Annotated in this window: 52 protein-coding genes, 1 tRNA gene, 3 pseudogenes and 1 other annotated feature (2 of these 57 cut by a window edge); of the genes and pseudogenes, 39 read left to right on the top strand and 17 right to left on the bottom strand. The window is 68.4% G+C overall.

Features of this window, described 5'->3' with window-relative positions; all coding sequences use genetic code 11:
• On the bottom strand, window positions 1-134 hold the 5' portion of the coding sequence (locus AC0KTM_RS08765) for a protein kinase domain-containing protein (RefSeq protein ID WP_225329782.1). Its footprint begins 1168 nt before the window's first position; 134 of the gene's 1302 nt are visible here — the first part of the coding sequence; the start codon lies at window positions 132-134; its stop codon lies beyond the left edge, outside the window.
• Between the two features lie 80 nt (window positions 135-214).
• Here AC0KTM_RS08765 and AC0KTM_RS08770 point away from each other — a divergent pair, with 80 nt between their 5' ends.
• A complete protein-coding gene (locus tag AC0KTM_RS08770) occupies window positions 215-619 on the top strand; it encodes an Rv2175c family DNA-binding protein (RefSeq protein ID WP_238957884.1) in 405 nt (134 codons plus the stop codon).
• A gap of 8 nt (window positions 620-627) precedes the next feature.
• On the opposite strand, the gene AC0KTM_RS08775 is transcribed toward AC0KTM_RS08770, so the two are convergent.
• Window positions 628-2169, bottom strand: coding sequence for an alpha-(1->6)-mannopyranosyltransferase A (locus AC0KTM_RS08775; protein WP_238957885.1), 1542 nt, complete (start codon window positions 2167-2169; stop codon window positions 628-630).
• Between the two features lie 4 nt (window positions 2170-2173).
• A complete protein-coding gene (gene idsA2, locus AC0KTM_RS08780; protein ID WP_238958042.1) occupies window positions 2174-3223 on the bottom strand; it encodes a bifunctional (2E,6E)-farnesyl/geranyl diphosphate synthase in 1050 nt (349 codons plus the stop codon).
• Between the two features lie 261 nt (window positions 3224-3484).
• Here idsA2 and AC0KTM_RS08785 point away from each other — a divergent pair, with 261 nt between their 5' ends.
• Entirely contained in the window at window positions 3485-4381 is an 897-nt protein-coding gene (locus AC0KTM_RS08785) for a mycobacterial-type methylenetetrahydrofolate reductase (RefSeq protein ID WP_238957886.1), read from the top strand.
• Window positions 4382-4390: 9 nt separating this feature from the next.
• Here the strand turns inward: AC0KTM_RS08785 and lppM are convergent, their stop codons facing one another.
• Window positions 4391-5041: a lipoprotein LppM gene (lppM, locus tag AC0KTM_RS08790; RefSeq protein ID WP_225329802.1), complete on the bottom strand. Its 651-nt coding sequence runs from the start codon at window positions 5039-5041 to the stop codon at window positions 4391-4393.
• Window positions 5042-5192: 151 nt separating this feature from the next.
• The gene (locus AC0KTM_RS08795) at window positions 5193-5801 is read right to left on the bottom strand and encodes a GNAT family N-acetyltransferase (protein WP_238957887.1); all 609 of its coding nucleotides are present in this window, start codon (window positions 5799-5801) and stop codon (window positions 5193-5195) included.
• A 337-nt stretch (window positions 5802-6138) separates the two neighbouring features.
• Between AC0KTM_RS08795 and AC0KTM_RS08800 the strand changes: the two genes are divergently transcribed.
• The 6 genes from AC0KTM_RS08800 to AC0KTM_RS08825 all read left to right on the top strand — a co-directional run bounded on the left by AC0KTM_RS08800 (window position 6139) and on the right by AC0KTM_RS08825 (window position 11975).
• Entirely contained in the window at window positions 6139-6543 is a 405-nt protein-coding gene (locus AC0KTM_RS08800) for a DUF3040 domain-containing protein (protein WP_225329787.1), read from the top strand.
• A gap of 75 nt (window positions 6544-6618) precedes the next feature.
• Window positions 6619-6816 (top strand): hypothetical protein, encoded by a 198-nt coding sequence (locus AC0KTM_RS08805; protein ID WP_472415450.1) that lies wholly within the window; start codon window positions 6619-6621, stop codon window positions 6814-6816.
• 123 nt (window positions 6817-6939) lie between these two features.
• A complete protein-coding gene (mraZ, locus tag AC0KTM_RS08810) occupies window positions 6940-7371 on the top strand; it encodes a division/cell wall cluster transcriptional repressor MraZ (RefSeq protein ID WP_067100969.1) in 432 nt (143 codons plus the stop codon).
• Window positions 7372-7531: 160 nt separating this feature from the next.
• Window positions 7532-8665 carry a 16S rRNA (cytosine(1402)-N(4))-methyltransferase RsmH gene (rsmH, locus tag AC0KTM_RS08815; protein ID WP_425326388.1) on the top strand — a complete coding sequence of 378 codons (1134 nt, stop codon included), beginning with the start codon at window positions 7532-7534 and terminating at the stop codon, window positions 8663-8665.
• A complete protein-coding gene (gene ftsL / locus AC0KTM_RS08820; protein WP_238957890.1) occupies window positions 8665-9903 on the top strand; it encodes a cell division protein FtsL in 1239 nt (412 codons plus the stop codon). Before rsmH ends, ftsL begins: the two co-directional genes overlap by 1 nt.
• Before the next feature lie 68 nt (window positions 9904-9971).
• Complete coding sequence (locus tag AC0KTM_RS08825) at window positions 9972-11975, top strand: peptidoglycan D,D-transpeptidase FtsI family protein (protein ID WP_255641727.1); 2004 nt, start codon at window positions 9972-9974, stop codon at window positions 11973-11975.
• Here the strand turns inward: AC0KTM_RS08825 and AC0KTM_RS08830 are convergent.
• Both AC0KTM_RS08830 and AC0KTM_RS08835 read right to left on the bottom strand, forming a co-directional pair.
• Entirely contained in the window at window positions 11972-12547 is a 576-nt protein-coding gene (locus tag AC0KTM_RS08830; protein ID WP_472415451.1) for an FAD-dependent monooxygenase, read from the bottom strand. The genes AC0KTM_RS08825 and AC0KTM_RS08830 overlap by 4 nt on opposite strands.
• Window positions 12548-12669: 122 nt before the next feature.
• A pseudogene (locus tag AC0KTM_RS08835) lies at window positions 12670-13092 on the bottom strand (FAD-dependent oxidoreductase); the annotation flags it as partial.
• Window positions 13093-13164: 72 nt separating this feature from the next.
• Here AC0KTM_RS08835 and AC0KTM_RS08840 point away from each other — a divergent pair.
• The 16 genes from AC0KTM_RS08840 (at window position 13165) to AC0KTM_RS08915 (ending at window position 30604) form a co-directional block, all read left to right on the top strand.
• The gene (locus AC0KTM_RS08840) at window positions 13165-13770 is read left to right on the top strand and encodes a TetR/AcrR family transcriptional regulator (RefSeq protein WP_472415452.1); all 606 of its coding nucleotides are present in this window, start codon (window positions 13165-13167) and stop codon (window positions 13768-13770) included.
• Window positions 13771-13836: 66 nt separating this feature from the next.
• Entirely contained in the window at window positions 13837-15405 is a 1569-nt protein-coding gene (locus tag AC0KTM_RS08845) for a UDP-N-acetylmuramoyl-L-alanyl-D-glutamate--2,6-diaminopimelate ligase (protein WP_238957891.1), read from the top strand.
• Entirely contained in the window at window positions 15402-16952 is a 1551-nt protein-coding gene (locus AC0KTM_RS08850; RefSeq protein ID WP_225329794.1) for a UDP-N-acetylmuramoyl-tripeptide--D-alanyl-D-alanine ligase, read from the top strand. The genes AC0KTM_RS08845 and AC0KTM_RS08850 overlap by 4 nt, the downstream gene beginning before the upstream one ends.
• A complete protein-coding gene (mraY, locus tag AC0KTM_RS08855; RefSeq protein WP_238957893.1) occupies window positions 16949-18028 on the top strand; it encodes a phospho-N-acetylmuramoyl-pentapeptide-transferase in 1080 nt (359 codons plus the stop codon). The genes AC0KTM_RS08850 and mraY overlap by 4 nt, the downstream gene beginning before the upstream one ends.
• On the top strand, window positions 18028-19485 hold the full coding sequence (murD, locus tag AC0KTM_RS08860) for a UDP-N-acetylmuramoyl-L-alanine--D-glutamate ligase (protein ID WP_238957894.1): 1458 nt from the start codon (window positions 18028-18030) through the stop codon (window positions 19483-19485). The genes mraY and murD overlap by 1 nt, the downstream gene beginning before the upstream one ends.
• A gap of 7 nt (window positions 19486-19492) precedes the next feature.
• The gene (gene ftsW / locus AC0KTM_RS08865; RefSeq protein ID WP_472415453.1) at window positions 19493-21232 is read left to right on the top strand and encodes a putative lipid II flippase FtsW; all 1740 of its coding nucleotides are present in this window, start codon (window positions 19493-19495) and stop codon (window positions 21230-21232) included.
• Window positions 21229-22455, top strand: coding sequence for an undecaprenyldiphospho-muramoylpentapeptide beta-N-acetylglucosaminyltransferase (gene murG / locus AC0KTM_RS08870; protein WP_472415454.1), 1227 nt, complete (start codon window positions 21229-21231; stop codon window positions 22453-22455). The genes ftsW and murG overlap by 4 nt, the downstream gene beginning before the upstream one ends.
• A complete protein-coding gene (murC, locus tag AC0KTM_RS08875; RefSeq protein ID WP_472415455.1) occupies window positions 22452-23939 on the top strand; it encodes a UDP-N-acetylmuramate--L-alanine ligase in 1488 nt (495 codons plus the stop codon). Before murG ends, murC begins: the two co-directional genes overlap by 4 nt.
• A complete protein-coding gene (locus AC0KTM_RS08880; protein ID WP_238957897.1) occupies window positions 23936-24901 on the top strand; it encodes a cell division protein FtsQ/DivIB in 966 nt (321 codons plus the stop codon). Before murC ends, AC0KTM_RS08880 begins: the two co-directional genes overlap by 4 nt.
• A gap of 268 nt (window positions 24902-25169) precedes the next feature.
• Window positions 25170-26327 (top strand): cell division protein FtsZ, encoded by a 1158-nt coding sequence (gene ftsZ, locus AC0KTM_RS08885; protein WP_225330251.1) that lies wholly within the window; start codon window positions 25170-25172, stop codon window positions 26325-26327.
• Between the two features lie 100 nt (window positions 26328-26427).
• Window positions 26428-27135 carry a peptidoglycan editing factor PgeF gene (gene pgeF / locus AC0KTM_RS08890; protein ID WP_238957898.1) on the top strand — a complete coding sequence of 236 codons (708 nt, stop codon included), beginning with the start codon at window positions 26428-26430 and terminating at the stop codon, window positions 27133-27135.
• Between the two features lie 5 nt (window positions 27136-27140).
• The gene (locus AC0KTM_RS08895; protein ID WP_238957899.1) at window positions 27141-27917 is read left to right on the top strand and encodes a YggS family pyridoxal phosphate-dependent enzyme; all 777 of its coding nucleotides are present in this window, start codon (window positions 27141-27143) and stop codon (window positions 27915-27917) included.
• A 66-nt stretch (window positions 27918-27983) separates the two neighbouring features.
• Window positions 27984-28637, top strand: a complete 654-nt coding sequence (locus tag AC0KTM_RS08900; protein WP_238957900.1) for a cell division protein SepF — start codon at window positions 27984-27986, stop codon at window positions 28635-28637.
• 176 nt (window positions 28638-28813) lie between these two features.
• Window positions 28814-29104, top strand: a complete 291-nt coding sequence (locus AC0KTM_RS08905) for a YggT family protein (protein ID WP_003878110.1) — start codon at window positions 28814-28816, stop codon at window positions 29102-29104.
• 262 nt (window positions 29105-29366) lie between these two features.
• Window positions 29367-30173, top strand: coding sequence for a DivIVA-like cell division protein Wag31 (wag31, locus tag AC0KTM_RS08910; RefSeq protein ID WP_225330241.1), 807 nt, complete (start codon window positions 29367-29369; stop codon window positions 30171-30173).
• 92 nt (window positions 30174-30265) lie between these two features.
• Window positions 30266-30604 carry a phage holin family protein gene (locus tag AC0KTM_RS08915; RefSeq protein WP_472415456.1) on the top strand — a complete coding sequence of 113 codons (339 nt, stop codon included), beginning with the start codon at window positions 30266-30268 and terminating at the stop codon, window positions 30602-30604.
• A gap of 3 nt (window positions 30605-30607) precedes the next feature.
• Here AC0KTM_RS08915 and AC0KTM_RS08920 read toward each other — a convergent pair.
• Window positions 30608-31291 (bottom strand): annotated as a pseudogene (locus AC0KTM_RS08920) (phosphoribosyltransferase); the annotation flags it as partial.
• 331 nt (window positions 31292-31622) lie between these two features.
• The gene (locus AC0KTM_RS08925; RefSeq protein WP_238957902.1) at window positions 31623-32636 is read right to left on the bottom strand and encodes a hypothetical protein; all 1014 of its coding nucleotides are present in this window, start codon (window positions 32634-32636) and stop codon (window positions 31623-31625) included.
• 883 nt (window positions 32637-33519) lie between these two features.
• On the opposite strand from AC0KTM_RS08925, the gene AC0KTM_RS08930 reads away from it, so the two are divergent.
• The 4 genes from AC0KTM_RS08930 to AC0KTM_RS08945 are packed head-to-tail and all read left to right on the top strand — an operon-like array spanning window position 33520 to window position 36493.
• The gene (locus AC0KTM_RS08930; protein ID WP_225330250.1) at window positions 33520-34602 is read left to right on the top strand and encodes a hypothetical protein; all 1083 of its coding nucleotides are present in this window, start codon (window positions 33520-33522) and stop codon (window positions 34600-34602) included.
• Complete coding sequence (locus tag AC0KTM_RS08935) at window positions 34586-35047, top strand: hypothetical protein (protein ID WP_238957903.1); 462 nt, start codon at window positions 34586-34588, stop codon at window positions 35045-35047. The genes AC0KTM_RS08930 and AC0KTM_RS08935 overlap by 17 nt, the downstream gene beginning before the upstream one ends.
• A 34-nt stretch (window positions 35048-35081) precedes the next feature.
• Window positions 35082-36173, top strand: coding sequence for an IS630 family transposase (locus AC0KTM_RS08940; protein WP_238957904.1), 1092 nt, complete (start codon window positions 35082-35084; stop codon window positions 36171-36173).
• Window positions 36174-36202: 29 nt separating this feature from the next.
• Complete coding sequence (locus AC0KTM_RS08945) at window positions 36203-36493, top strand: transposase (protein WP_238957905.1); 291 nt, start codon at window positions 36203-36205, stop codon at window positions 36491-36493.
• Here AC0KTM_RS08945 and AC0KTM_RS08950 read toward each other — a convergent pair.
• Genes AC0KTM_RS08950 through AC0KTM_RS08960 form a run of 3 tightly spaced genes read right to left on the bottom strand, consistent with a single transcriptional unit; the run spans window position 36459 to window position 40247 of the window.
• Window positions 36459-36920 (bottom strand): DUF6262 family protein, encoded by a 462-nt coding sequence (locus tag AC0KTM_RS08950; protein ID WP_007172469.1) that lies wholly within the window; start codon window positions 36918-36920, stop codon window positions 36459-36461. The genes AC0KTM_RS08945 and AC0KTM_RS08950 overlap by 35 nt on opposite strands.
• The gene (locus AC0KTM_RS08955; protein ID WP_225325992.1) at window positions 36910-39195 is read right to left on the bottom strand and encodes a tyrosine-type recombinase/integrase; all 2286 of its coding nucleotides are present in this window, start codon (window positions 39193-39195) and stop codon (window positions 36910-36912) included. The genes AC0KTM_RS08950 and AC0KTM_RS08955 overlap by 11 nt, the downstream gene beginning before the upstream one ends.
• Complete coding sequence (locus tag AC0KTM_RS08960) at window positions 39165-40247, bottom strand: tyrosine-type recombinase/integrase (protein ID WP_033717226.1); 1083 nt, start codon at window positions 40245-40247, stop codon at window positions 39165-39167. The genes AC0KTM_RS08955 and AC0KTM_RS08960 overlap by 31 nt, the downstream gene beginning before the upstream one ends.
• Before the next feature lie 155 nt (window positions 40248-40402).
• Window positions 40403-40520, top strand: a sequence feature (AL1L pseudoknot).
• Between AC0KTM_RS08960 and AC0KTM_RS08965 the strand changes: the two are divergent.
• Both AC0KTM_RS08965 and AC0KTM_RS08970 read left to right on the top strand, forming a co-directional pair.
• Window positions 40436-41368, top strand: a pseudogene (locus tag AC0KTM_RS08965) (IS3 family transposase); the annotation flags it as partial. (Overlaps the previous feature by 85 nt.)
• 91 nt (window positions 41369-41459) lie before the next feature.
• Window positions 41460-41804 (top strand): hypothetical protein, encoded by a 345-nt coding sequence (locus tag AC0KTM_RS08970; RefSeq protein WP_238957907.1) that lies wholly within the window; start codon window positions 41460-41462, stop codon window positions 41802-41804.
• 312 nt (window positions 41805-42116) lie between these two features.
• On the opposite strand, the gene AC0KTM_RS08975 is transcribed toward AC0KTM_RS08970, so the two are convergent.
• Window positions 42117-42202: transfer RNA gene (locus AC0KTM_RS08975), tRNA-Leu, on the bottom strand.
• A gap of 111 nt (window positions 42203-42313) precedes the next feature.
• Between AC0KTM_RS08975 and AC0KTM_RS08980 the strand changes: the two genes are divergently transcribed.
• The gene (locus AC0KTM_RS08980) at window positions 42314-43687 is read left to right on the top strand and encodes a M20/M25/M40 family metallo-hydrolase (protein ID WP_225330249.1); all 1374 of its coding nucleotides are present in this window, start codon (window positions 42314-42316) and stop codon (window positions 43685-43687) included.
• 36 nt (window positions 43688-43723) lie between these two features.
• Complete coding sequence (locus AC0KTM_RS08985; RefSeq protein WP_225330237.1) at window positions 43724-44254, top strand: YbhB/YbcL family Raf kinase inhibitor-like protein; 531 nt, start codon at window positions 43724-43726, stop codon at window positions 44252-44254.
• 66 nt (window positions 44255-44320) lie between these two features.
• Here the strand turns inward: AC0KTM_RS08985 and AC0KTM_RS08990 are convergent, their stop codons facing one another.
• The 3 genes from AC0KTM_RS08990 to AC0KTM_RS09000 are packed head-to-tail and all read right to left on the bottom strand — an operon-like array spanning window position 44321 to window position 46751.
• Window positions 44321-45385 (bottom strand): quinone-dependent dihydroorotate dehydrogenase, encoded by a 1065-nt coding sequence (locus AC0KTM_RS08990; protein ID WP_225330248.1) that lies wholly within the window; start codon window positions 45383-45385, stop codon window positions 44321-44323.
• Between the two features lie 32 nt (window positions 45386-45417).
• Complete coding sequence (locus AC0KTM_RS08995) at window positions 45418-45687, bottom strand: DUF5703 family protein (protein WP_225330236.1); 270 nt, start codon at window positions 45685-45687, stop codon at window positions 45418-45420.
• Window positions 45684-46751, bottom strand: coding sequence for a YncE family protein (locus tag AC0KTM_RS09000; RefSeq protein WP_472415457.1), 1068 nt, complete (start codon window positions 46749-46751; stop codon window positions 45684-45686). The genes AC0KTM_RS08995 and AC0KTM_RS09000 overlap by 4 nt, the downstream gene beginning before the upstream one ends.
• A 109-nt stretch (window positions 46752-46860) precedes the next feature.
• On the opposite strand from AC0KTM_RS09000, the gene AC0KTM_RS09005 reads away from it, so the two are divergent.
• The 5 genes from AC0KTM_RS09005 to AC0KTM_RS09025 all read left to right on the top strand — a co-directional run bounded on the left by AC0KTM_RS09005 (window position 46861) and on the right by AC0KTM_RS09025 (window position 50327).
• Entirely contained in the window at window positions 46861-47163 is a 303-nt protein-coding gene (locus AC0KTM_RS09005; protein WP_225330354.1) for a hypothetical protein, read from the top strand.
• Window positions 47164-47216: 53 nt separating this feature from the next.
• Complete coding sequence (locus AC0KTM_RS09010) at window positions 47217-47969, top strand: histidine phosphatase family protein (RefSeq protein ID WP_238957909.1); 753 nt, start codon at window positions 47217-47219, stop codon at window positions 47967-47969.
• Window positions 47970-48030: 61 nt separating this feature from the next.
• Window positions 48031-48618, top strand: coding sequence for a DUF3090 domain-containing protein (locus tag AC0KTM_RS09015; protein ID WP_225330356.1), 588 nt, complete (start codon window positions 48031-48033; stop codon window positions 48616-48618).
• On the top strand, window positions 48602-49417 hold the full coding sequence (locus AC0KTM_RS09020) for an SCO1664 family protein (protein WP_255641715.1): 816 nt from the start codon (window positions 48602-48604) through the stop codon (window positions 49415-49417). Before AC0KTM_RS09015 ends, AC0KTM_RS09020 begins: the two co-directional genes overlap by 17 nt.
• Before the next feature lie 142 nt (window positions 49418-49559).
• Entirely contained in the window at window positions 49560-50327 is a 768-nt protein-coding gene (locus tag AC0KTM_RS09025; protein WP_472417430.1) for a 3'(2'),5'-bisphosphate nucleotidase CysQ, read from the top strand.
• On the opposite strand, the gene AC0KTM_RS09030 is transcribed toward AC0KTM_RS09025, so the two are convergent.
• Window positions 50324-51889 carry an aldehyde dehydrogenase family protein gene (locus AC0KTM_RS09030; protein ID WP_472415458.1) on the bottom strand — a complete coding sequence of 522 codons (1566 nt, stop codon included), beginning with the start codon at window positions 51887-51889 and terminating at the stop codon, window positions 50324-50326. The two genes, AC0KTM_RS09025 and AC0KTM_RS09030, sit on opposite strands and share 4 nt — an antisense overlap.
• A 147-nt stretch (window positions 51890-52036) precedes the next feature.
• Between AC0KTM_RS09030 and mshC the strand changes: the two genes are divergently transcribed.
• Entirely contained in the window at window positions 52037-53272 is a 1236-nt protein-coding gene (mshC, locus tag AC0KTM_RS09035; protein WP_472415459.1) for a cysteine--1-D-myo-inosityl 2-amino-2-deoxy-alpha-D-glucopyranoside ligase, read from the top strand.
• Window positions 53273-53756: 484 nt separating this feature from the next.
• Window positions 53757-56446: the 5' portion of a helix-turn-helix transcriptional regulator gene (locus AC0KTM_RS09040; RefSeq protein WP_472415460.1), read on the top strand. 19 nt of this gene lie beyond the right edge of the window; the window shows 2690 of its 2709 coding nt (coding positions 1-2690); the start codon lies at window positions 53757-53759; its stop codon lies beyond the right edge, outside the window.

Raw genomic sequence — 56446 nt, forward strand, 5'->3', positions numbered from 1 at the left:
GTCCCGCCGCTGGCGATCTTCGCCTGGATCAGGTAGCGGCCGTCCAGCAACGCGTTGTCCAACGGGTCCGCCGTCCCGGCTTCGGCCCGCGGACGAGGCGGACCGGCCCGGCCGGGCGGATGAGCTTGGGCCACGGGGCCATCGTAGGTGCGCCACGATGATTGGGCGGTAGAACACGGGCTCAACGCGCGTATCAAGGCTTACACTTGCGCGGATGAGCAGTATTCCTGCCGGCGACGATGTGCTAGATCCCGACGAACCGATCTACGACCTGCCGCGGGTCGCCGAATTGCTTAAAATCCCGGTATCCAAGGTGCACCAACAACTCCGGGACGGCCATCTGGTCGCGGTCCGGCGCGGCGAGGACGTGGTGGTGCCGCGGGTGTTCTTCACCCAATCCGGTGAGGTGGTCAAAAGCCTGCCGGGATTGTTGACGATCCTGCACGACGGCGGCTACCACGAGACCGAGATCGTGCGCTGGTTGTTCACCCGCGACCCGTCGCTGACGGTGACCCGCGACGGCACCAAGGATGCCATCAGCAATGCCCGCCCCGTCGATGCGCTGCACGCCCACCAGGCCCGCGAAGTGGTGCGCCGGGCGCAGGCGATGGCCTACTGAGCCGGCGTCTACCCGGCGGTGACTTCGGCCTGCTCGGCCGGCAGCTGAGGCGTTCGGTGCAGGCTGTACCACGCGATCAGCGCGACGGCGGTGGCCAGCGAGAAGTGCAGCCACGAGTACATGCCATGCGAGCCATCGGGTTTGAAGATCACCATCACCCAGGTCGACACGCCGCCGATGACCGCCACCTCCCGTCGTGACTGGGCCAGGGGAGCCACGACCGCCAGCGGCCACGAGTAGTACCACGGCAACGCGGCGGGGACGAACAGCACGACGATCAGCATCGAGTACGCGATGCCGGTGAGCGCGCCCCGGTCGTCGCGGCGGAACCGCCACCACAACAGCGGCAGCGAGACCGCGATGATCGCGATGCCCACCAGCCGGGTGACCCGCAGGAGCGGATAGAAGCTCACCGGGAACAGCCCGCTGCCGATCGCGTGGATCAGGTTGGCCGCCGCGGTCGGCACCGTCAGCCAGTTGATGATCTTCACCGAACCGGCCAGCGCGGTCAGCCATCCCAGGCCCACCCCGGCCACCGCGGACAGGATCGTGAAGACCACCGCGAAGACCAGCAGCGTCGCCGCCGCGGCCGCGAGAACCGCTCGCAGCGGCCGGTATCCGCGCCGGTCGCGCAGATCCCGCGCCCACACCCACACCAGGAAGGGCAGCGCGATGCCGGCGGTGGCTTTGACCGCGATGGCGACCGTGATCAGCGCGGTGCCCGCCACGTGGCGGCCGCCGAACGTCAGCGCGATGCCGGCGGCCATCAGGCCCACCATCAGCATCTCGTTGTGCACCCCGCCCATCAGATGGATGAGCACCAGCGGGTTGAGCACGCAGATCCACAGGGCGGTCGAGGGGTCGGAGCCCAGGTGCCGCGCCAACCGGGGGGTCGCCCAGATCAACAGCGCCAGACCGGGCAGCATGCACAGCCGCAGCAGCATGGTGCCGGCCACCACGTTGTTGCCGACGAGGACGGTGATGAGCTTCGCCACCAGAATGAACGCCGGACCGTAGGGGGCGGTCGTGATCGACCAGATGGGACTGACGTTGTCCAACAAGATGTTTGGATTGGCGACCGGGCCCACGGCGTAGGGGTCCAGGCCGTCGCGCAGCAGTGCGCCCTGCGCCAGATACGAATACGTGTCCCGGCTGAAGACGGGCACCGACACCAGCAGCGGCGCCAGCCAGAAGCCGGTGGTGGCCTTCATGACGAACTCGGTCACGTCGCCGGCCAGCACCCGACGGCCCAGGCCCAGCCAGGCGATCAGCATGAGGCCGACGCCGGTCCACAACACGATCGACGACAGCACCAGGCCGTGGCCAAAGCGCAGCCAGGACATGTGAATCGACTCGAGCAGCGGGTCGTGCTGCCGCGTGCTGCCCGCGCCCAGCCCGCCCAGGGTGATCAGCACCGACCCCAGCAAGCCGAGTTTGGCCGGTCGTGATTCATCGGCCGCCACAAACGCCCTTAGCTGCGAAAACCGTTCGCCGCGAGGGGGTTTGGCTGCCGGCGCGTCGTCGGCCGGGGTATCGGTCGGAGTCGTCATCGGTTCAGGCGGACCGGTTCGTGGCGATCTTGGCCAATTCGGACAGCCCGGCTTTGGCCGCGGTGTTGATGGGCGCGGCGGCCAGCGTGGCGAGCGCCCGCTGGGTCAGCGTGGCGATCCGTTGTTCGGCCGCGGCCAGGGCGCCCACCGACTCGATGACGTCGCGCAGCTGATCCACTTGCGCGTCGGTCAGCCGGGCGCCGATCGAGGTCCGTAACAGGTTGGCCGCCACCGGGTCTGACTGCTCCGCCAACTCCACCGCCTCGGCCAGCAGCACGGTGCGCTTGCCGGATCGCAGGTCGTCCCCGGACGGCTTGCCGGTCACCGCGGGGTCACCGAAGACGCCCAGGACGTCGTCGCGCAGCTGAAACGCCACCCCGAGGTCCGTGCCGAACTGGCTGAAGATGTCGTGGACGTCGGGCCTGTCGGCGGCGGCGGCCACGCCGAGCTGCAGCGGTCGCGACACCGTGTAGCAGGCGGTTTTGAAGGTGTCGACGTTCATCGCCGACGCGATCGAGGCGGCGGCGCTGGCCTCGGCGACGATGTCAAGGTACTGCCCGCCGAGCACCTCGGTGCGGATGTTGGCCCACACCCGGCGGATGCGGCGCTGGGCCTGCGGCGTGAGGTCGACGCCGAAGACGATGTCGTCGGCCCAGGCCAGGGCGAGGTCACCGAGCAGGATGGCGGCCGACGCGCCGAACCGCTCGGGTGAGCCCTGCCAGCCCCGATCGCGATGCAGGGTCGCGAACTGGACGTGGGTGGTCGGCCGTCCCCGCCGGGTGGAGGAGTCGTCGATCACGTCGTCGTGCACCAGCGCGCAGGCGTGCAGGAGTTCGAGCGCGGAAAACAGCAGCAGCACTTGCTCATCGGGTTCGTCGGTGGTTACGGCGTGCCAGCCCCAGTAGGCGAACGCGGGGCGTAGCCGCTTCCCGCCGCCCAGCACGAAATCTTCGAGCGCGGCGATCAGGCCGTTGTAGTCGTCGCCGATGTAGGCGGTCTCGGCGCGCCGCTCGTCCAGATACCGCCGCAACTGTTCGGTGATGGCGCCGGTCAACTCGACGGTTGCCGCCGCTGCCGTGGCTTTGACGCTCAGCGCGGCGCCCCTTTCTGCTCGGCTGGCTGGGTGTTCCAGGCCCGACCAGTGTATTCGTCGCGCGGCCCGGGGTGGGTCCCGCGTGAGGTCGCCCGGTGCACCCAGTTGCTTCGACTGCCTCACTAACCCGCCCCTATGCTGGCGGGTGCGCTGGGGCTCGCGCGGATACTGCGCCGCCGAGAGACGCCCCGGGCCCATAGTCGTCGGACGGAGAGAAGCCGCGTGACCCTCAACACCATTGCGCTCGAACTGGTGCCACCCAACGCCGAGGAAGGTCGGGAGCGGGCACTCGAGGAGGCGCACAAAGTGGTGCGGCATTCGGCCGAGGCCGGCCTGGACGGCCGGATCCGGCACGTGATGATCCCCGGGATCATCGCCGAGGACGACGACCGTCCCATTCAGATGAAGCCCAAGCTCGATGTGCTCGACTTCTGGTCGGTCGTCAAGCCGGAACTGACCGGGATCAAGGGCTTGTGCACGCAGGTCACCGCGTTCATGGACGAGCCGTCGCTGCGGGGCCGGCTGACCGAGTTGTCCTCGGCCGGAATGGAAGGCGTGGTGTTCGTCGGCGTGCCGCGCACCATGAACGACGGCGAGGGCTCCGGCGTCGCCCCGACCGACGCCCTGTCGATCTATCGCGAGTTGGTGGCCAACCGCGGGGTGATCCTGATCCCCACCCGCGACGGCGAACAGGGCCGGTTCAACTTCAAGTGCGACCAGGGCGCCACCTACGGCATGACCCAGTTGCTGTATTCCGACGCGATCGTGGGATTCCTGAGCGAGTTCGCCAGGCAAACCGATCACCGGCCCGAGATCCTGCTGTCCTTCGGGTTCGTGCCGAAGATGGAAAGCCGCGTCGGACTGATCAACTGGCTCATCCAGGACCCGGGCAACGCCGCGGTCGCCGCCGAGCAGGACTTCGTCCGCAAGCTCGCCGCCTGCGAGCCCCCGCAGAAGCGTCAGCTGATGGTCGACCTCTACAAGCGCGTCATCGACGGGGTGGCCGACCTGGGTTTCCCGCTGAGCATCCATCTGGAGGCGACCTACGGGATTTCCGGTCCGGCGTTCCAGACCTTCGCGGAGATGCTGGCGTACTGGTCACCCGCCCAGCAGGGGTAGCCCGCGCGGCTAGCTGGGTGGCGGCTGGTCGCGCGGCGCGGTGAGTCGCGGTGACCGGTCCCGGCTGACCCACGCCAGCAGCCCCGCCACGCCGGCGGCCGCGAAGGACGCGATGCCCAGCCACACCACCGCGCCGGTGAACGAACGGGTGTTGGGGTCGGTGTAGCGGGCCTGGGCGGTCATGGTGCTCACCACGCCCGGCTTGAGCTTCCAGGAGACCACGTCGGGTTCGACCCGGTCACCGTTGGTGGAGGTCACCACCCCCGGGAAGGCGACCGTCAGCTCGACGTCCGCCTCCGAATCGGTCAGCGAGGTCAGATCCGCCCGGCCCTCCAGAATCACCAGGTTGCCGTTGCGGCGCAGCGTCAGGTTGACGCCGGAGGCGTCGGAGTTCATGTTGGCCAGCTGCGGCAGCTCGGCGAACGTCAGATCGGAGAACACCGCCTGGGAGCCGACGTAGCCGTCGCTGTCGTAGTTCGACACCGCCACCTTCTGGCTGAACGGCAGGTTGTTGCTGTCCAGCTGCGGTCCGGTGTCCTTGGGGGTCTTGGGTTTCGCGGCGGCGACGATCTCGCCGGAGACCAGGTCGTCGGGGGAGATGGTGAGCGAGGCCCGGACCCGCAGGCATCCGGTGGCCAGCGGCACCAGCAGCAGCAACATCGCGACGGCCAGCAGCCGGCGCCGTCGGGCCCGGGGGGCTTTCAAGCGGGGGGAGCTGGCGCGCACCAGGTCATCGTGCCAGACACGGTGTGCCACTTAAATAAGCGCCACACCGAAGCGGTGCTTGCGATGTGCGCCCGGTTCCGCGGTGTCACAGCGGTAGTTCGCGGCCCAGGATCGCAAACGCCCGCGGGTCGCCGGCGAAGTAGTAGCGGCGGATGACGTCGGTGAAGCCCAGCCGTCGGTACAACCGCCAGGCGCGGTTGGGCTCGCCGTTGGTTTCCGGCGTCGACAGCAGCACGTTCTTTTCGGGGCGCCCGGCGAGCAGCCGCCGGGCCAACGCCTCGCCGAGGCCGCGGCCCTGGGCGCGGGGATGAATGTGCAGCTCGGTCAGCTCGAAATAGCTGTTCATCAGGCGGGCGATCTCCTGGGGCGGCGACCCGCCGCGCTGCATGCCCAGCACGACCTGCTGCTGCCACCACTGCCCCGGCGCCCCGGGATAGCCGTAGGCCACGCCGAGCAACGGGGCTTTGGCCAGATCTTCCGGCGAGGGCATCGGCGCGCCCTCGCCGTCGGCTACCTCGGCTTCGACGACGCCGGCCCCTTGCCAGCCACGGCGGCGAATGTGCTCCAGCCACATCGCGGCGCGCTGCTGCTCGGTGCCGCGCGGGTAGCGCATCGCGTCGACGTACACCGCCAGGGCGTCCCCGAGGCGACGCTCCATATCGTGAGGGAGCAGATCGATGAGGAATATCGCCAACGCGCGGTGCCCTCCTCATGCGTGATCAGACTCATTCGCTGCTTCGGCGTTGCGTGGTCGTCGGGGACCAGGCTGCTATCGATCATTATCGGACCCCGACGCGACGGCGTGACGAGCGGTCGTGACACCGAAGCGGCGGGCGGCCCGGTTCGGGAAGCCGGTTGTAGCGCACGGGCGTTCCGGTCTCGCGGAATGCCGCGATCTGGCCGGGATAGAATCGGCGCGGAACCAGTGGTATGGGGCAGGTTGACCTCGTATCATTCAATTAGTTGCCCGCGCAACGGGCATCCGCGTGCTATCGATAGTGACGTGCCAAACTGTCGGCAAGGAGGGACGAATGCCACTCTCCGATCATGAGCAGCGAATGCTCGATCAGATCGAGAGCGCTCTCTACGCCGAAGATCCCAAGTTCGCGTCAAGCGTCCGGGGCGCGGGTTTTCGCGCGCCCACGGCCCGTCGTCGCCTGCAGGGCGTGGCGTTGTTCGTCGTCGGTCTGGCGATGCTGGTTTCGGGTGTGGCGTTCAAGGCCACCTGGATCGGCGGCAGCGTCCCCATTCTCAGCATTTTCGGGTTCATCGTCATGTTCGGCGGAGTGGTGTTCGGCATCACCGGCCCCCGGTTGTCAGGCAGGCCGGACCATTCCGGCTCGGCGCCCAGCTCGCTGCGCCAGCGCCGCAACAAGGGCGGAGGGTCCTTCACCAGCCGCATGGAGGATCGGTTCCGCCGCCGCTTCGACGACTAACGCCGACCTTTCACACACGGGGTAGCCACCGGCTGCCCCGTTTTCCTTTCCCCGGTTTTCACCAAGCCCTCGGCGGTGCGCGCAACCGTCGATGCCGATTTGCGGCTCGATCGAGGCCCGATCGAGGCGCGCGACGGCGGTGAACCCCCACCGGGCCCCACCCACGTTCCCCACCACGCCCCACTCGCGGCGTTTTCCCTGATAGATGCGCTGTCCCCGGCGCCGGAAATCGTGGCGCGAGAGGTGCCCGACACGCCCCTTGTGGGCCGCTGAGGACCCCGTGACGACGGATAACCCGGAAAACGCCACGGCGACACTCCATCAATGGGGCGAAGTGGGGGATTGTGGGGTATGGTGGCTGCAGTGTTTGGGTGACCTCGAACGGGAGGTGAGCTGGTGTTTCTTGGCACCTACACGCCCAAACTCGACGACAAGGGGCGGCTGACGTTGCCCGCGAAGTTCCGTGACGCGCTGGCAGGGGGGTTGATGGTCACCAAGAGCCAGGACCACAGCCTCGCCGTCTACCCGCGGGCGGAATTCGAGCAACTGGCCCGCCGGGCGAGCAAGGCCTCGCGAAGCAACCCTGACGCCAGGGCCTTCCTGCGTAACCTCGCCGCCGGCACCGACGAGCAGCACCCCGACGCCCAGGGGCGCATCACCTTGTCGGCCGACCACCGTCGTTACGCGAGCCTGTCGAAGGACTGCGTGGTGATCGGCGCGGTCGACTACCTCGAGATCTGGGATGCGCAGGCCTGGCAGGACTACCAGCAAACCCACGAAGAGAACTTCTCCGCGGCCAGCGATGAAGCACTCGGCGACATCATCTGAGGCGCATGCCCGTGCAACGTGGCCTCTGCCCGAACCGACCCTGGCGTACTTCCCCAACGCCAGGTTCGCGCTTTCGGTCAGGGACCTCGATGCAGGGGCGCCACACCTTTTCCGGCACGCTCGGGCCCTGCCGGCCCGTGCGGGCGACGGGTGGCGGCAGATCCGGGGAGGCGTTGCGGTGGCTGACAATTCAGGGCGCGGTGATCGCAAGCGCGGCCGTGGCGACCGCAAGCGCGGCGCAGCCGGGCGCAGCGGGTCGCCACTAAAGGATGCAGCCGGGCGCAGCGGGTCGCCGCCATCGGGATCAGGCGGGCACGTCCCCGTCCTGCTGGAGCGTTGCGTCGAACTGCTCACGCCCGCATTGACCCGCCACCACCCGGACGGGACGGGGGCCACCCTGGTCGATGCGACCGTCGGCGCGGGAGGGCACGCGGAGCGGTTCCTGACCGACCTGCCGGGGCTGCGGCTGATCGGACTCGACCGCGACCCCAGCGCCCTGGACATCACCCGATCACGGTTGGCGCGGTTCTCCGACCGGGTCACGCTGGTGCGCACCCGCTACGACGGCGTCGCCACGGCACTGATCGAATCCGGATATGCCGCAACCGAATCGGTCGACGGCATGCTCTTCGACCTCGGTGTGTCGTCCATGCAGCTCGACCGCGCCGACCGGGGCTTCGCCTACGCCCAGGACGCGCCGCTGGACATGCGGATGGACCCCGACGCGCCGCTGACCGCCGCCGACATCCTCAACACCTACGACGAGGCGGAGCTGGCGAACATCTTGCACCGTTACGGCGAGGAGCGGTTCGCGCGGCGCATCGCCGCGTACGTCGTGCGCCGGCGGGCCCGGGAGCCGTTCACGTCGACCGCGGACTTGGTGGCCCTGCTCTACGAAGCGATTCCGGCCGCGGCCCGGCGCACCGGCGGGCACCCGGCCAAGCGCACCTTCCAGGCGCTGCGGGTCGCGGTCAACGACGAATTGGATTCGCTGCGCGGCGCACTTCCGGCCGCGCTGGACGCGCTCGCCGTCGGCGGGCGCATCGTGGTGATGGCCTACCAGTCGCTGGAAGACCGGATCGTCAAGCGGTTGTTCGCCCAGGCGGTCGCTTCCCGCACCCCGGTAGACCTGCCGGTCGAACTTCCGGGTCACCAGCCGCGATTCCGGGCCCTGACGCAGGGTGCCGGGCGTGCCGACGGCACCGAGATCGAACGCAATCCGCGCAGCGCCGCGGTGCGGCTACGGGCTCTGCAGCGCATGGAATCACAGCAGGCGACCGGGAAAGGCGATTGATGAAAGCGGACCGCGAGACGTCGAAACGACGCGGTGGCAGCGACCGCCGGGGCGCCCGCGACGGTGCTGCCCGACGGGGTAGGCGCCCGGCGCCGGAACCCGGCGCGGCGCGGCGCACCCGCGGCGCCAGGACCTCGGCGCCCACCCGCGAAACCCGCGCACCCAAGGCCGGGCCGCAGAGCAGCCCCGTCGCCCGGCCCGTTGAGCGCTCGGCCCGGCCCAAGAACGCCAGCCAGGCCAAGGCGCGGGCCAAGGCCCGGAAAGCCAAGGCGCCCAAAGTTGTTCGTCCGAAGCTCACCGAACGTCTGGCCGTCCGGCTGGCATCGATCGACCTGCGGCCGCGGACACTCGCGAGCAAGGTTCCGTTCGTCGTGTTGGTCATCGGTGCGCTCGGCGTCGGGCTCGGGCTCACGCTGTGGTTGTCCACCGACTCCGCCGAACGCTCCTACAAGTTGAGCCACGCCCGCGAGCGGACCCGACTGCTGCAGCAGCAGAAGGAAGCGCTGGAGCGCGACGTGCGCGAGGCCGAAGCCGCGCCGGCGCTGGCGGAGGCCGCCCGCAAGCAGGGCATGATCCCCACCAGAGACACCGCGCACCTGGTCCAGGACCCGTCCGGGAACTGGGTGGTGGTGGGCACCCCCAAGCCGGCCGACGGTGTTCCGCCGCCGCCGCTGAACACCAAGCTCCCCGACGAGGCGCCGCAACCCCCGAAGCCGGCCGCGCCCGCCGCGGAGGTCCCGATGCGGCTCGAACCGGTCCCCGGTGGCCCCGCCCCGGCTCGGTCGGGCCCCGAAGCGCTGCTGCGCGCACCCGACGGCGCCTCGACGGTGGGCGGCCAGCACTTCCCGCCGGCAGTTCCCCCGGTGCCCGGCGCGCCTGGCGCCCCCGGGGGGCCCGCTGCCGGTACGCTGCCCGGCATGCCAGGTGGGCCCGTTACCGGTGCGCTGCCCGGCATGCCCGGCGGGCCGGTAACCGGTGCGCTGCCGACGCCGGGCCTTCCGATGCCGGCCAGGCCCGCGGCCCCGCCGGTACCGGCCGAGGTCCCGATTCCGTTGGGCGGCCTGCCCATTCCGGCTTCTGGCCAGCTGCCCGCGCCCCTGCCGCCGGAGGTTCCGGTCCCGGTGCAGCTGGGTCGCCCGGTTAACCCCCAGCCGTTCGCCCCCGCCGCTCCGATGCCGCAACCGGGTACCGGCACCCTGCCCGGGCCCGCCGGTGCGCCGCCAGGTGCTCCCAGGTGAGCCGCGGCGACTCCCCACGGGCACGCCGGTCGCAGGCCGCACGCCCGACGCGCGGTCCCCGTAAGGACTTGGCGGGCAACGGCGTCCGGCAGTCCAAGCGCCGGGCGAAACCGCAGCAAGCGGACCAGGGTCGCGACGTCCGGGAACCGAAGCGATTTCGGAAAGCCAAGCAGCCCAAGGATGGCCGCGGAGCGCAGCGGCCCGAGCCGGTGGGGGCCGGTCACTCGGCGCGGGAGCGGCGCACCCGTCAGATCGCGCAAATGGCCAGCCGCGGCGGCTCGTTCGTTTTCCGTCATCGCGCCGGCAATGTGGTCATCCTGGTGCTGATGCTGGTGGCCGCCGCCCAGTTGTTCGTCCTGCAGGTGACCAGCGCCCCGTCGCTGCGGGCCCAGGCCGCCGGACAGCTCAAGGTCACCGACGTGGAAAAGGCGGTGCGCGGCAGCATCATCGACCGCCGCAAGGATCAACTGGCCTTCACCATCGAATCGCGTGCGCTGACGTTCCAGCCGAAACGCATTCACAAGCAGCTGGACGAGGCCAAGGCCAAGAATTCGGCCGCCCCCGACCCGCAGCAGCGGTTGCGCGATATCGCCAAGGACGTCTCGGGTCGCCTGGGCAACAAGCCCGACTCGGCGACCCTGCTGAAAAAGCTGCAAAGCGACGAGAATTTCGTCTACCTGGCGCGAGCCGTGGATCCCGCTGTCGCCAGCGCGATCTCGGACAAATTTCCCGAGGTCGGTTCCGAACGCCAGGATCTGCGCCAGTACCCGGGCGGATCGCTGGCGGCCAACATCGTGGGCGGCATCGACTGGGACGGCCACGGTCTGCTGGGGCTGGAAGAGGCCATGGACTCCGTGCTGTCCGGAACCGACGGTTCGGTCACCTATGACCGCGGGTCCGACGGTGTGGTCATCCCCGGCAGCTACCGCAACCGGCATCGGGCCGTCAACGGCTCGATGGTCCAGCTGACCCTCGACGACGACATCCAGTTCTATGTGCAGCAGCAGGTGCAGCAGGCCAAGAATGTGTCTGGCGCACACAATGTTTCGGCCGTGGTCCTCGACGCGAAGACCGGCGAAGTCCTGGCCATGGCCAACGACAACACGTTCGACCCCTCCCAGGACATCGGGCGGCAGGGCGACAAACAGCTGGGCAACCCGGCGGTGTCGTCGCCATTCGAGCCCGGCTCGGTGAACAAGGTGATCACCGCGTCCTCGGTCATCGAGTACGGCCTGTCCAATCCGGACGAGGTGCTGCAGGTCCCCGGTTCGATCCAGATGGGCGGGGTCTCCATCCACGACGCCTGGGACCACGGGGTGATGCCCTACACCACCACGGGCGTGTTCGGAAAGTCCTCCAACGTCGGCACCTTGATGCTCGCCCAGCGGGTCGGCCCGGAGCGCTTCTATGACATGGTCCGCAAGTTCGGGCTCGGGCAGCGCACCAACGTGGGCCTGCCCGGCGAAAGCGCCGGGTTGGTGCCGCCAATCGACCAATGGTCGGGCAGCACCTTCTCCAACCTGCCCATCGGCCAAGGTCTTTCGATGACGCTGCTGCAGATGACCGGCATGTACCAGGCGATCGCCAACGACGGGGTGCGCATCCCGCCCCGGATCATCAAGGCCACCATCGCGCCCGACGGCACCCGCACCGAGGAACCGCGTCCGGATGGCGTGCGGGTGGTGTCGGCGCAGACGGCCCAGACCGTGCGCAACATGCTGCGTGCCGTCGTGCAACACGACCCGATGGGATACCAGCAGGGCACCGGTCCCGCCGCCGCGGTGACGGGTTACCAGATGGCCGGCAAGACCGGTACCGCGCAGCAGATCAACCCGGCCTGCGGCTGCTACTTCGACAACGTCTACTGGATCACGTTCGCCGGCATGGCCACCGTCGACAACCCCCGGTATGTCATCGGCATCATGATGGACAACCCGGAGCGCAACGCCGACGGCACACCGGGCCACTCGGCGGCCCCGCTGTTCCACAACATCGCCGGCTGGCTCATGCAGCGCGAGAACGTGCCGCTGTCGCCGGACCCGGGCCCGCCGCTGACCTTGCAGGCCACCTAGACTTCCCGCCCGCGCCCCGATGCGACGGCGAAATCGCGGTTGCGCGCGTCGATTTGATCTTGGGTGGCCGGAATCAGGAGCTCGCCGCCGGGCGCCGCCGTGGCCTGGCAGCGAAGAGCGTGTGGTCGCTGGTCGCGTTCGTATTGCTGCCACGCTTGGCCGAGGTCGCCGGGATGGTCGCGCAGCGCTCGAGCGAGAAACCAGGCGCCGGTCAGGGCCAGGCTGGTGCCGCGGCCCGACAGGCTCGAGGCGCAGTGCGCCGCGTCCCCGACGAGGACGACGCGGCCGCGGTGCCAGGTGGGCAGGTGAATCTGGCTGACGGAATCGAAATACAGTTCCGGATCGGCGACCGCGGCGTCGACCAGTTCGGGTACCGTCCACTCGCTGTGGCCGGCGAATGCGTCGACGAGGATCTGCTTCTGGGCCGCAAGGTCGTGGTAGTCGTAGTCGATCCAGGGCGATCGAAACATGAAGACCGCCAAGGCTTTGTCGTTATAGGCGGCGATGCCGGCCAGGTGCCCGGGGAAGTTGTACATCTTGTTGTCGAGCCCGGACGGCGTGTAGCCGGGCAATTCGGCCAGTGCGACATAAAAGCCGAGGTGGCGCAGAACTGTTGCTCGGGTCCGAATGTCAGCCGTCGCACCGCCGAATGCATTCCGTCGGCACCAACAATCAGGTCATAGCGCTCGCGGTTGCCCGAATTGAACCGCACATCGACGCGGCGATCATCGTCATCGAGTTCGCTGATGGATTCGTTGAACCGCAGCTCTACCGACGGCCCCAGCCGGTTGTACAGGATGGTTGTGAGGTCTTCGCGCGGGATTTCGATGTCGCCGGCGGAGTCGTTGAACTCGTCGAGTGGCGGTTCGGCCACCACGGTGCCGCTTTCGTCGATGAACTGGACGCGTTCGGTCATGTCGACCCGGTGAGCGCGGATCTGTGCGAGCACGCCCATCTTGTCGGCGACGTCGATGGAATCCCCGCGAACGTCGATAGGGGAGCCGTTCACCCGCAAGTGGTTGGCGCGTTCGACCAGGGTGACGTCGTGGCCGTCGGCGCTGAGGTTTATCGCCGCGCTCAAACCGGCGATTCCGGCACCGGAGATGAGAATGCGCATCGATTCCACCCCTGATTCCTATAAGATACGGACTGTATCCAAAGAACATAAGCCCGAACGCTAGGTAACGCAATGTCTCTTAACTCGACCGGCGTGGTTCGGCGGCGCCGGGGCCCCGCATTGGAGGAGGCCTTGCTGGATGCGGCGTGGACGGAGCTGGCCGAACGCGGCTACGACGAGCTCACGATCGACGCCGTCGCGGTACGGGCGGGCACCAGCCGCGCAGTGCTCTACCGGCGCTGGCCGAACAAGCAGGAACTCGCGCTCGCCGCGGTGGCGCATGAGGTGGCCAAAGACGTCGTGGTCGCCCCCGACACCGGCAGCCTGCGCGGTGACGTGATCGCATTGCTGCGGCAAGCGAACAAGGTCAGGGTGGCGTTGGTGGTGCCGTTGTTGACCCGGCTCGGCGGCTTCTACCAGCAGACCGGCAGCAGCCTGGCCGATCTCGAAACGCTGGTGCGCGGGCGGCGCGACGGCGCGTTGGAGCAGGCGATCCAACGCGCCATCGATCGCGGTGAAATCCAACCCGACCAGATGACCGAGCGCATCGCGCGCCTGCCCGTGGACCTGTTCCGCTACGAGGTCCTCATGACGCTGCGGCCTCTGCCCGACGAAGCCATCGAAGAGATCGTCGACACCGTCTGGCTTCCCCTGCTCGACCGGCGCAAAAGACCGTAACCCCGCCGCCCGGGCGCGGGAGCGTCTCGTCGGCCCGTGCTCCTAGGTAGGGTGTCATGGCCGATCATGGCTGACGGAGGTGGTGACGGGGTGTCGGTGCCCGGTGCGCTGCGGCCCAGCGCCGCAGCGGGCGTGCGATTGCCGGCGTTGGCGGCTGACATCGGAGCCGCGTCGGCCGGCGATCGGGCCGTCCCGAACCTACTGGTCACCGGCGTGACGCTGCGTGCTCAGGATGTGGTGTCCGGCGATCTGTTCGCCGCGCTGCCCGGTTCGACCACCCACGGTGCCCGCTACGCCGCCCAAGCGATCGACAGCGGCGCCGTCGCGGTGCTCACCGACGCCGCCGGGGTCGCCGAGATGGGCGCTTTAGGGCAATCTGTGCCGACGCTGGTTCACCCCGACCCCCGCGGCGTGCTCGGCGGGTTGGCCGCCACGGTGTACGGCAACCCGTCCGAGCGGGTGACGGTCGTGGGAATCACCGGCACGTCGGGCAAGACCACCACGACCTATCTGGTCGAGTCCGCCCTGCGCGCCGCCGGCCGCAGGGCCGGGTTGATCGGCACCATCGGCATCCGCATCGACGGCGCCGACATTCCCAGCGCGCTGACCACGCCGGAGGCCCCCGCGCTGCAGGCGATGCTGGCGGCGATGGCCGAACAGGGGGTGGACACCGTCGTCATGGAGGTCTCCAGCCACGCGCTCGCACTGGGCCGCGTGGACGGGACCGGATTCGCGGTCGGCGCGTTCACCAACCTGTCGCGCGACCACCTCGACTTCCACCAGACCATGGCCGACTACTTCGAGGCCAAGGCGTTGCTCTTCGACCCGAACTCCCCGCTGCGGGCCCGGCGCGCCGTGGTGTGCGTCGACGACGAGGCCGGGCGCGCGATGGCGGCCCGGGCAGGCGACGCGATCACCGTCAGCGCCGAGGGCCAACCCGCGCACTGGCGTGCCGTCGACGTGGCCCCGATGGGCGCCGGGGGACAACGGTTCACCGTCCTCGATGCGGCCGGGGCGCCGCATGAACTCGGCGTTCGGCTGCCCGGCCACTACAACGTCGCCAATTGCCTTGTCGCACTGGCTATTCTGGACGCGGTGGGGGTATCCCCGGAGGAGGCGTCGGCGGGGCTGCTGCAGGCCCGCGTGCCGGGACGCATGGAGGAGATCGACGCCGGCCAGGACTTCCTGGCGCTGGTCGACTACGCCCACAAACCCGGCGCGTTGCGCGCGGTGCTGACCACCCTGGCGCGTCCGGACCGCCGGGTGGCGGTGGTGTTCGGCGCCGGCGGCGAGCGCGATCCGGGCAAACGTGCACCGATGGGCGCCACCGCGGCCGAGCTGGCCGACCTGGTCGTCGTCACCGACGACAATCCGCGCGGCGAGGATCCGGCCGCGATCCGCCGTGAGATCCTGGCCGGTGCGGCCGAAAGTGGTTGTGCGGCAGACATTGTCGAGATCGCCGACCGGCGCGACGCGATCAGGCACGCGGTCGCCTGGGCGCGCCCGGGCGACGTGGTGCTGATCGCCGGCAAGGGCCATGAAACCGGCCAGCGCACCGGCGGGCACACCCGGCCCTTCGACGACCGGGTCGAGCTGGCGCAGGCGCTGCGGGACCTCGACGGGGCGCAACGATGATCGAATTGACGGTCGCCCAGATCGCCGACATCGTCGGCGGCACCCTGTCCGACGTCTCGCCGCAGGACGCCGCGCAACGCCACGTCACCGGGACGGTGGAATTCGATTCGCGCGCCGTCGTACCCGGCGGGCTGTTTCTGGCGCTCCCGGGCGCCCGGTCGGACGGCCACGACCACGCGGGCGCGGCCGTCGCGGCCGGTGCGGTGGCGGTGCTGGCCGCTCGGCCGGTCGGGGTTCCCGCCATCGTCGTCGCCCCCGAGGGGGCGTCCGGATCGCGGGCCGGGGTGCTCGAGCACGACCCGGACGGCTCCGGCGCGGCGGTGCTGGCGGCGCTGGCCAAGCTGGCCCGGGCGGTGGCCGCCGAACTGGTGGCGGGCGGGCTGACCATCGTCGGGATCACCGGATCGTCGGGAAAGACCTCGACCAAGGACCTGGTGGCCGCCGTGCTGGCGCCGCTGGGTGAGGTGGTGGCCCCGCCGGGGTCGTTCAACAACGAGCTGGGACATCCGTGGACGGTGCTGCGGGCGACGCCCGACACCGACTTCTTGGTCCTCGAGATGTCGGCGCGCCACCCCGGCAATATCGCCGCGCTGGCCGACATCGCCCCGCCGTCGATCGGGGTGGTCCTCAACGTCGGCACCGCACACCTGGGCGAGTTCGGGTCGCGTGAGGCCATCGCACAGACGAAATCCGAACTGCCCCAATCTGTTCCGACATCCGGGGTGGTGATCCTCAACGCCGACGACCCCGCGGTGGCGGCCATGGCCGAGGTGACCGCGGCCCGGGTGGTGCGGGTCAGCCGCGCCGAGAACACCAGCGCGGGCCCCAGCCGGCTGTGGGCCGGGCCGGTCTCGCTCGACGAGTTGGCCAGGCCGTGCTTCACGCTGCATCACCGCGACGACTCCGGGACCCGGCAGGCGCAGGTGCGGCTCGGCGTCTACGGCGATCACCAGGTCACCAACGCGCTGTGCGCCGCCGCGGTCGCGCTGGAATGCGGCGCCGACGTCGACCAGGTGGCGGCCGCGCTCGCCGGGGCCGGCCCGGTGTCGCGGCACCGGATGCACGTCACCACCCGCGGCGACGGCGTCACCGTGATCGACGACGCCTACAACGCCAACCCTGATTCGATGCGCGCCGGGTTGCAGGCACTGGCCTGGATCGCCCACGGCGGCGGCGAAGGTGCGCAGTCAAAGCGCAGGAGCTGGGCGGTGCTCGGCGAGATGGCCGAACTCGGTGAGGACGCGATAGCCGAGCACGATCGCATCGGCCGGCTGGCCGTGCGCTTAGATGTGTCTCGACTCGTTGTCGTGGGAAGTGGGAGGTCGATGAGCGCCATGCACCACGGAGCGGTCATGGAGGGTTCGTGGGGCTCAGCCGATAAGGGGGCCGTCAACGTGGCCGACAGCGACGCCGCCCTGGCGCTGCTGCGGGCCGAGCTGCAACCCGGCGACGTCGTCCTGGTCAAGGCCTCCAACGCGGCCGGTCTGGGCGCGCTCGCCGACGCCCTGACTTCACAAGGCTCAGAAGACGGCGGAGCCCGCCCATGAGACAAATCCTCATCGCCGTCGCCATCGCGCTGGCCGTCTCGATCCTGTTGACACCGGCGCTGATCCGGCTGTTCACCAGGCAGGGGTTCGGCCACCACACCCGCGACGACGGCCCGCCGACCCACCACGCCAAGCGAGGCACGCCGTCGATGGGCGGCGTCGCGATCCTGGCCGGCATCTGGGCCGGTTATCTGGGAACGCACCTGGCCGGGCTGGCGTTTGACGGCGAGGGCATCTCCGCGTCGGGTCTGCTGGTGCTGAGCCTGGCCACCGTGCTCGGCGGCGTCGGGTTTCTCGACGACGTGATCAAGATCCGCAGGTCGCGCAATCTCGGGCTGAACAAGACTGCCAAGACGATCGGGCAGGTCGCGGCCGCGGTGATCTTCGGCGTGCTGGTGCTGCAGTTCCGCAACGCCAACGGCCTGACGCCGGCCAGCGCGGACCTGTCCTACGTGCGCGAGATCGCCACCGTCGCCCTGGCTCCGGCGCTGTTCGTGTTGTTCTGCGTGGTCGTCGTCAGCGCCTGGTCCAACGCGGTCAATTTCACCGACGGCCTGGACGGGCTCGCCGCGGGCACCATGGCGATGGTCACCGCGGCCTACGTGCTGATCACGTTCTGGCAGTACCGCAACGCGTGCGTCACCGCGCCCGGGCTGGGCTGCTACAACGTGCGCGATCCGCTGGACCTGGCGATCGTCGCCGCCGCCACCGCGGGCGCCTGCATCGGCTTTCTGTGGTGGAACGCCGCGCCCGCCAAGATCTTCATGGGCGACACCGGATCGCTGGCGTTGGGCGGCATCATCGCGGGCATCTCGGTCACCAGCCGCACCGAGATCCTCGCCGTCGTGCTGGGTTCGCTGTTCGTCGCCGAAGTCCTCTCAGTTGTGTTGCAAATCTTGACGTTTCGCACCACCGGGCGCCGGGTGTTCCGGATGGCGCCCTTTCACCACCACTTCGAATTGGCCGGCTGGGCCGAGACCACGGTCATCATCCGTTTTTGGTTGCTCACCGCGATCGCCTGCGGGCTGGGTGTGGCCCTTTTCTACGGTGAGTGGCTGGCCGCGATCGGTGCCTGATGAGCGGTCTTGACCCCTTGGCGCCGGGCGCCTCGGTGCTGGTGGCCGGCGGCGGGGTGACGGGCAAGGCGGTGCTGGCGGCCCTGACCCGATTCGGCGCGGTGCCGACCCTGTGCGACGACGACGCGGCCACCCTGCGCGGGTACGCCGACGCGGGGGTGGCGACCGCTACGACGTCGGCGGCAGCCGAGCGGATTTCCCGCTACGCCCTGGTGGTGACCAGCCCCGGTTTCTCGCCGGCCACGCCGCTGCTGGTCGCCGCGTCGGCCGCGGGCGTGCCCGTCTGGGGCGATGTGGAGCTGGCCTGGCGGCTGGACGCCGCGGGTCACTACGGGCCGCCGCGCCGCTGGCTGGTGGTCACCGGGACCAACGGCAAGACGACGACGACGTCGATGCTGCACGCCATGCTGACCGCCGCGCGGCGCGCAAACCTGTTGTGCGGCAACATCGGCAGCCCGGTGCTCGACGTCCTGGACCAGCCCGCCGAGCTGCTGGCCGTCGAGTTGTCCAGCTTCCAGTTGCACTGGGCGCCCTCGCTGCGTCCCGAGGGCGGCGCGGTGCTCAACATCGCCGAAGACCACCTGGACTGGCACGGCACGATGGCCGACTACGCGGCGGCCAAGGCCCGGGTGCTCGACGGGCGGGTGGCGGTAGTCGGGCTGGACGACGCCCGGGCCGCGGCGCTGCTGCGGACCGCGCGGGCGCCGGTGCGCGTCGGGTTTCGGTCGGGCGAGCCGGGCCCGGGGGAACTCGGCGTGCGCGACGGCCACCTGATCGACCGCGCCTTCGCCGACGACCTGACCCTGCTGCCCGTCGACTCGATACCGGTGCCCGGCCCCGTCGGCGTGCTCGACGCCCTGGCCGCGGCCGCGCTGGCCCGCAGTGTCGGGGTGCCGGCCGAGGCGATCGCGTCCGCGCTCGCGACCTTCCGGGTGGGCCGGCACCGGGCGGAGGTCGTGGCCGTCGCCGACGGCATCACCTTCGTCGACGACTCCAAGGCCACCAATCCCCACGCCGCCGAGGCGTCGGTGCTGGCCTACCCCCGAGTCGTCTGGATCGCCGGCGGCTTGCTGAAGGGCGCATCGGTGGACGCCGAGGTCGCCAGGATCGCGTCGCGGCTGGTCGGGGCCGTGCTCATCGGCCGGGATCGGCGCGAGGTTGCAGAGGCGTTATCGCGACACGCGCCGGATGTCCCCGTCCTCCACGTTGTGACAGGCGAGGATGCTGGTATGGATGCGACTGCAGTGGTTTCTGGTGCAGATGTGACTGAAGTGAAACAGGTGGGCGGGGATCTCGGCACTGCAGTCATGACCGCGGCGGTCGCCGCGGCACGTGACCTGGCACAGCCGGGTGACACGGTCCTGCTGGCACCGGCGGGCGCATCGTTCGACCAGTTCGCGGGTTACGCCGACCGGGGCGACGCGTTCGCGGCCGCCGTGCGCGCGGCGATCCGGTAGGGCGGGCGTGGGTAACGCACTGACCCGGTTCCTGGGCCGGGGTAAAGCGACCAGCGGGACCGAGACGGGGCCCGCGGGGGACGGCGACTCGGCGGCGGAAGTCACCGACGCGGCCGAGGTCACCGAGGCGCCCCCGGACGACGCTGACAAGGCCGACAAGGCCGACAAGGCCGGCAAGCCGCCCAAAGCCCCGAAGGCGCCCAAGGCGAAAAAGGACAAGGCGGCCGGCGCCGACGGCGGTTCGCACAACCGGTTCGGCGCCTGGCTCGGCCGTCCCATGACCTCGTTTCACCTGATCATCGCCATCGCCGGCTTGCTGACGACGCTCGGCCTGATCATGGTGCTCTCGGCATCGGGCGTGCGGTCCTACGACGCCGACGGGTCGGCCTGGATCATCTTCGGCAAGCAGGTCCTGTGGACGGTGATCGGGCTCGTCGCCTGCTACACCTCGTTGCGGATGTCGGTGCGGTTCATCCGTCGCGTCGCCTTCACCGGCTACGTCGTCACGGTCATCCTGCTGGTCTTGGTGCTGGTTCCCGGCATCGGCAACCTGGCCAACGGATCCCGCAAGTGGTTCGTGGTCGCCGGCTTTTCCATGCAGCCCTCCGAGCTGGCCAAAATCGCCTTCGCCATCTGGGGAGCGCACATGCTCGCGGCCCGCCGCCTGGAGCGGGCCAGCCTGCGCGAACTGCTGATCCCGCTGGTGCCGGCGGCGGTGATCGCGCTGGCGCTGATCGTCGCCCAGCCCGACCTCGGGCAGACGGTGTCGCTGGGCATCATCCTGCTCGCCCTGCTCTGGTACGCCGGCCTGCCGCTGCGCGTCTTCGCCACCTCACTGCTCGCGGTCTTCATGGCCGGGGCGGTCCTGGCGATGTCGGCCGGCTACCGCTCCGACCGGGTGCGGTCCTGGATCAACCCCGAGAACGACCCGCAGGACACCGGCTATCAGGCCCGGCAGGCGAAATTCGCGCTGGCCCACGGCGGTATCTTCGGCGACGGCCTGGGCCAGGGCACCGCCAAATGGAACTACCTGCCCAACGCCCACAACGACTTCATCTTCGCGATCATCGGCGAGGAGCTCGGTTTCATCGGCGCGTTCGGGCTGCTGGTCCTGTTCGGGCTGTTCGCCTACACCGGGATGCGGATCGCCCGCCGCTCGGCCGACCCGTTCCTGCGGCTGCTGACCGCCACCACGACGATGTGGGTGCTGGGTCAGGCGTTCATCAACATCGGTTACGTGATCGGGATCCTCCCGGTGACGGGCATTCAGCTGCCGCTCATCTCCGCGGGTGGAACCTCCACCGCGGCAACGCTTTTCATGATCGGGATCATGGCCAACGCGGCCCGTCACGAACCCGAGGCGGTGGCCGCGCTGCGGGCCGGCCGCGACGACAAGGTGAACCGGCTGCTGCGGCTCCCGCCGCCCGAGCCCTATTCGCCGACGCGGCTGGAGGCGTTCCGCGACCGCAAGCGGTCTCGCCCGCAATCGGCCCCGCAAGCGGGCGGCGCGCCGCGCAAGGGCGCCGGGTCACCCGGGCGCAAGACGCCCCGCAACGCCGAGGCGCCGCTGCGGTCGGCGTCCCCGCGAACGGCCGGCCGCCCGGCCCGCCAGTCTGCGGGCAGCGCCCGCTCCCGGGCGAGGCATCATGGATCTGGCCAGCGCTATGCGAACCTGGGAGCCAATCAGGCCGCCGGCCGGCGCCAGCAACGGCGCACACGCGCATTGGAAGGTCAGCGTTACGGGTGAACGACACGGTCAACGAGCCGACCGGCGGGCGGGGGGCAGACCCTCTGCCCGCCGGTGCCGCGTTGTCGGCTTTTAAGCCGCTGTCGGTCGTGCTGGCCGGCGGCGGAACGGCCGGCCACGTTGAGCCGGCGATGGCCGTCGCCGACGCGCTGAGCGCGCTCGATCCGCAGGTCCGGATCACCGCGCTGGGCACGGCGCGGGGGCTGGAGACCAGGCTGGTGCCCGCGCGCGGCTATGACCTCGAGCTGATCACGCCGGTGCCGCTGCCGCGCAAGCCCAGCGGCGACCTGGCCCGCCTGCCCTCGCGGGTGTGGCGGGCCGTCCGGGAAACCCGCGCCGTGCTGCGGTCGGTCGACGCCGACGTGGTGATCGGCTTCGGCGGATACGTGGCGCTGCCGGCCTATCTCGCCGCGCGGGACCTGCCCTTTGCGGCCGCGCGCCGCCGTCGGGTCCCGGTGGTGATCCACGAAGCCAACGCCAGCGCCGGGCTGGCCAACCGGGTCGGCGCCCGCAGCGCCGAGCGGGTGCTCTCCGCGGTGCCCGACTGCGGCCTGCCGGGCGCCGAAGTGGTCGGGGTGCCGGTGCGCGAGGCCATCACCTCGCTGGACCGCGCGGCGCTGCGCGCCGAGGCGCGCCGGCACTTCGGTTTCGCCGACGACGCGCGGGTGCTGCTGGTGTTCGGCGGCTCGCAGGGGGCGGCCTCGCTGAACCGGGCCGTCTCCGGCGCGGCCGCCGGACTGGCCGCCGCGGGCGTGGCCGTGCTGCACGCGCACGGCCCCAAGAACACGCTCGACCTGCGCGAACCACTGCCGGGCGATCCGCCGTACGTGGCGGTGCCCTACCTCGACCGGATGGACCTGGCCTACGCCGCCGCCGACCTGGTGATCTGCCGGTCCGGGGCGATGACGGTCGCCGAGGTCTCGGCGGTGGGCCTGCCGGCGATCTACGTGCCGCTGCCGATCGGCAACGGCGAGCAACGGCTCAACGCGCTGCCGGTGGTCAACGCCGGCGGCGGCATGGTGGTCGCCGACGCCGACCTGACGCCCGAGCTGGTCGCCCGGGAGGTGGCGGGCCTGGTGGGCGACCCGCCGCGGCTGGCGGCGATGACGGCGGCGGCCGCGCGGGTGGGACATCCCGACGCGGCGCGCCAGGTGGCCCAGGCGGCGCTGGACATCGCCAGGAAGGCACGGCTCGGCCGCTTGGCGGCCGGAGGGAAGCCATGACCACCGAGCAGCTGCCGCCCGAGCTGCAGCGGGTGCACATGGTCGGCATCGGGGGAGCCGGCATGTCCGGCATCGCCCGCATCCTGCTCGACCGCGGCGGGCTGGTCTCCGGCTCGGATGCCAAGGAGTCGCGCGGCATCCACGCGCTGCGGGCCCGGGGCGCGCAGATCAACATCGGGCACGACGCGTCGTCGCTGGATCTGTTGCCCGGCGGCGCCACCGCGGTCATCACCACCCACGCCGCCATCCCGAAAACCAACCCCGAGCTCGTCGAGGCCCGCCGGCGCGGCATTCCGGTGATCCTGCGGCCGGCCGTGCTGGCCAAGCTGATGGACGGCCGCACCACGCTGATGGTCACCGGCACCCACGGCAAGACGACCACGACGTCGATGCTGATCGTGGCGCTGCAGCACTGCGGGCGCGACCCGTCGTTCGCGGTCGGCGGCGAGATGGGGGAGGCCGGGACCAACGCGCACCACGGCAGCGGCGACTGTTTCGTCGCCGAGGCCGACGAAAGCGACGGGTCGCTGCTGGAGTACACGCCCAATGTCGCGGTGGTCACCAACATCGAGACCGATCACCTGGACTTCTACGGCAGTGCCAGCGCCTACGTCGACGTGTTCGACGCCTTCGTGGACCGGCTCGCCCCCGGCGGGGCGCTGGTGGTCTGCGTCGACGATCCCGGGGCGGCGGAGCTGGCACGGCGCACGGCCGAACTGGGCATTCGGGTCCTGCGCTACGGATCCGGCTCGGGGACTTCGCAATCCGGTGAACCCCGGGCCGCCGAGTTGTTGTCGTGGCAGCAGCAGGGCACCGAGGCGGTCGCGCAGATCCAGCTGGCCCCCGAGCTGGACCCCGAGCAGCACCCGCGGGTGATGCGGCTGTCGGTGCCCGGACGCCACATGGCGCTCAACGCGATGGGCGCGCTGCTGGCGGCGCTCGAGATCGGCGCCCCGGTCGACGCGGTGCTGGACGGGCTGGCCGGCTTCGAGGGGGTGCGCCGCCGGTTCGAGCTGGTCGGCACCGCGGGCAATGGGCAGCCGGTGCGGGTGTTCGACGACTATGCCCATCACCCCACGGAAATCGTCGCCACGCTGGCGGCGGTCCGAACCCTGCTCGAGCAGAGCGGCGACGGCCGCAGCATCGCGGTGTTCCAGCCCCATTTGTATTCGCGGACAAAGGCTTTCGCGCAGGAGTTCGGTCACGCGCTGGACGCCGCCGACGAGGTCTTCGTTCTCGACGTCTACGGCGCGCGCGAACAACCGCTGGCCGGCGTCAGCGGCGCCAGCGTCGCCGAGCACGTCAGCGTCCCGGTGCGCTACCTTCCGAACTTCTCCGCCGCCGCCGAGCAGGTGGCCGCGGTCGCCGGGCCCGGCGATGTCATCGTCACCATGGGGGCGGGCGACGTGACCCTGTTGGGGCCCGAGATCGTCACGGCGTTGCGGGGGCGGGCCAACCGCGGCGCGCCGGGGGCGCGGCGATGACCCAGCCGACCCCCGAACCGCCCGGGGCCATGCAGGCCGACAACCCGGTCCCGGACGACGCGGTCACCGCGCCGCTCTTCACCGGCACGGGCACCGACCCGGCGGAACCCGATCCACAGGCCGATCAAACCCCCGATCCGGCGGAGGTCGAGGGGCCGCGCCGGCGGGCCCGCCGGGAACGCGCCGAGCGCCGCGCCGCCCAGGCCCGCGCCATGGCCATCGAAGAGGCGCGCCGTGAAGCCAAGCGCAGGGCCACCGGACGGCCGGTCCACGAACCCAAACCCGTTGCGCGGGGCGTTGTTCGGGGGCTCAAGATGCTGTTGGTCACCATCCTGCTGGTGATTGTCGGCATCGGGTTGGCGTTGGTGCTCTATTTCACGCCGGCGATGTCGGCCCGCAACATCGTCGTCGTCGGGACCGGCGTGGTGACCCGGGACGAGGTCCTGGATGCGGCGCAGGTGCGGCTCGGAACGCCGCTGCTGCAGATCAACACCAACCAGGTCGCCGATCGGGTGGCGGCGATCCGGCGAGTGGCCAGCGCGCGCGTGCAGCGCCAGTACCCGTCCGCGCTGCGGATCACGATCGTCGAGCGAGTCCCGGTGGCGGTCAAAGACTTTCCCGACGGGCCACACCTGTTCGACCGCGACGGCGTGGATTTCGCGACCGGGCCGCCGCCACCGGCGCTGCCCTACCTCGATGTCGCCGATCCGGGGCCGAACGACCCCGCCACCAAGGCCGCCCTGCAGGTGCTCACCGCGCTGCGTCCCGAGGTTCAGGACCAGGTCGGCCGGATCGCGGCGCCCTCGGTGGCCTCGATCACCCTGACGCTCGGCGACGGCCGGGTGGTGATCTGGGGGACCACCGACCGCACCGACGAGAAGGCCGAGAAGCTGTCCGCGCTGTTGACCCAGCCCGGCAAGACCTACGACGTGTCCAGCCCGGACCTGCCGACGGTCAAGTAGCGACCTTCGTCACGTCGCGCGCGCCGCGGCGCCGTCGAGCAGCGCTCACGCCCGCTCAGCGGCGGAAAAATGGGCAAAATTTGCGGGACGCGCGTCGGCGCGCCTGCGGGGTTAGCGCGCGCCATGCCCATACCGTTCTGGTTGCGCGGAACTACTTGACATAACTCTAACTCTATGGTTGAGGTTGAGGGTTTGCCAGGGAGGACCGCGAACGTCCGGAGGAGCCCACCACCGGGAGAGCCGAGCCCATCAGGGAGGAAGACGAATGATGACCCCCCCGCACAACTACCTGGCCGTGATCAAGGTCGTGGGTATCGGTGGCGGCGGCGTCAACGCCGTCAACCGAATGATCGAACAGGGCCTCAAAGGCGTCGAGTTCATCGCGATCAACACCGACGCGCAGGCGCTGTTGATGAGTGACGCCGACGTCAAACTCGACGTCGGGCGCGACTCCACCCGCGGGCTGGGCGCCGGCGCCGACCCGGAGGTCGGGCGCAGGGCCGCCGAGGACGCCAAGGACGAGATCGAAGAGCTGCTGCGCGGGGCGGACATGGTGTTCGTCACCGCCGGTGAGGGCGGCGGGACCGGCACCGGCGGGGCCCCCGTCGTCGCCAGCATCGCCCGCAAGCTGGGCGCGCTGACCGTCGGAGTGGTCACCCGGCCGTTCTCGTTCGAGGGCAAGCGGCGCGGCAACCAGGCCGAAAGCGGCATCGCGTCGCTGCGGGAGAGCTGCGACACCCTGATCGTGATCCCCAACGACCGGCTGCTGCAGATGGGTGACGCCGCGGTGTCGCTCATGGACGCCTTCCGCAGCGCCGACGAGGTGCTGCTCAACGGTGTCCAGGGCATCACGGACCTGATCACCACCCCGGGCCTGATCAACGTCGACTTCGCCGACGTCAAGGGCATCATGTCCGGCGCCGGCACCGCGCTGATGGGCATCGGCTCGGCGCGCGGCGAGGGCCGCTCGCTCAAAGCCGCCGAGATCGCCATCAACTCCCCGCTGCTGGAGGCGTCGATGGAAGGCGCGCAGGGCGTGCTGATGTCGATCGCCGGTGGCAGCGACCTGGGGCTGTTCGAGATCAACGAGGCGGCCTCGCTGGTGCAGGACGCCGCGCACCAGGACGCCAACATCATCTTCGGTACCGTCATCGACGACTCGCTGGGCGACGAGGTGCGCGTCACCGTCATCGCGGCGGGATTCGACGCCACCGGCCCCGGCCGCAAACCCGTCATCGGTGGCAACGCCGACAAGGAAGAGAAGGTCGGCGCGCACCGCATCGAGTCGGCGAAGGCCGGCAAGCTCACCTCGACGTTGTTCGAACCGGTCGACGCGGTCAGCGTGCCGGTGCACACGAACGGTTCGACCTTGAATATCGGCGGCGATGACGACGACGTCGATGTGCCGCCGTTCATGCGCCGCTGAGGTCTCGATTTGCTTGCCACTGCGCGACAAACCGGCGTCGAAGCATAGGGGCCCTACGTCGATGCAGCCTGGCGGGCAAGGGCTTCCGGATACTGGTCACGTGAGCGTTCGCATCCGGCGGGTGACCACCACCCGCGCCGGTGGTGTCTCGAAGCCCCCCTTCGACACCTTCAATCTGGGTGACCACGTTGGTGACGACCCGGCGGCGGTCGCCGAAAACCGGGCGCGGCTGGCGGGCGCCGTCGGCCTGCGCCCCGGGCGCGTGGTGTGGATGAACCAGGTCCACGGTGATCGGGTCGAGGTGGTCGAGGCGCCACCGGAGGCCACGCTCGAAGACACCGATGCGCTGGTGACCCGAACCGCGCGACTGGCGCTGGCGGTGGTGACCGCCGACTGCGTTCCGGTATTGATGGCCGACGCGCGCGCCGGTGTGGCCGCGGCGGTGCACGCGGGGCGCGTCGGCGCCCAGCGCGGCGTGGTGGCGCGCACCGTGGCGGCGATGCTCGAACTGGGAGCGCAGCCCGAGGACATCTCGGCCCTGCTCGGTCCGGCCGTCAGCGGCCAGAACTACGAGGTGCCGGCGGCGATGGCCGACGAGGTCGAAGCGGCGCTGCCCGGCAGCCGCACCACCACCGCGGCCGGCACGCCCGGACTCGATCTGCGGGCCGGAATCGCTTGCCAGCTCAAGGGTTTGGGCGTCACCGCAATCGACATCGATCCGCGGTGCACGGTGGCCGACCCGACATTGTTCAGCCACCGCCGGGATGCACCGACGGGCCGGCTGGCCTCGCTGGTCTGGATGGAGTGACCGCGATGGCGGTGGACATGTCCAATGGGGGAGACCGCGAATCGGAATTGACCCACGCATTGGCGGCGGTGCGCTCACGCCTTGCCGCGGCGGCCGAAGCGGCGGGCCGCAATGTCGGGGAGATCGAAGTTTTACCGGTGACCAAGTTTTTTCCAGCAACCGACGTCGTGACTTTGTCCCGATTGGGTTGCCGGGCCGTCGGCGAATCGCGGGACCAGGAAGCGACGGCAAAAGTGGCCGAGGTCACTCGGCTGCTGGCGGCTTCTGAACGGTCGAACGTGGGAAATCCGCGCTGGCACATGGTGGGTCATATCCAGCGGAACAAGGCGCGGTCGGTGGCCCGTTGGGCCCACACCGCCCACTCGGTCGACAGTGCGCACCTGGTGACCGCGCTCGACCGGGGCGTCGCGGCGGCGCTGGCCGAAGGCCGCCGCACCGAACCGATGCGGATCTATGTTCAGGTCAGCCTCGACGGCGACGAGTCCCGCGGCGGCGTCGACATTTCTCGGCCGGGGGCCGTCGATCAGATGTGCGCGCGGGTCGAGGAGGCGACCAATCTGGATCTGGCCGGCCTGATGGCCATCCCGCCGCTGAACTCCGATCCCGACGAGGCCTTTGACCGGCTCCAATCCGAACATCGGCGGGTGCTCGAGACGCACCGGAACGCGGTCGGCCTGTCCGCCGGCATGTCCGACGACTTCGAAATCGCCGTCAAACACGGATCGACATGTGTGCGTGTCGGTACCGCCCTATTGGGCCGTCGGAGGTTACCGTCACCGTAAGTAGTCACTGCAGTAACAGCTTTATCACTAACACCAGGAATCCCAGGGGCTAGAAGGGTCAACGCAATGAGCACACTGCACAAAGTCAAGGCCTATTTCGGTATGGCCCCAATGGACGACTACGAAGACGAGTATTACGACGACCGCGCGCCGTCCCGCGGTTTCCCGCGCCCGCGATTTGACGAGACTTTCCAGGGATACGGCCGCTACGACGGCGACGACTACGACGACCCGCGCCGCGAGCCCGCCGACTACGTGGCGCCCGCGGGCTACCGCGGTGGCTACGGCGAGGAGCCGCGCTACGGCGCCGTGCACCCGCGCGAGTTCGACCGGGCCGAGAGGGGCGGACCCCGCTTCGGCTCGTGGTTGCGCAACTCCACCCGCGGCGCGCTGGCGATGGACCCGCGCCGGATGGCGATGATGTTCGAAGAGGGCCACCCGCTGTCGAAGATCACCACGTTGCGTCCGAAGGACTACAGCGAGGCCCGCACCATCGGCGAGCGTTTCCGCGACGGCACCCCGGTGATCATGGACCTGGTGTCGATGGACAACGCCGACGCGAAGCGGCTGGTCGACTTCGCGGCCGGCCTGGCCTTCGCGCTGCGCGGATCCTTCGACAAGGTGGCGACCAAGGTGTTCCTGCTGTCGCCCGCCGACGTGGACGTGTCCCCGGAGGAGCGCCGCCGGATCGCCGAAACCGGTTTCTACGCTTACCAATAGACGCACCCGCCGCGCTCGGCGATGGCCCGTCTCGGGCGGCCGATCGCGCACTCGAATGGTTGAACGACTCCCGAGGCCACGTGAGGTGGGGCCGGTAACCCGGAGTCGGTAGGCTGGCAGGCGCCGCGCACGTCCGCGGCGCTTGGCATCTCATCGATAAGGTCGGGGCACTTCAGTTGGTGTTGTTCTTTCAGATCCTTGGGTTTGCGCTGTTCATTTTCTGGCTGCTGCTCATCGCTCGGGTCGTCGTTGAGTTCATTCGCTCGTTCAGCCGGGACTGGCATCCCACCGGGATCACCGTGGTGGTGCTGGAGATCATCATGTCGATCACCGATCCGCCCGTGAAGCTGCTGCGCCGGTTGATCCCCCAGCTCACCATCGGAGCGGTCCGCTTCGACCTGTCGATCATGGTGCTGTTGCTGGTCGCGTTCATCGGGATGCAGCTGGCGTTCGGCGCCGCGGCGTGACCCGATTCCGGCCCGCGGCCTGAGCCCCCGTTCCGTCCCGGAGACGGTCCGGACACGTTTTAGCGTCGGTTTGGTTCCCGCGATTTAAAATTTCTAAGGTTTCGGATTTTATTGGCCTCACTGTTTGAAATTGGCTCTTATTTATTGGGCTAATCAGCAACCGTCGCGCCTGGTGTGACAGGATGGACGGCAGTTGCACTACGGCTACCACTGCGTTCTACACTTTCCAGAACGTTCGACAGGAACTTGAGGGGACGAAACAATGCCGCTTACACCAGCCGACGTCCACAATGTGGCGTTCAGTAAGCCACCGATCGGCAAGCGGGGCTACAACGAAGACGAGGTGGATGCCTTCCTCGATCTGGTGGAAGCCGAGCTGACGCGACTCATCGAAGAGAACAGCGATCTGCGCCAACGGATCGAAGAGCTCGACCAGGAGCTGGCCTCCGGCGGCGGGGCCGCCGCCCCGGCCGCGGCCGCCGCGCCCACGCAGGCCATCCCTGTCCGCGAGCCCGAGCCGGAGCCCGTCAAGGCCGCCGCCGCGCCCGCCGCACCGGCCGCGGCGGTCAACAACGAGGAACAGGCCATGAAGGCCGCTCGGGTGCTGAGCCTGGCCCAAGACACCGCCGACCGGCTCACCAGCACCGCGCAGGCCGAGTCGGAGAAGATGCTGTCCGACGCCCGCGCCAACGCCGACCAGATTCTCAGCGAGGCCCGCAGCACCGCCGAGACCACGGTGGCCGAGGCACGGCAGCGCGCCGACGCGATGTTGGCGGACGCGCAGTCCCGCTCGGAGACCCAGTTGCGCCAGGCCCAGGAGAAGGCCGACGCCCTGCAGGCCGACGCCGAACGCAAGCATTCCGAGATCATGGGCACCATCAACCAGCAGCGCACGGTGCTGGAAGGTCGCCTCGAGCAGCTCCGCACCTTCGAGCGTGAATACCGCACCCGGCTCAAGACCTACCTGGAGTCTCAGCTCGAGGAGCTCGGCCAGCGAGGGTCGGCGGCGCCCGTGGACTCCAGCGCGGATGCCGGCGGGTTCGAGCAATTCAACCGGGGCAACAACTAGTCTTTCAGCCGTGCCGGACGCTCGCCGAGCTTCGGGGTTGGCACACTAGGTCTTGAACACCGCAGTCCCGCTCGTCGCCTGGAGGATGCCCGATGCTCGTCATTGCGCTGGTATTGGCCCTGATCGGGCTCGTCGCGTTGGTGTTCGCCGTCGTCACGAGCAACGAGCTGGTCGCCTGGGTTTGCATCGCCGCCAGCGTGGTGGGTGTGGTCCTGTTGATCCTCGACGCCCTGCGGGAGCGCCAGCAGCGCCCGCCCGGCGGTGACGAAGACCAGGATGCGGGCGAGGCCCATCCCGACGAGGACGACTACGTCGACTACCCCGAGGAAGTGCCCGCGCAGGGCGAACCGGAGGCCGCCGCCGAGGCGACCGAGCCGACCGAGGAGTCCAGCGTCGCGGCCGACGGCCGCAGCGACGAGGCCGCCAAGTAACGCTCAGGCGGTCGGCGTGGCGAGCAGCTCGCGCACCTCGCCGTCACTGACCTGATGAAAGTCGTCGTAGACCTGCCCGACCGCCTCGAATCCGGGCGGCATCGTCACGCACACCACGTCGTCGGCCTCCCGCGCGAGGTCGCGGCAGGTCGACTCGGGCCCCACCGGGACCGCGACGGTGATTGATTTCGGGCCCGCGGCGCGCACCGCCCGCACGGCGGCCAGCATGCTGGCGCCGGTGGCGATCCCGTCGTCGGCCAGGATGACGACCCGGTCGCGCAGGTCGGCGATCGGCCGGCCGCCCCGGTAGGCGTGTTCGCGCCGGAGCAGTTCGGACGTCTCGCTGTCGATCACCTCGCGCACCTGCGCGTCGGTGATGCGCAAGCTGGCCACGACCTCGTCGTTCATCACCAGGCCGCCACCGCTGGCCAGGGCGCCCATCGCCAGCTCCGACCAGTTCGGCACCCCCAGCTTGCGCACCAGGAACACATCCAGCGGGGCACCCAGGGCGGCGGCGATCTCCCAGGCCACCGGCACGCCGCCGCGCGCCAGCCCGAACACCAGCACGTCGTCGCGGCCGCGGTAGGCCGTCAGCTCTTCGGCCACCGCGCGGCCGGCCTCGCGGCGGTCACAAAAACTGCGTGTCGCCGTTCGCCGGAGAAAGCCGTTCGGTCGGTTCATTGGTCGTCTACCAGCCTACGTGGGAAAGCCCCCGTGTGAGGTGCATGCTCGGTGGATGGCCTGCGGTAGCGCAATACGGTTGCGCGGGAAGGTGTTTGGAGCCTGCGGATTAACTTGGGGTTAAGATCGCCGCGGTTGCATACGCTGGCCGCAGCAAGGGTGGGGGCTTGTGCCCGCCTATGACGCGACTTGCGGGCTTGCGATTAGGGCGGTGAACGCCGGCGGGAGCTATTGGTGTGGTTACCTCGTTGCACCGCGCATCAGCCGAATATTGCGAATGCATGCGCTCGAAGGCGGGCCATCGTGACTGCCCAGACCGATCGGGTTAGCAGGCTGATTATGGCTGGTCACCTATCAATCTCAGGCTCAAGCCGAGCACCAACCCCTGGAAGAAGTACAGAGCAAGCAATAGCAAGACCAACATCATGATTCCGGCGAAGAATGCCAGCACGACCTGTCCGGACATCACGCCTGTGGCAACCAACGGCTGTTTCTGGGCAAATAGCCGAAATTTCGTACGGTCATGGTCGACCATGCGGCCTCGGTTGTATGACTTCACAACCCCTGTCGCGAAGAGGACCAGCCCAATCCCTCCGCCGATAGTGGGCCAGGATAGGTGCCGCAGGGTGTCGTTCCGGAGCGCCGCCGAATACAGGAAAAGGAGGGTACCGGCACCGGTTCCCCCGCCGGAGTAGGCGAACATTTTCTTCCAGAAGATGAGCTGTGGTGTTGCTCTTGCTTTGAGAATCTTTCGGTGTCCCCCGGTAAGCGCATGGAACCATTTGCGCCGCACCACCGCCCGGTAAGTCTGGTACACGGTGAAAAGCTCCTCGACGCTCTGGGCGTCGTCGATGTCGTTTTTCGTCTGTGCGACAAGGAATTCCGCCTGCCGCTGTCCACTAAACGCCTTCCCCTTCAGGCTGTCAGGTGGCGGTTGCGTGATGGGTAGGTTCGCGCAGTAGAGCGCGACTGCAACTAGCCGCCTTTCGGTGTCTTCGGTTATGCGCCACGCTGGGCCGTGTTGGAGCGCGTCGAAGACTTCCCACCGTCGTTCGTTGGTCAGTCGCACCGGTCTGCCTATCAGAATCCGCACCCCGTCGCCAATGCCTCTGATCGGCCCGTCATCAGAGGAAATTCGGGAGAAGAACTTGCGGAAGCGTGGAATCGCTTTGACGTAATCCTCGACCGTCCCGCCGGTGATCTCGGCGAACCTCTCACGAAAAGCGTCGACAGCCAACGTTTGGTACTGAAATATCCCCGCTGAGAAACCCACCGAGACGATGGAGTATGTCAACCCGATGAAAATGGATCCACCCATGAGAAATAAGCCCCACGCTGCAAGTACGTTCACGATGTCAGCCTTTCCGGTTCGAACCGACGAGAGGGCGTGGCGGCGAGCTACGCCTTGGACGCAGTGTTACGCGCACCTCCGACACCCGGGACCGCGCGGCGACTGAGGCTTCAGTGCTAAGGACAAGTGTTGGGCCCGTCCAGGATGGCGATGAGCTGAGAAGACGGGGGACTCCGTCCCCGTGCCGCTACGCCGGTGATCACCAATGAAATTGGTCGCCGCACCGTCAATCCGACCGCAAGAACGATGTGTCCGAGGGGGACTTGTCCACCTGCGACACGGTGGGGTCTTCGAGTTGGTCGTTGACCAGTCAGCTTTCTGGCGGCCGGCGATTGGCTGCGGCTGCGCCGGCAAGGTCGGGCGTCTCGCCCGCGCCGGCCCGCGTCTGTCCCAGGGAAGACGAACCCGCTGAAATTTGGGGTGGGCGGTCTCGCGTACCGGAACTCGATCGCCAGTTCGCGATTCAACGCCTGTCGTGCGAACACCTTCACGATGTACACCAGCGCCCAGAACTCGCTCCCGTTGTGCAGCACGACCGCGTCGCCTGGTGCCGCGTCGATGATCCGGCTACTTGTATCGAACCGAGACATGTCCGTCAGCAATTCGTTCGCGCACTGTTGATGACCGCGACGTTGGCTATGTCGGACGGATCCGTGAGCACGTAGACCGTGCCCAATCCGTATTGCCGACAGCCAGCGTCACCTCGTTGGTTCCGCTCCCGATCTGGTAGTGGCCGCTGTTTTGGGAGTAGGCGAACTCAATATCTCCGCGAAATGCGGGACTGTGCCATCTGCCAGGCGCTCATCTTGCTGCTGTTGGACCCAGGCTCGGTGACCGTTGCCTCTGTGCTTTCCCTGTTTCGCAAAGTACCATGTTTCTCGTGATGCGAAATGCGATGATTGGAGAAACGGCTGTACGTAACGCAGCGGTCGAGACGCTGCGCTCGCGACTGCCGCCGTCCTGGAGGATCGGCATCGAACCGGACCGCGCCGTCGACTTCCGGATGACATTGACCACCGAGGACGGCGCCGCCGTCAGCTTCCTGGCCGAAGTAAAGCTGTCGACGAATCGCCGCTCGGTGCAGGACATCACAAGGCAGTTGCGCACCATGGCCGCCGCCTTCGGCGACGCTCCTCTGCTGTACGTCAGCGAGTACGTCAGCCCGCCGCTCCGGCGCGAACTGGACGAGGCCAACATCAGCTACCTGGATACGACCGGCTGGGTTAGTCTGACGGCCTCCAATCCGCCGGTGCTGATCCGCCTAGAGGGTGCGCCCAAACCGCCGCGGCCCCGAGAGTCGACGGCCACCGTCCGACTCACCGGCCCCGCTACGGCGCGCACCATCCGCACCCTCCTCGACCGACAACCACCGTTGGGGATCCGCGAACTTGCGGATCTATCGTCGAGCAGCGCTGCAGCGGTCTCCAAACTGATGCCAACGCTGGTCGATGCCGGCGCCATCGAGCGATCCGAGGACGGCACCATCACCCGCGTACGGAAACGCACCCTCCTCGATCGCTGGGTGACCGACTATAGCTTCACCAACGGCAATGGTGTCGTCCTGGACTACATCGCGCCACGCGGTGTCGCACGCACCCTCGACCGAATTCGGGGGCGCGACGACATAACCGCCACCGGGTCGGCTGCCGCCCGCGAGTATCTTCCCGCGGACATCACCTCGGTTGTTCCTCTGACCGTGCTCACGCTCTACGCCGATGACATCACCAGTGCCGCCAGCAGTTTCGGGCTGGTCCGCAGTGACCGTGCCACCAGCAACGTCATGATCACGACCCCGCGAGATCGCACATTGCTAACCAGTGTGGACATCACCGCGACGGGATTGCGCGTCGTACCCATCTCCCAGGTGCTCGCGGACCTGCTGACCCTTCCCAAAGGCCGCCTCGCCCAAGAGGCTGAGCAGCTCATCGACATATTGGCAAGGAGCGACGATGCCTGGAGAGAATGAATTCGTTCACGCACCGGAGTATGTCGCGGCGCGAGCTGTACTGCTCGACGCTCTTGACGCGCTCGATGGGCACCTGCCGACGATCATCGTCGTCGGCGCTCAAGCCGTGTATCTACATACTGGTGCTGGCGACTTTGTTGAACCGCCGATGACCACCGACGGCGACCTGGCCCTCAATGCGGAGTCGCTGAAGACTAGCCCTGAGATCACTGCCGCAATGGCAGCTGTGGGCTTCAACCAGGGTGCAAACCCTGGTCGATGGGTGGGCCGCGGCGAAGTGGCAGTCGACATCATGGTTGCGCCGTTTCAGTCCGGCCGCACTGCCAAAGGTGCACGCTCAGCGCGGCTGGTCGGGCACGAGAAGTGGGCTGCCAGACCCACAGCCGGTTTGGAACCCGCCCTCGTCGACCACGGCCCGCGTACCCTGCATGCGCTAGTGTCCTGAGTCGTTAATTACGGCTCAGTTGTTAAACTGGGTGATGCCCACTCCGCGTGCTGCTGAGATTGTGTTGACTGATGCTGAACGTGCCGAGTTAGAGGGGTGGGCTCGGCGACGAACGAGTGCGGCGGGGTTGGCGTTGCGGTCGCGAATTGTGTTGGCGGCCGCTGATGGTGAGTCCAATTCCGACATGGCCGACCGGATGGGAATCTCACGCTCGACGGTCAAGCGGTGGCGTAACCGTTTTGTTGAGCAGCGCTGCGATGGCCTGCTTGACGAGCCGCGGCCGGGTAGGCCTCGGGTGGTCGGCGATGGGCAGATCGAAGCGTTGATCACCGCGACGTTGGAGACCACCCCGCCCGATGCCACGCACTGGTCGACGCGCTCGATGGCCACCCACCTCGGGTTGAGTCAGTCGATGGTCTCGCGGGTGTGGCGGGCGTTTGGATTGGCGCCGCACAAGCAGGATTCGTGGAAACTGTCCAAGGATCCGCTGTTCGTGGCCAAGGTCCGCGACATCGTGGGGCTCTACCTGGACCCACCCGAGCGCGCCCTGGTGCTCTGCGTCGATGAAAAGACCCAGATCCAAGCGCTCAACCGCACCGCACCGGTGTTCCCGATGCTGCCCGGCACGCCAGCACGGGCCAGCCACGACTACGTCCGCTATGGCACGTCGAGCCTGTATGCCGCCCTGGACCTGGCCACCGGAAAAGTCATCGGCTCTTTGCATGCCCGACACCGCTCCCAGGAGTTCTTGGCCTTCCTGAAAAAGATCGACGAACAAGTGCCCGCCGACCTGGATTGCCACGTCGTTCTCGACAATGCCTCCACGCACAAGACTCCTGCGGTAAAGCGTTGGCTGACAACACATCCCCGGTTCGTACTGCACTTCACTCCGACCGGCTCAAGCTGGCTCAACCTCGTCGAACGCTGGTTCGCCGAGCTGACCACCAAGAAACTGCGCCGCGGCACCCACACCTCGGTCCGCCAACTCAACGCCGACATCCGCGCCTGGATCGACACCTGGAACGACAACCCGCGACCCTACGTCTGGACCAAAACCGCCGACCAGATCCTGGCAAGCATCGCAAACTACTGCACCAAAATTAATGATGAACTACCCCAGGTTTAGTTCCGATCCTTATAGGAGGATTGGAAGCTATGCCCCGTCAGTATTCGCCGGAGTTTCGGCAGCGTGCGTTGCGGTTGTTGGACACTGTGATGGAAGCCTCGGAAGTGTCGGAGTTCGAGGCCATAAAGTCTGTCGCCAGCAAACTCGATATTTCGGAGGAGTCGGTGCGTCGGTGGCGACGCAAGGCCCAAGTCGATGCTGGTGAACGGCCGGGCATGACCAGTTCTGAGCATGCCGAGATCCGTAAGCTCAAGCGCGAGAACGCTGAACTGCGCAGGGCCAACGTTATCTTGGGCGGGCTCGACTGTTTGGGGGCGTGATCTGGGTGTTTGTGTCGTGGACGGTGTCCGTGATGTGGGTGTCGGCGATGCGGTTGGCGCGGAGCTGTCCGTGCAGGAGTGCGATCTGGTTTCGTAGTTGACGGTTTTCGTTGTCGAGTTCGCGGATGCGTTCGTGTGCGAGGGTGAGGCGTTGGCGCAGGGAGGCGTCGGAGCCGCGCTCGACTGGGGCAGGTGGTGCCGGCTCGGGCGTCTCCGATATGGCGGTCAGTCGGCGGAGTTGGTCGCGCAGTGCGGGCTGGGCATACAGCCATGAGCGGGAGACGCCGGCGAGGGCGGCGATCTGTGTGATAGTGCGCCGCTGGCCGGTTTCGCCGAGTTCCTGCAGGGCTTGCCGGGCGCGTTGGAGGGTGTCGGCGCGGCGGCGTTGGGCAGCGGCGAGGAGGTAGTGGCTGTTGTCATGGCGCATCGGATGGTTCCTTTCCGCAGCATGTTTCGCTGCCCGCTGCAGCGCACCGGCAGTCGCGTTGGTCGGTTTCGAGGGTGGCGATGATGGTAAGCAGGTTGGTTTCGACGGTGTGGTTCATCTCGGCCAGGCGGGTGTGGCCGTCGGTTTGAGCACGCGAGATCAACGTGCGGGTGTCATCGAGCTGCTTGCGGTGTTGGGGTAGGAATTCGGCGGTCGTGATGAACAGCGGACAAGTCAAACATGCGTTGGCGTGCGGGCACGATTTCTGTAGTGGCAGACCACAATAGCCGTTGGGCAGCGCTATTTTCGCGCGTGCAAGGTTCTGCTTCATCCACTCGCCATCGGCGAGGGGCCCGTCGACGGTGATGTCGACCGGCTCACCGTGGATGTTGATCTTCTGGGCGCGTTCCCACTGCTCTCGTATGGTGGTGTCGGCCAATCGGGCATACACGGCGGTCATGGTGTGGCTGGTGTGGTCGAGCAGGCGTCGGACCACTTCCTGCGGCACCTCATGGTTGATCCATCGTGTGGCCGCCGTGTGCCGGAACTGATGAGCGGTGATATGCGCTGGCTGACCGAGTTCATCTGTGACACCACATGTTTCGAGCCACTGCCCGAGCTGGAGGTGGAACGTCACGGTGGGAATGGGCAGCCGTCCGTCGGGGTTGGCGCTGCTGCGCGGCAGCAACACGGCGGTGGTTGGAAACCGCTGCCGGGTGCGCTCCTGCTGCGTCTGGATCATGGCGGTGAGTTCGTCGTCGATGGGCACCACCGCGTCGCGGCGCATCTTATGGTTGCGGTAGCGCAAATAGACCGCGCCCTGCGGGTCGCGAACCAGACAGTCCAGCGCCAGCCGGGTGGCGTCGCCAATGCGCAGGCCGGTGCGGATGAGGACCTCCACCAGCAGCCGGATCCGCGGGTCGCTGATCCGGTCGAGGTTGGCCGGGCTTTCCAACTGGCCCATGACGAACTCGGGAATCGCCCGCGGTGCCGGTGTCTCGTCACGGCGGGGCTGGTCGCTGGGATACAGCTGCGCCTCGGCCGGCAGCGATGCCCACCGGTGCTGGCGAACGGCATTCAGAAACCCGGTCACACAGCCGATCTCGGCGCTGCGGGTCTTCGGTTGTGGGATCTCAACGGCCAGTCGAGCCAGGTAGGCCTCCAGCGCTGCCCGCTCGAGCGCACCCGGGCCCGACGAGCTCGCTAGTCCGGGCATGAACTGCGACAAACGAACGAGCGCGAGGCGATCACTGCGTAGCTGCCCCAGCCCGACTCCGCACGACATGCGCCACCGGCACCATCGTTTGGCCAGCTCTCGAAGCCAGACTGGGTGCACCGCAGTGAAATCCAGTTTGGCCCCGTCATGGCCGGAAACACCGAGCCGCCGTAGCCGCCACACGTCACGCTGGTATTCGCTGTCCCAGCCGGTCCCGTCGCGCAAATCGAGCACGCACTCGATCGCGTAACCGAGGAACGCGCGCGGGGTGTTGACCGACGCCGCGGCCGGCAGCCCGGCCAGCCAGTCGGCCAGCGGACGATCCAGCAGCGACTCGGCCCCGGTTGCCGACAAGTGGTCCAGCAGCGGCTTGATCGATCGCGGTGTGGTGCGGGTTCGGTTCAGGTCGACGCGGCATTGCAGCGCGTAGCCGATCTCCAGCCGCAACTGCGGCCGCAGCGGCCGCAAGTCGAAGCGATCCTCGCCGTAGCTGGCGCAGTAGGCGATGAACTCCGCCGCCGACGGGCGACCACGCAGCCGCCACCGCCGGTGGTGGGAATGACACCACCCGGCGTCCAGTTCGGCCCACAACATGCACCCCGGGATGGCGCACACCGCTGCCGGCGTGCCGGCCACGTCCGGCTTCCACCGATCCACCACTGGGCGTCCGGCCTTGTCCCAGGCGTGGGAATGCGTGTAGCACAACCGATACCGATGCTGCCCGAAGCCGCAACCGGGCACCAGGCACGATTGCAGCGGCCGGTACCCCATCACCTCTGGATCAGCGGTCGCCGCCCACGCCCGTCGGTCATCCGGGCGACCCGCCTTTCTCCACCGGCCCAGATGGGCCGGGCAGAGCCCGGCGTAGCGACTCGAACGCACACACCCGGGCACCGCGCATGCCGGCGACCCGAGAATCGGATCCGCGACGGCGGGCACCAGCACCTCGACCCGGAACTCCGCACGCACCGCTGCGCCCAAACGCGCAACCCAGCCGGGCTCAATCGGCGGCGCCAGCACCTCGACGCTCACCACGACCCATCCCGGTCCGCCAGCCACCCCGCGGCCACCAACGCGCGGCGGGTGTCCTCGACCTTCAGATGCGCGTACGCGTCACTGGTCGTCGCGATCGACGCGTGCCCCAACAGATGGGCCACCACCTCGACCGGCACCTGGCGGCGCAACAACTCTGTCGCATACGAGTGGCGAAAAGTATGCGGCCCGAACATGATTCCGGTCCGCTCCCGCAATCGGCAGACCAAATCGTAGACGCTGGCATACGTCAACGGATACCCAATAGGACCGGACCACAAGTTGACGAATACGTAATCGCTGTCCAGCTCGCCGTACTCGCCATGCAGATAATCCGCATACAGCCGGATCACCGCGCCCGGCACCGGCACCTGGCGACCCCCGCCCTTGGCTCGGGCACGATTCGTATTCACCCTCGGCACCACCGTCACCAGCCGAGCAGCCGCATCGATGTCGCTGTGCCGCAACCCCAACGCCTCACCAACCCGCAGCCCGGATGCAGCCAGCAGAGAAAACAGGAACCGATCCCGCAGCCGATCACAGGCCGCCACGATCGCCGCGACCAGTTCCGTGTCCAGCGTGTCCGGGATGCGCCGCTGGGCCCGTAACCGGATCCGCCTGCTGCGCTCCGGTCGAGATCCCAGGTGCGCCAGCAGTGGTCGCCACGATCCACCATGTCCCTTATGCCGCTGCCAGGTCGTCAACAGATCACCCAGGTCCACTCCGTGGCGCTGATGGAATTCATAAAACGCCGAGATTGCCGATAGCTTGCGGTTCACCGTGGCCTCCGAGCACATGCTCTCCGCCGTCGGCAGCGCTGACACATTGCCCACTCGCCCCGCCGCGGGTAGTCGCAGCCACGCCACGAACCGGCCCACCTCCTCCAGTCGCACCCGCGACCACACCAGGCCGCCCCGATCGAGGAACTCGAACCAATCCCGCAGATCATGGGCATAGGCCTTGACCGTGTTCGGTGAGCGCTCGATCGCGTGCAGATGCGACAAGAACGCCTCGACCGGCTCCACCACCACCGCATCCTGATCCACCAGCGTCCACGATTCGCGGTCGCCGAACGGCATCACCACCGACTGCACCCGCAGCCCAGGACTCGTCACAGACACCGAAGATAACTGGTCCACAACGCATTTCCCGGCATCTCCGAACGCGTGTCGTCTACATGGTGAACAGCTTCCTCACGGCCTCAGATAACTAACGAGATTTTGAAGTCAGCGTCTGCGTTTTTTGCCGCGGAGTTCGACCGCCCCGCGACGAAATGATCGCCTACATCGATGCTCATCGCGATCAGTTCGGGGTCGAGCTCATCTGCCGTGTGCTGCGGGCAGCTATCCCCGGATTCCTCACCTCGCGGGGTTATCGGGCCGCGCGGACCCGACCACCGTCGGACCGGGAGATCCGCGATGAGCAGCTGATCGCTGACCTTGAGGCGGTGCACCGGCAGAACTACTCGGTGTATGGGGTCAAGAAGATGCACGCGGCGATGACACGGCGTGGTTGGCAGCTGGGCCGTGAACAAACCCGCCGGTTGATGCGCAAGGCCGGGTTGCGCGGCGCCCAGCGGGGCAAGCCGGTGTTCACCACGATCAGCGACCCGGCCGCGATCCGGCCGGCCGATCTGGTCAACCGCCAATTCCGGGCCGCTGCACCGAACCGGCTATGGGTCGCCGACATCACGTTCGTGCGGACCTGGCAGGGGTTCTGTTACACCGCGTTCGTCACTGATGCGTGCACCAAGAAGATCGTTGGCTGGGCGGTCTCGGCCACGATGCGCACCGAAGACCTCCCGCTTCAAGCATTCAATCACGCTGTGTGGCAGTCGAATACCGATCTATCCGAGTTGGTTCATCATTCCGACCGCGGATCCCAGTACCTATCGCTGGCCTATACCGACCGGCTGGCTGAACTGGGGATCGCGCCCTCGGTCGGGTCGCGTGGCGATAGTTATGACAACGCCCTCGCTGAAGCGGTCAACGCCGCCTACAAGACCGAGCTCATCAACCGCGGCAAGCCCTGGCGGTGCATCGATGATGTCGAACTCTCGACCGCCGAATGGGTGGCCTGGTACAACCAGGAACGCCTGCACGAAGCCCTCGGCTACGTTCCACCCGCCGAGTACGAGGCCGCCCTCACCGGCACCTCACACCCTGCGAGCCAGCCGACCCCGGCCCTCGCAACCGAGTAGGAACTAAACCTGGGGTAGTTCATGACTCAGGACACTAGACCCCGACGATCATCGCTGTGTTGAGGTCAATGTGGCAGGACCGGCCGCACTCTTGGTCGCCAAGATCATCAAGTTCGAGGAACGGCTCAACGACATCAAGGCCGAGGGCAAGCGGGTCAAGCAAAAAGACGCGTTGGATATGCTGCGTCTGCTTCAAGCTGTCGACACCGATGATCTGACTGTCGGTTTTCGCCTGCATATCGCCGAATCACACGCGCGAGATGTCAGCATCCGCGCGTTGGGCTTTCTCGAAAAGGAAGGCACGTCAGCTACTTCGGTTCTGCCGCAGGCCGCCGCGGCGGTCGACGGCGGCAACCCCACCACAGCGCCCAGCTTCGCAGCTCTGGCGCAGGATCTCCTCGGTCGTGTTCGCGACGATTTGGGTGTCACGCTATGACCGTGAGTGCTGGGTGCCGCCAGCGGCGGCGGCGGTGCCATATCGTCTGATGCTCAGTCGATCAGTCCGCGCACCTCCAAGTCGCCCCTTCGTGCCTCATGGCTCACCGTCGAGACGCTGGGAGACCATGGATTGCTGAACTGCACAAATGAAACTGTGTAAGACACCGTTCCATCGCGCCGGAGGGCAGAATCAGGACATCAAGCGATGCCCAATCGACATCAGCGTGGGTGTGATCGCGGCTTCGCCGCTCAACACACTCCATCGCCTCAGGAATGAATGCGAGCCTTCATTCCATTCGGCTCAGTCGTGTGTCCGAGGGGGGACTTGAACCCCCACGCCCATTAGTAGGGCACTAGCACCTCAAGCTAGCGCGTCTGCCATTCCGCCACTCGGACAAGGCCAAACCAGCATGGGTTGGCAGCTAAGGCTATCGGATCGCCCGCCGCGAACCCAATCCAGCTCCTCGGGACGGCTCGGTGCTCGGCCCGAGCCGTCCGGCCGTGGCAATGGTAGGAAAGGGGGTTGTGACCATTCACAGCGGGGCGACCGAGCAGCCGACCATCCCGAGCGACGACGTGGTCGAGGTGGTCAGCAAGCTGATCCGGTTCGACACCACCAACACCGGCGAACCGGAGACGACGAAGGGCGAGGCCGAGTGCGCCCACTGGGTCGCCGAGCAGCTCGCCGAGGTCGGCTATACGCCGCAGTACCTCGAATCCGGCGCCCCGAGCCGAGGCAACGTCTTCGCCCGCCTGCCCGGTGCCGACTCGTCGCGGGGCGCGCTGCTGATCCATGGGCATCTCGACGTGGTGCCGGCCGAGCCGACCGAGTGGAGCGTGCACCCGTTCTCCGGCGCGGTCAAAGACGGCTTCGTCTGGGGCCGCGGCGCGATCGACATGAAGGACATGGTCGGCATGATGATCGTGGTGGCCCGGCAGTTAAAGCGGGCCGGCATCGTGCCCCCGCGCGACCTGGTCTTCGCGTTCATCGCCGACGAAGAGCACGGCGGGACCTACGGGGCGCAGTGGCTGGTCGACAACCGGCCGGATCTGTTCGACGGCGTCACCGAGGCGATCGGCGAGGTGGGCGGGTTCTCGCTGACCGTGCCCCGCCGCGACGGGGGCGAACGTCGGCTCTACCTGATCGAGACCGCCGAGAAGGGGCTGTCGTGGATGCGGCTCACCGCCCGCGGCCCGGCCGGCCACGGATCGATGGTGCACGACCAGAACGCCGTCACCGCCGTCGCCGAGGCCGTCGCCCGGCTGGGCCGCCACCAGTTTCCCCTGGTGCTGACCGACACCGTCGCGCAGTTCCTCGCGGCCGTCAGCGAGGAAACCGGTCTGACGTTCGATACCGACTCGGGCGACCTGCGGGGAGCGGTCGAAAAGCTGGGCCCGATGGCCCGCATGCTCAAGGCCGTCCTGCACGACACCGCGAACCCCACGATGCTCAAGGCCGGGTACAAGGCCAACGTCGTCCCGGCGATCGCCGAGGCGGTGGTGGACTGCCGCATCCTTCCCGGCCGCAAGGAGGCCTTCGAGGCCGAGATCGACGAGCTCCTCGGGCCCGACGTGACCCGCGAGTGGATCAAGGACTTCTCGTCCTATGAGACCAGCTTCGACGGTGACCTGGTCGACGCGATGAACGACGCCGTGCTGGCGCTCGACCCGGACGCACGCACCGTGCCGTATATGCTCTCCGGTGGTACCGACGCGAAATCCTTCGCGCGCTTGGGTATTCGCTGTTTCGGCTTCAGCCCGCTGCGGTTGCCGCCGGATCTGGATTTCACCGCGCTGTTCCACGGCGTCGATGAACGGGTACCCATCGACGCGTTGCGGTTCGGCACCGATGTGCTGACCCACTTCCTGACCCACTGCTAGTTGACGAACGCAAGCCGATCATTCGAGAGGACTGCCATGAGCACCGCGCCCGACCCGTACGCATCGCTGCCGAAGCTGCCGACGTTCACGTTGACCTCGCAGTCGGTCACCGACGGCCAGCCGCTGGCCAAGCCCCAGGTCAGCGGGATCATGGGCGCCGGCGGTGAAGACGTCAGCCCCCAGCTGAGCTGGTCGGGATTCCCGGACGAGACCCGCAGCTTCGCCGTCACCGTCTACGACCCCGACGCGCCGACGGCCTCCGGGTTCTGGCACTGGGCGGTGGCCAACCTGCCCGCCGACGTCACCGAGCTGGCCGAGGGCGCCGGCGACGGCAGCAACCTGCCCGGTGACGCGCTGACGCTGGTCAACGACGCCGGGCTGCGCCGCTACCTCGGCGCCGCGCCGCCGGCCGGGCATGGCCCGCACCGCTACTACATCGCCGTGCACGCCGTGGACACCGACAAACTGGATCTGCCCGAGGACGCCAGCCCCGCCTTCCTGGGGTTCAACCTGTTCCAGCACGCCATCGCCCGGGCGGTCATCCACGCCACCTACGAACAGTCCTAACGGCGAGACTGTAACCACCGACGGGTGCACTCGGGAAATGCGTCGGTGGTTACAGTCTCGCGGGGCTCAACCCCGCGCCGCCGAGCCGACCGCGTCAGCAAGCGAGGCGAACCCGCCGTCGTGCAGCCGCCGGGCGATGCCGTCGTGAATCTGCTTGGCCCACAAGCCTCCTCCGTAGATGAAGCCGGTGTAGCCCTGCAGCAGCGAGGCGCCCGCGGTGATCCGCTCCCAGGCGTCGTCGGCGTTCTCGATGCCGCCCACGCCGATCAACACCAGGCGATCGCCGACCCGGCGGTATAGCCGGCGCAGCACCTCGACCGCGCGGCGCGCCACCGGCGGCCCGGAGATGCCGCCGGCGCCCAGCGCCTCGACCCCCGGGGTTTTCAGGCCGTCGCGCGACACCGTGGTGTTGGTGGCGACGATGCCGGCCAGGCCCAGCTCGACCGCCAGGTCCGCGATCTCGTCCACGTCGGAATCGGAGAGGTCCGGCGCGATCTTCACCAGCACCGGTGTGGTCGTCTCCGCGAGGACGGCCGACAGGATGGGTCGCAGCGACTCGACCGCCTGCAGATCACGCAGCCCGGGGGTGTTCGGCGAGCTGACGTTGACCACCAAGTAAGAGGCCAGCGGGCCCACCAGCCGGGCGCTCGCCCGGTAGTCGTCGACGGCCCGATCGGCCGGCGTTGCCTTCGTCTTGCCGATGTTGACCCCGATCGGCACCTCCGGCCGCTGGCGCGCGAGCCGCATCGCCAGCGCGCCGGCACCGAGGTTGTTGAAACCCATCCGGTTGAGCAGCGCCCGGTCGGCGGGCAGCCGGAACATGCGGGGGGCCGGGTTGCCGGGCTGCGGGTGGGCGGTGACGGTGCCGACCTCGGCATGCCCGAAACCCAGCGCGCCCCAGGTGAGCACGCCCAGGCCGTCCTTGTCGAAGCCGGCCGCCAGGCCAAGCGGCCCCGGGAAACGCACCCCGAACACGGTGCTGGCCAGCGCCGGATCGGTCGGGGCCAGCAGCCGGCGCAGGGCCCGGCGCGTCCAGGCGACGGCCGTGACTCCGCGCAGCAGGGCGAAAACCAGCGTGTGGATGCGTTCGGGCGGGATCACGAAAAACAGCCCTCGCAGCAGGCCGTACAGTCGGCGGCTGCCCTCGCGTGGCCGGTCGGGTGTCACAGTTCCGGCTGGTCGGGCCGTCGCCCGTCGTAGCCGGCGCCGTCTAGACGAGACTTCTTGCGGCGCAACAGCACTCGTCTGCTGCCGTCGGTGTAGAGCCGTACCCTTGTCAACTCCCAGCCGCGGTATTCGGCCTCGATGGACAATCGGGTCGACGCGCTGACCCGGGTCACGTCCGGGGGCAGCCGCAGCGGCGCCCATTCGTATTCGTCGGACATCTCGGTGTCCCAGCCCGCGGGCAGGCGGCTGTGCCGCGCCGCGGTCAACGCGTACCCGCCGCGTGGTCGATGACCTGAACTCCCGCACCGGATCCCGACACCACGTACAAAGTGTCTGACGCTTCGTCGAAGGCCAGTGAGTTGGGTTGCTGCACGGTCGGGTAACGCACCTTTTCGACGGGAATTCCGGTGGACAGGTCGTAACCAATGACGATATTGGAAAGGGTCGCCGAAACCCAGGCTAACGCGCGGGAACCGGCCAGGCCGTAGGGCGCCTGCGGAACCGGGTAGGCCTGCCGCAGAATTAGCGGGTCCACGCCGTACACCAGCAGCTGGCCGCCGCGGGTGTCGGCGACCAGCACCCGGCCCAGCGCGTCGGCGGCCATCGTGGTGGCACCCCTGCCGGCCCGCAGGGCCTGCTGGACGTGACCGTCGGCGTCGATCGTTGTCACCGACGTCTGCCCGCGGTCCAGCACCACCGTCGTATTGCCTTGTGTGGCAAGCCAATCGACGCGCGCGAAGATCTTATTGCGGTTGGCGACGCTCGCGCTGGTCACCGCGGCCGGCGTGGGGGAGGCCAGGGTGTAGACGGCGCCGTCGGCGCTGCCCAACACCAGCTTGCCGTCGGCGCGCTGGGCCACCGCGGTGAACTCGGTCTGGGCGGCCTCGGTGACGCTCACCTGCGTCGTGCGGCCGGTGGACAGGTCGACCGCGAAGTAGCCGCCACGCGCGGCCAGGTAGACCGTTCCGTGGCCGTCATGGGTCACCGCGGTGGCCGGGCCCGGCAGGTCGACGACGCGCGGTGGCGCCTGCGGGTCACCGAACACGGTGAGGCTGCCCGGCGCTGCCGGGTCGGAGCCCGGCGCCAGGACGGCCAGCTGATGGGTGCCGGTATCGAGCACCGCCGCCGCGGCGTGGCCGGCCAGCGGGCGCACCGCGCCGGCCGGCGGCTGCGACACCGGCGGCGACACGGCCGCCAGCGCGGGTTCGATGGTCCGCGGCGCGCCGGCAAGCGGATTCGACGAACAACCGACCGTCGCACCCAGCAAAACCGCAAGGCTCAACAAACCGCTTTGAGCTGTAAGCCTGCGGCGCTCTGGTCGTGACAGCAATTGCTTCCCTCGTGGTGCGGCGGTGGAACACAAATTCTAAGGAACGCGGTCGCGCCCCGCCGGGCCATGCTGCCCGCCTCCCGCCGTACCGGCGAGGTATCGTCGGCTCATGGCCGTCACCGCTGACCGTCATATGACGCAGAAAGAGTTTGCTGTCGAAGACATGTCGACAGGTATTTTCGCTAGCGGATACGGACAAGTCGGTGATGGGCGAAGTTTCTCGTTCCATATCGAGAATCGATCGCTGGTCGTCGAGGTTTACCGGCCGCGCCTGGCCGGGCCCGTTCCGCAGGCTGACGAGGTGGTCGCCACCGCGGTCCGCGGCCTCGTCGATATCGACCTCACCGACGAACGCAGCCTGAGCGCGGCGGTGCGCGACTCGGTGGCGCACGCGGAGCCGGTTTCGCGCTAGTGGTGATCGCAAGCGCGGCGTAGGAGTCCCACACGGGTAGCGTCGTGGTCGACATGACCGTCATTTTGTTGCGACACGGCCGATCCAGTTCGAACACCGCGGGCATTCTCGCCGGTCGTTCGGAGGGCGTCGACCTCGACGACAAGGGCCGCGAACAAGCCGCCGGGCTGATCGACCGGATCGGTGATCTGCCGATTCGGGAATTGATCACCTCGCCGCTGTTGCGCTGCCGTCGCACCCTCGAGCCGCTGGCCGACGCGCTGTGTCTCACGCCGCTCGTCGAAGACCGGCTCGCCGAAGTCGACTACGGAGAATGGACCGGCCGCAAGATCGGCGAGCTGGTGAGCGAGCCGTTGTGGAAGGTCGTTCAGGCCCATCCCAGCGCGGCGGTCTTTCCCGGCGGCGAGGGCCTGGCGCAGGTGCAGGCGCGCGCGGTGGCCGCCGTCCGCGAGCACGACCGCCGGCTGGCTGCGGCACACGGTGGCGACGCGCTGTGGGTCGCGTGCACTCACGGTGATGTCATCAAAGCGGTCATCGCCGACGCCTACGGCTTACACCTGGACGGGTTCCAGCGCGTCACCGCCGACCCGGCGTCGGTGAGCGTGATCCGCTACACCGAACTGCGCCCGTTTGTGTTGCACGTCAACCACACCGGCGCGCGGCTGTCCGCCGCGCTGCGGGCCGGGCCGCCGCCGAAGGAAGAGGCGAAGCCGGAAACGGACGGGCAGTCCAACGGCGAGCCGCAGGCACCACCGGCCGCCGGGCTGCCGTCCAGCGACGCCGTGGTCGGTGGTTCGACGGATTAATTCGGCCGCCACCACTATCGGATCGCACGGCGACGGCAACAGCCGGTATTTTGGAGGTGCCATGTCCCGCGCAATTCACGTCTTCCGCACCCCCGACCGCTTCGTGGCCGGGACCGTTGGCCAGCCCGGAAACCGCACGTTCTACATCCAGGCGGTGCACGACGCCCGAGTGGTGTCGGTGATTTTGGAGAAGCAGCAGGTGGCGGTGCTCTCTGAGCGCATCGGGGCGCTGCTGCTCGAGGTGAACCGCAGGTTCGGCACGCCCGTCCCGCCGGAGCCCGCCGAGATCGAGGACCTCGATCCGCTGGTCACGCCCGTGGACGCCGAGTTCCGGGTCGGGACCATGGGCCTGGGCTGGGATTCGGAGGCCCAGACCGTGGTGGTCGAGCTGCTCGCCGTCACCGACGCCGAGTTCGACGCGTCGGTGGTGCTCGACGACACCGAGGAGGGTCCCGACGCGGTGCGGGTGTTCTTGACACCGGAGTCGGCGCGGCAGTTCGCCACCCGCTCCAACCGTGTGATCTCGGCGGGGCGTCCGCCGTGCCCGCTGTGTGACGAACCGTTGGACCCGGAGGGGCATATCTGCGCACGCGCCAACGGCTATCGGCGCAATGCGCTGCTCGGGTCTGACGATGACCCCGAGATATGACGACCATGAGGTGTTGCGCAACGGCGAGCTGACGGTCATCGGACGGATCCGCTCGGCCAGCAACGCCACCTTCCTGTGCGAATCGACGCTCGACGAGCGCGCGGTGCATTGCGTCTACAAGCCGGTCGCCGGCGAGGCGCCGCTGTGGGACTTTCCGGACGGGACGTTGGCCGGCCGCGAGCGGAGCGCGTACCTGGTGTCGGCGCAACTGGGCTGGAACATCGTGCCCTACACGATCATTCGCCACGGGCCGGCGGGCCCGGGCATGTTGCAGCAGTGGGTGCAGCAGCCCGGCGACACGGTGGACACCGAGCCGCGGCCGGGCCCGGATCTGGTCGACCTGTTTCCCGCCGGCAAGGCCCAGCCCGGCTACCTGCCGGTGCTGCGCGCCCACGACTACGCCGGCGACGAGGTCGTGTTGATGCACGCCGATGACATTCGCCTGTGGCGCATGGCGGTGTTCGACGTGCTGGTCAACAACGCCGACCGCAAGGGCGGCCACGTCCTGCGCGACCTCGACGGCCACATCTTCGGGGTCGACCACGGCGTGTGCCTGCACGTGGAGGACAAGCTGCGCACCGTGCTGTGGGGGTGGGCCGGCAAGCCGATCGACGGCCAAACGTGCAAGGCCGTCGCCGGGCTGGCCGAGGCCCTCACCGGCTCGTTCGGCGACGAACTGGCCGAGCACATCACTTCCGCGGAGATCGCCGCGCTGCGGATGCGTGCGCACGCGCTGCTGGACAATCCGGTGATGCCGGGACCCAATCGGCATCGCCCGATTCCGTGGCCGGCTTTCTAGCGGTGATCGCCATCGCGTTTAGCGGCGATCGCAAGCGCGGCGCGGCCGGGCGCGGCGGGTCGCCGCCATCGCGTGAAGGCCGCGGCATGGTGTCGGCGATACTGAACCGGTGAGCGATGCCCCCGGCGACCAGTCGGACGAGATGACCGATGCCGCGCTGGCCGCCGATCTCGCCGCCGAAGCGGGGGAGTTGTTGCTCAAGGTCCGCGACGAAGTCGGGTTCGGCTATCCCTGGGCGCTGGGCGACGCGGGTGACAGCCTGGCGAACGAACTGATCCTGCGGCGGCTGCGGGTCGAGCGGCCCGGCGACGCGGTGCTCAGCGAGGAGGCCTACGACGACCTGTCCCGGCTCCAGCACGACCGGGTGTGGATCATCGACCCGCTGGACGGCACCCGCGAGTTCTCCACGCCGGGCCGCGACGACTGGGCGGTCCACATTGCGTTGTGGCAGCGGCCCAGCGACGGCCAGCGCGAGATCACCGACGCTGCGGTGTCGTTGCCCGCCCGCGGCAACATCGTCTACCGCAGCGACACCGTGACGGCCGGCGCCGCGCGCGTCGGCGTCACCGACACCATCCGCATCGCCGTCAGCGCCACGCGGCCCCCGGCGGTCCTGCACCGGATGCGGCAGACGTTGCCCATCCAGCCGGTCGCGATCGGCTCGGCGGGCGCCAAGGCGATGGCCATCATCGACGGCGACGTCGACGCCTACGTGCACGCCGGCGGCCAGTGGGAGTGGGACTCGGCCGCCCCCGCCGGGGTGGTGATGGCCGCCGGGATGCACGCCTCGCGGCTCGACGGATCACCGATGCGCTACAACCAGCTCGACCCCTACCTGCCCGACTTCGTCATGTGCCGCGCCGAACTGGCGCCGATCCTGCTGGCCGCCATCCGCGACGCGTGGCGCTAGGGAGCCCGACGGCCCAGCCGGCGTCGCCAATCTTTGGCCGACAGCATGCGGACAACGTTTTCCACGACGGTGCCCTTCTTGCGGCTGTAGGGGTACCAGAGCAGTTCCTTTTTCATCGCGACCCGGTCGGCGACGATGGCCTTCTGGCGGCAGTACTTGCGGATGCCGTCGGCGCCGCCGGAGCGCGAGCCGATCCCCGATTCCTTCCATCCGACCATCGGCAGACCGAACTGCAGGAGGCTGGTGACGACGTTGTTGATGTTGACGCTGCCGGTATTCATCTGCCGCGCAACGGCCATCGCCTTGTCTTTGTCGCGCGTCCACACGCTGCCGGACAACCCCAGATTGGAGTCGTTGGCCCTCGCGATGGCCTCCTCGACGTCGCGGACCTTCATGACCGGCAGGGTGGGGCCGAAGGTCTCCTCCCGCATGCAGGCCATGTCGTGGTTCACGTCGACCAGCACGGTCGGCTCGTAGAACAGGCCGCCGCTGCCACCGTCGCTCGCCTTACCGCCCACGAGCACGTTGGCGCCCTTGCTCACGGCGTCGTCGACGTGGCGGGACACGATCTCGAGCTGCTGCTCGGTGGTCATCGATCCCACCTCGCAGGAGTAGTCGTGTCCGGCGTCCATGCCGCTGCGCAGCGCAGATGTCTTGGCTACCAACTTCTTTACGAACTCGTCGTAGACCGGCTCCTCGACGTAGACCCGTTCCACCGAGATGCACACCTGTCCGGTGTAAACGAATCCGCCCCACACCGCGCCGTCGACGGCGCGGTCGATGTCGGCGTCGGCGCACACGATCATCGCGTCCTTGCCCCCGAGTTCCAGGCTGCAGGGGATCAGCCGCTCGGCCGCCGCGACGGCGATGCGCCGACCGGTGTTGACCGAACCGGTGAACATCACGTAGTCGACCGAATTGACCAGTGCGGCACCGGTTTCGGCGTAACCGAACACGACGTCCAGCACATTGGGCGCGCCGATCTGCTTCCAGCCCTCGACCGCGACCCGCCAGGCGAGCGGGGTGAACTCCGAGGGTTTGGACAGCACGGCGCACCCGGCCATCAGCGCGGCCGGAACGTCGAGCAGCGGCACCGACAGCGGCCCGTTCCACGGGGTGATGACGCCGACGAGCTGATAGGGCTCGTAGGCCAGGGTCAGCTTCTTGCCCGCGTTGGCGGCACCGTAGGGGCGCACCGCCTGATCGGCGAGAAATTCGGCGGCGTTGTCGATCCAATAGTTGATGATCTGCACCGCGGAGATCTCCACGCCGGTGTCGCCCCAGGACTTGCCCGTTTCGAGTTGCAGCGGTGTCAGCAGGTCATCGCGGTGATCGAGCATCCAGTCCCGCCACTTGCCCAGCCACCGTGCCCGGCCCCGGACCCCCATTTGCTGCCACATCGGCTGGGCCGTCCGCAACCGGGCGGCCAGGGCCTCGACCTCGCCGGGTGCGGCCACCGGGACGTGACCGACGACCTGTCGCGTCGCCGGGCAGGTGACCACGATTTCTTGGTGTGTGGCCGCGGCCGCGGTGCCGGTGCGGTCAGTTGTATGAGTCGACATCGCAACCACCTCGCTCGTCGACGTTGAGCGAATTTGCTCGATACCGGATTTAGCAAACCACAAAACGCCCGGAGGGGATATAGCTTCGGGGGCCGGAGTGACCGGGCAGTTCGGGGGCTCAACGTCGGCGCGCTTAGGCTGATTGCCATGCAGTCGTGGTCTTCCCCACAGGTTCCCGCGTTGGCGGGACGCGGCCCGGAGCTTCGGCTGTACGACACGTCCGACCGGCAGGTGCGTCCCGTGGCGGCCGGTTCGACCGCCACGATGTATGTCTGCGGCATCACCCCGTACGACGCGACCCATCTGGGCCACGCCGCAACGTATCTGGCGTTCGATCTGATCAACCGGCAATGGCTGGACCTCGGCCACGACGTCCACTACGTGCAAAACGTCACCGACGTCGACGATCCGCTGCTGGAGCGCGCCGAGCGCGACGGCATCGACTGGCGGGACCTGGCCGCGCGGGAGGTGTCGCTGTTCCGTGAGGACATGGCGGCGCTGCGCATGCTGGCGCCCCGCGACTACGTCGGGGCCACCGAGGCGATCGCCGAGGTCGTCGAACTGGTCGAGAAGATGCTGGCGTCCGGGGCGGCGTACGTGGTCGAGGGCGAATACCCGGACATCTACTACCGCGCCGACGCCACGCCCCAGTTCGGCTACGAGTCGGGCTATGACCGGGAAACCATGCTGCGCCTGTTCTCCGAGCGCGGCGGCGACCCGCAGCGGCCCGGCAAGACGGATCAGCTCGACGCCCTGCTGTGGCGGGCCGCGCGGCCCGGCGAGCCCAGCTGGCCCTCACCGTTCGGCGACGGCCGGCCCGGCTGGCATGTCGAGTGCGCGGCGATCGCCCTCAGCCGCATCGGCAGCGGTCTGGACATCCAGGGCGGGGGCAGTGACCTGATCTTCCCGCATCACGAATTCACCGCCGCGCACGCCGAATGTGTCCGCGGCGAACGGCGATTCGCGCGTCACTACGTGCACGCCGGCATGATCGGCTGGGACGGGCACAAGATGTCCAAGAGCCGCGGCAACCTGGTGCTGGTGTCGCAACTGCGCGCACGAGGCGTCGAACCCGCGGCGATCCGGCTGGGGCTGCTGGCCGGGCACTATCGCGGCGATCGCTATTGGAGCGAGCAGGTGCTCGACGCGGCCATCGCCCGCCTGCGGCGCTGGCGCGCCGCGACCGCGCTTCCGGCCGGCCCGGACGCCGGCGACGTGATCGCGCGGGTGCGCCAATATTTGGCCGACGACCTCGATACCCCCAAAGCGCTTGCCGCGCTTGATGGTTGGACTACCGATGCGCTGGAATACGGTGGCCACGACACCGAGGCGCCACGCTTGGTGGCGACCGCGATCGACGCGCTCCTGGGCGTCGCCCTGTAACCGCAGCGACGGTGGGGACTGGCGCGAGCAGCAGTGCCCACCGTCGTTTCGTTTCCGTCGGCCTTCCCGGCTAACCCATACCATGAAAGTATTGTTTGCTGAGCGGCCTGCCCGGACCGCGGCCGAGGTTCTATAAAACAGCTGTATAACCAGCACATTAATTTACACCTACGTCGAATTGCGCGGGGTCAAAAGCTTTTGCTGGGAGCTGGAATGTCAGGTATATTTTCGAGTAATTGCTGGGCCATAGAGGGAGTGAGGTCCGGTGCGTACCAGAAGCGTGGCGGCGTGGCTGTTGGTGGGCAGACGGCTGCGTCGACCGCGGGGTGGCGATCCCGATCGGCCACGACCGCGTCGTGTGGCTGCTACAGCTCGGGCCGGTTGTCGGCCCGTCAGCGATCCACGACGCAATCCCCGGGGTAGGTGTCAGGCGTTGCGAAATGTCATGGCGCCGACGCCCCCTCAACAAAGCTAGGGGTTTCCGATGCGGGGGGAAACCGATTCGGCGTGGCCGATAGTGGCGCGCGACAAGGAGCTCCGGCGGTCCCTGGCGGCGCTCAGTAACGGGGAATATCAGGGCGTGGCGCTGGTCGGCGATAGCGGCGTGGGCAAGTCGACGCTGGCGCGCATGCTGGCCAAGACGGTTGAGTCGGCGGGCCGCACGGTGCGCTACGCGTTGGGCACTCAAACGGGCTGCGCTGTGCCGCTGGGCGCGTTCTCGCGCGTGGTGAGCCTTGGAGCGGTGAACGAACCGGCCGTCATGCTGGCCGCTGTGCACAACACCCTGGGCCAAGACAAGAACCTGGTGGTGGTGGTCGACGACGCGCAGCTGCTCGACCCGCTGTCGGCGACCCTGATCAACCAGCTTGCGGCCGGCCATAGCGCGAGGTTGATCGTGACGATCCGGTCGGGCGAGCCGGTGCTGGATGCGGTCACTGCGTTGTTGAAAGAGCGCCTGCTGTTGACAGTTCACGTCGACCCGTTCACCCGCGAGCAGACCGAGGTACTGGCCGGCGCGGTTCTGGGCGGTCCGGTCGCCTCGCGATTGGTTGACGAGTTGTTCGACCGCAGCGCAGGAAACCCGTTGCTACTGCGCGGCTTTCTGACGGCGGGGCGCGAAAGCGGGACCTTGGTTCGCACGGCGGAGGGATGGCAACTTCAGGGTCCGTTGCGCGCAGATCGCGAACTTCGAGACGTTCTGGAGTTTCAGCTGCAATCGCTGACCCCAGAGGAGCTGGAGGTGGTAGAGATCTTGGCCACCAGTGAGTTGCTGGGGTGGGAGATCCTGCGTGACATCTGCGATGCCGAAGCGGTGGCAAATCTGGAGCGCCGTGGTCTGATCCAGTTGGTCGCCGACGGATCACACACTTTGGCGCAGTTGAATAACCCGATGCTTGGCGAAGCGGCGACCCAGCACGCCGGGATGGTGCGCGCCCGGCAACTCAACGGCAAATTGGCGCGAGCTATTCAAAAGCATCAGCGCGCGGGGGGTCGGCTGGGGAGGTTGCCCGGCCCGCAGGGCCGAATTCGGCTGGCCCAGTTCATGATGCGAAGCGACTTGCGGCCTGACCTCGATGCGGTCATCAGCGCGGCGGTGGACGCGTTGGCGATGTCGAATTTGGTCCTGGGCGAGGAGTTGGCGAGGTTCGCGGTCGATCGTGGCGGCGGCCTGCCGGCCGCCTTGATGCTTGCCGAGGCGGTGAGTTGGCAGGGGCGCGGCGAGGAGGCCGATGCCGTGCTGGTCGACGCCGAACCCGACGGCGGCGACGAATGGCTGATCGCGCAGTGGGGCTGCCTGCGCGCTGCCAACTTGTACTGGGGCTGCGGAGACGTCGAGGCGGCCACCGAAGCACTCGATGATGTGAAAAAGCGTGTGGCAGCCGAGGCGGGCGTCCGGCTGATCGACGCGCTCGAGCTGGCCATGGGCTACTTCCGTGGCGACGTTGAGACGACGCTTGAGCTGGGGCCGGGCCTGTGCGAGTCCGATCAACTGCCGATAGCGTCCGTGTGGGCGGTTTTCCCGACATGCGGTGCTCTGGCAGCGGCCGGGCGGTTTTCCGAGGTTCGCCGCATCGCAGACCTCGGGGTGCGTGCAGCCGAGCTGTGCGGATTGGGCCCGCATCGATTCAACATCGGCCTCACCGAGGTCATGGCCGCGACGGCTGCCGGTGACTATGCGGCGGCCGAGCGGATCTACCAGCGTTATGCCGCAATGGCCGCGGGTCTTCCCGCCGCGGAGGCCATGGTGGACGTGATGCTGGGATGCGTGCAGATTGCCCGCGGTGAGCTGGCGTCGGCGTGCGCTGCGTTCACGAGCGCGATTGCCGTGTTCGCCCAGGGCTTTCCGTCGCCGTGGTTGATTGTGGTGGCCGCCCTGCACGCCCAGGCCGAAGGGGCGCGGGGGGACGGCGCGGCGGCCGCGGCAGCGTTGCGGCGAGCGGAGAAAACCTACGGACCGCATGTCGCGGTGTTCTTGCCCGAACTCGAGCTCGCCCGGGCCTGGGAGCGGGCAGCCTCCGGTGACACGACGGCCGCCCAAGGACACGCGACGCACGCGGCACAGATCGCGCGCGCGGCCGGGATGCATGCGGTCGAGATGCGGGCACGCCATGCCGCCGTGCGCTTCGGCGATCGTTCGCAGGCCACGCGTCTGGAGCAACTTGCTCGTATTCTCCGCACCGCGCTGGCCGAGGCGGTCGCCGTGCATGCCCGCGGTCTGGCGCGACACGACGGCGCTGTGCTCGATGCCGTCGCAGGACAGTTCGCCGATCTGGGCGGATTGGCCTTTGCCGCGGACGCGTGGGCGCAGGCGGCCAGCGAGCACACCCGCCGAGGCGATCGCAGCAAGCAATTTGAGTCGTCGACCCGGGCACACGCGTTAGCCAGCCATTGCGGCTCGCGCACACCGGCGGTCGAGAGCGCGGCGCGCCCACTGCCCTTCAGTGGACGTGAGCGCCAGATCGTCATGCTGGTCGCGGCCGGTTTGTCCAACCGGCAGATCGCGGACCAGTTGGTCATCTCGGTGCGCACGGTGGAGGGACACCTCTATCGGCTTTTCGCCAAACTCGGGATCAACACTCGCGAGCAGCTCATCTGCCTGACCCGCAGGGAGCCTCCCGTCCCGAGCGAGTTATCACGTCGCATCGACGAGTCGCTGGGTTACGAAAGCCACGA

The organism is Mycobacterium sp. NTMscope_Eco_3 (genome assembly GCF_976985685.1).

Coding starts and splice junctions, on each gene's coding strand:
- AC0KTM_RS08770 (WP_238957884.1), top strand. CDS start 215: ATGAGCAGTATTCCTGCCGGCGACGATGTGCTAGATCCCGACGAACCG.
- AC0KTM_RS08775 (WP_238957885.1), bottom strand. CDS start 2,169: ATGACGACTCCGACCGATACCCCGGCCGACGACGCGCCGGCAGCCAAA.
- lppM (WP_225329802.1), bottom strand. CDS start 5,041: ATGTTGCTGCTGCTGGTGCCGCTGGCCACCGGATGCCTGCGGGTCCGG.
- AC0KTM_RS08800 (WP_225329787.1), top strand. CDS start 6,139: ATGCCACTCTCCGATCATGAGCAGCGAATGCTCGATCAGATCGAGAGC.
- ftsL (WP_238957890.1), top strand. CDS start 8,665: ATGAAAGCGGACCGCGAGACGTCGAAACGACGCGGTGGCAGCGACCGC.
- AC0KTM_RS08840 (WP_472415452.1), top strand. CDS start 13,165: ATGTCTCTTAACTCGACCGGCGTGGTTCGGCGGCGCCGGGGCCCCGCA.
- AC0KTM_RS08845 (WP_238957891.1), top strand. CDS start 13,837: ATGGCTGACGGAGGTGGTGACGGGGTGTCGGTGCCCGGTGCGCTGCGG.
- AC0KTM_RS08850 (WP_225329794.1), top strand. CDS start 15,402: ATGATCGAATTGACGGTCGCCCAGATCGCCGACATCGTCGGCGGCACC.
- mraY (WP_238957893.1), top strand. CDS start 16,949: ATGAGACAAATCCTCATCGCCGTCGCCATCGCGCTGGCCGTCTCGATC.
- murD (WP_238957894.1), top strand. CDS start 18,028: ATGAGCGGTCTTGACCCCTTGGCGCCGGGCGCCTCGGTGCTGGTGGCC.
- murC (WP_472415455.1), top strand. CDS start 22,452: ATGACCACCGAGCAGCTGCCGCCCGAGCTGCAGCGGGTGCACATGGTC.
- AC0KTM_RS08880 (WP_238957897.1), top strand. CDS start 23,936: ATGACCCAGCCGACCCCCGAACCGCCCGGGGCCATGCAGGCCGACAAC.
- ftsZ (WP_225330251.1), top strand. CDS start 25,170: ATGACCCCCCCGCACAACTACCTGGCCGTGATCAAGGTCGTGGGTATC.
- AC0KTM_RS08895 (WP_238957899.1), top strand. CDS start 27,141: ATGGCGGTGGACATGTCCAATGGGGGAGACCGCGAATCGGAATTGACC.
- AC0KTM_RS08900 (WP_238957900.1), top strand. CDS start 27,984: ATGAGCACACTGCACAAAGTCAAGGCCTATTTCGGTATGGCCCCAATG.
- wag31 (WP_225330241.1), top strand. CDS start 29,367: ATGCCGCTTACACCAGCCGACGTCCACAATGTGGCGTTCAGTAAGCCA.
- AC0KTM_RS08915 (WP_472415456.1), top strand. CDS start 30,266: ATGCTCGTCATTGCGCTGGTATTGGCCCTGATCGGGCTCGTCGCGTTG.
- AC0KTM_RS08930 (WP_225330250.1), top strand. CDS start 33,520: ATGCGAAATGCGATGATTGGAGAAACGGCTGTACGTAACGCAGCGGTC.
- AC0KTM_RS08935 (WP_238957903.1), top strand. CDS start 34,586: ATGCCTGGAGAGAATGAATTCGTTCACGCACCGGAGTATGTCGCGGCG.
- AC0KTM_RS08940 (WP_238957904.1), top strand. CDS start 35,082: ATGCCCACTCCGCGTGCTGCTGAGATTGTGTTGACTGATGCTGAACGT.
- AC0KTM_RS08945 (WP_238957905.1), top strand. CDS start 36,203: ATGCCCCGTCAGTATTCGCCGGAGTTTCGGCAGCGTGCGTTGCGGTTG.
- AC0KTM_RS08950 (WP_007172469.1), bottom strand. CDS start 36,920: ATGCGCCATGACAACAGCCACTACCTCCTCGCCGCTGCCCAACGCCGC.
- AC0KTM_RS08960 (WP_033717226.1), bottom strand. CDS start 40,247: ATGCCGTTCGGCGACCGCGAATCGTGGACGCTGGTGGATCAGGATGCG.
- AC0KTM_RS08980 (WP_225330249.1), top strand. CDS start 42,314: ATGGTAGGAAAGGGGGTTGTGACCATTCACAGCGGGGCGACCGAGCAG.
- AC0KTM_RS08985 (WP_225330237.1), top strand. CDS start 43,724: ATGAGCACCGCGCCCGACCCGTACGCATCGCTGCCGAAGCTGCCGACG.
- AC0KTM_RS09005 (WP_225330354.1), top strand. CDS start 46,861: ATGGCCGTCACCGCTGACCGTCATATGACGCAGAAAGAGTTTGCTGTC.
- AC0KTM_RS09010 (WP_238957909.1), top strand. CDS start 47,217: ATGACCGTCATTTTGTTGCGACACGGCCGATCCAGTTCGAACACCGCG.
- AC0KTM_RS09015 (WP_225330356.1), top strand. CDS start 48,031: ATGTCCCGCGCAATTCACGTCTTCCGCACCCCCGACCGCTTCGTGGCC.
- AC0KTM_RS09020 (WP_255641715.1), top strand. CDS start 48,602: ATGACCCCGAGATATGACGACCATGAGGTGTTGCGCAACGGCGAGCTG.
- AC0KTM_RS09025 (WP_472417430.1), top strand. CDS start 49,560: ATGACCGATGCCGCGCTGGCCGCCGATCTCGCCGCCGAAGCGGGGGAG.
- AC0KTM_RS09030 (WP_472415458.1), bottom strand. CDS start 51,889: ATGTCGACTCATACAACTGACCGCACCGGCACCGCGGCCGCGGCCACA.
- mshC (WP_472415459.1), top strand. CDS start 52,037: ATGCAGTCGTGGTCTTCCCCACAGGTTCCCGCGTTGGCGGGACGCGGC.